Source organism: Runella sp. MFBS21 (genome assembly GCF_029433105.1).
Lineage (GTDB): Bacteria > Bacteroidota > Bacteroidia > Cytophagales > Spirosomataceae > Runella.
The window spans coordinates 1-57,671 of the sequence record NZ_JARNTW010000011.1 but is presented as its reverse complement, the minus strand read 5'-3'; the positions used below and the strand labels follow the sequence as shown (position 1 = coordinate 57,671).

The following is a 57,671-nucleotide window of genomic DNA, read 5'->3' as shown; positions in this document are numbered from 1 at the left end:
AGGTAGTGAAGCGATTGTGAGAGGAGGATTGCTTCATTTCTTTTCAAAAATTAAAGAAAACAAAAAAGTGAAGGTTGCCTATTTGGGAGGAAGTATCACTCGGGCTGATAAAGGCTGGCGTGACCAAACTTTTGAATGGATTCAAAAACAATACCCTTCGGCTCATTTTGAACAAATCATGGCAGCTATTGGAGGTACAGGTTCTGATTTTGGTGCTCACCGCTTGCATAGGCACGTGCTTCAATACCAGCCAGATTTGGTATTTGTGGAGTTTGCAGTCAATGACAATTCTAAACCTACTAACGAAATCAAAGAGGCGATGGAGGGGATTGTAAGACAAATATGGAAACAAAACTCCAAGATTGATATTTGTTTTGTTTATACTTTCTCAAAACCGCAGTTGGAATTTTACCAAGCTGGCAACTTTCCTGCTTCGGCTTCGGCGATGGAGCAAGTCGCAGATTATTACCAAATCCCCTCTATTTGTATGGCTTTGCCAGCCGTAAAACTCATTACAGAAGGCAAGATGCTTCTTCAAGGAAAACCCAAAGAGCAACCCGACAAGATGATATTTTCGGAAGATGGTGTGCATCCTTTTTCCGAAACAGGCCAAAAAGTGTATGCCGAAACCGTAGGACGATACCTGAAACAATGGGAGACAACTACCACATCCCAAAAACATAAGTTGAAAAAGGCAATGATGCCCCACAACCTTGAAAACGCCAAGTTGCTTTCGCTCGACAAAATCAATAAAAGTAAAGGTTGGAAGCGGGTAGATACGTCGGCAATTGGAAGAGGATTTGCTAGTATGTTTGCGCCCATTTATGCCTCAGCAGATAGCAGTGATTTCTTACAATTTTCTTTCAAAGGTACAAGCGTGGGGCTGGTAGATATCATCGGGCCTAGTAGCGGGCAAGTGGTGGTATGGATAGACCAAGACCCGCCAAGATACATCAATCGTTTTGATGAATATTGTACCTACAATCGACTTAGCTATACGCTTATCAATGGGCTTAAAGCAGGCACTCATAAAGTAACCATGAAGGTGTCGCCTAACCAACTTGATAAAGCGACGATTTTGCAAAAGAGAAACAATAAAATAAGCGACCCTGCGCTGTACGAAAAGCAGTTTTTGTACATAGGAGCCATTTTAGAAAAGTAACGAAAATTAAAGTAGTTCTTCTAGCTCTTGACGATAAGGCATGGAGGCTTGGGCGCCCATGCGTGTTACGGAAATAGAGGCGGCTTTGGTAGCAAAGATAGCAGCCTCTTCCAGCGATTTACCTTCGGCGATGGCTACCACCAATGCCCCGTTGAAACAATCGCCCGCAGCAGTAGTGTCAACGGCTTTGACGATAGGAGCTGGAAGTTGTTTTACATATGATTGGGTTTGTAAATAGGCTCCTTTTGCCCCCAAAGTAACGATTACGTTTGCAATTCCTTTCACTACCAATTGTTGACAAGCAGCTTTAGCCGAAACTTCATCATTTACCTCAATACCCGTAAGAAGTTGGGCTTCAGTTTCATTGGGCGTGATTAGGTACAAACATTCCAAGATTTTGTGGGATAATGTGGCGGTCATGGGCGCAGGATTTAGAATGATGCGTACACCCTTTTCGTGGGCTTTTTGGATAGCATAGACGACGGTAGAAAGCGGAATTTCGAGTTGGAGTAATAAAATATCATTGGATGTCATTTCTTCAAAAACAGGACTAATGTCGGTTTCACTTAAAAAACCGTTGGCCCCGGCTGCCACCGAAATACAATTTTCACCGTTGGCATCTACATTTATCAGCGCCACTCCCGATGGATGATGTGGGTCGGTTGTGACATACTGAATGTTGATTTTTTCTTTCACAAATTGTGACAAAGCTTGTTTGCCAAAAATATCATCACCGACTTTAGCCACAAAAACCACATTTCCGCCTAGTCGGGCTGCTGCTACTGCTTGATTGGCTCCTTTGCCGCCTGCATTCATCAAAAAATCTCTTCCCAAAACAGTTTCACCGGGCATAGGAAGTTTTGGCGTTTTTATCACCATGTCGGTATTAGAGCTACCGATTATATAAATGGTATTCTTTAAGAACATAATGAGGCTTTCGGGTAAATATATAAAACCCCCTCTTTCTATCAATTAGAAAAAGGGGGGAATAAAGTTATGATTTTGCTCCTTTAAGCGATAACTCTAAGACTGTTAGGATTTACGCTTGCCAGACTGAGATGCTTCGCATACGCCTTTGAAATACCCAACCGACTCTGCAATACCTGCTAAAGGGTCTTTCATGTCTTTTTCGTATTCTAAGCTACAGCAGCCGTCGTATTTGATTTTACGAAGCATCGCCACAAACGCTGGAATATCAATGATACCACGGCCTAGCTCGCAAGTTTTACCTTCTTTGGAAGCGGCGGTTACGTTTTTGAGGTGAATATCGAAGATACGTTTGGCATATTTTTGTAAGTCGGCAATTGGATCATCTCCAAAACGCTTGTCATGGCCCATATCAAAGCAAAGTCCGATACGAGGATCAAGATTTTTGACAGCATCTATTACCGACGAGGCGTTGGGCCATAGCTTAATATCGGGGCCGTGAATATGTATCGCATATCTCATATCGTATTCTTTCACTTTTTTGTCGATATAAGGAAGCAGGTCTTCGTTGGGTACACCTACGATAAGTTTTACACCTACTCGCTTGGCATAATCGAAACCATTGTCGATTTCTTGAGTGGTTTTCATATAAATAGGCCCTACTGCGTAGCCAGTTACGTTGGCATTTTTGAGGGTCTCATGAAAAGTTGAGATTTGTTCGGCGGTACTATTATAAGGTAAGTGAAAGTCTTTGATGCACAAATAATGAACATCGACTTTTTTCATCATTTCGAGAGCTTGGTCGAGTTTGAAATGGACAAAACTATAACCTGCTATGCCGAGTTTAAATAAATCGTTGCTGGGTGGAGAAATAAGTGGTGATTGAGGAGCAGCTGCCGCTATCACAGGGCTTGAAAGAGCCAAGCTACCTACTGCATTTTTTAAAAAAGATCTTCTGGTATTCATGAAATCAAAAATTTTAAGGTGGTACCCGTTGAAAATAAAATCTCCAAAGTGGGGCTTATAATCCCTCACTTTGGAGAAAAGAATTATTTGACCACTATTTACTAGGAATAGACGTCAATGGAGGAATATTTCGCTCAAAACCCGCATACCCTTTGTTTTGATTGATGATTCCTTTGGAGTTGCCATCAATAGCACTCTGAGGAATCGGCCACAACACGTGGTAAGGACTCATTTTGTATTCGTCGCCATGGCGCGTTTTCACCCCTTTGTTGTAGAAATTACTTTTTTCGATGATACGATCGAAGAAAAAGTTATTGTCAGAGAAGTTGGCCAAGCTGTAAGTTTTACCATTGTAAGCAGGTTTGCCAGTTTGAGCCAAAATATACGCAATACGGGTAAGCTCGGTTTTACGAGGTTCTTCAAAATAAAGCTCGCGAGCACGTTCGTCCAAGATGGTTCCGATATTGATTTTGTCGGCAATAAGCGGAGAAGCACCAGCGCGGCTTCTTACTTGGTTGAGGTCGTTGGCGGCACTTGCCAAATCACCCTTCCAGAAATGAGCTTCAGCCCGAAGAAGATAGGTTTCTGCCAAACGGAATACATACCAATCTGTGTGGCCACCTGCTGCCTGCACACGCTCAGGATCAGGAATAAACAACTTGTAATGTGGCCAGTCAAACCAACAACGGATGGTATCGATAGTAAGCACTGCTCCAGCGTTTGTACGGAGTTGTAACTTTTTGCCATAAAACTCGTCACGTCCTTTGATGGCTGGGTTGTTATAAACCAAATCTTGCATACGCATCCAGTTGCCAGGAGCATGGCGCAAATCATTAGGGTCGTCCCACACCGAATGAGTAGAGTACCATGTTGGTCTAACACGCCCGATACCACGGCCAAATTCATTCACTTGATTAAACTCAAGATTGGGGGTATCGATGGTACCACGATTACCAGCAGGGGTGTTGATATTGTTGTGCCAAAACGGAACAGCATTTCGCATGATTTGGATACCACCGTCGTAGTTTCCCTCCATGAGCAAACGGTCAATTACCAACATCAAACCTTCTCTGTTAGCAGCGATAGCCTTATTTTCAGGACGGTGCAAATCCCAAATCACGTTTTTGGTAACATCGCCTTGCGTAGCCCCAAAACGATTACGCATCAGGCTGTGCTGCCCGCCATCGATTACATTGCTAGCCGACTTGATGGCATCGTCAAAAAGGCCGAGGGCTAGGTTGATTTTGGTCAGTAAGTGACTTACCGAACCACGGTTTACGGTACCTTTATCGGCTACCACAGGCACCCATTTTTCGGCAAATTCGAGGTCTTCTTTCATTTTTTTCAAAATGACCTCTCTTTTAGTAGAAGAATAATCCAGTTTTGGGGTATTGACTTCTTCCAAAATCAAAGGCACATCCCCAAACTGATGCGTAAGGCGATAATAGCGCATAGCGCGGTGGAAATAAGCAGCGCCAAGGATTTCGTTTTTCTCTTGTTCTGATTTGTAGGTCGGCTGGTCGATACGCGTAATAGCCGCATTGGCATATTTGATACCGCGATAGCCTTCCATCCAATACCACCCGATTTTGTTGTAATCAGTGTGATTGAGCTGGGCGTCGGGCGTAATTTGAAGATCCATGTTTTGGGCAGGTCCCGATTTATCGGTGGTACCTTCTACGGCAATGTCCGAAAAAATAGACTCGGTTACCATGGGCGGTGCATCGCCATACCATTCGATACGGAGGTTCCGCTCACATGCTACGAGGGTAGCTCTTAATCCACTTGGGTCGTTGAAGGTATTTTCGGGAGCAAAAAAGGAAAGGGGCTTGGGTTCGAGCCAAGATTTGTCGCAGCTCGTGAGAGTAGCTCCGAGCAGGAGAGTGCCAATACAAATGGCTGGTTTTGAAGTAATATATTTAAGTTTCATGATTACGTGATTAAGATTAATAGAGAAACGCCTGATTAAAGGGTGATATCAATCCCAAAGCTAACAATGCGCGGAGCAGGTACGTTGTTGCCGCTATCATCAGGCTCAGCATCCCAGAAGTTCCATTTAGGAGCATAGTAGCCTACGTTTCTAACCGAGCCAAAAAACTTGAGATTTTGGATATTGGCTTTTTGAATGAGGGATTTAGGGACGGTGTAAGCCACAGAGATGTTGTCGAGACGGATGAAAGAGCGGTCTTGATATACACTGAATCCACTAGCTCCACCTTCGCTTGAATACAGACGCGCCCACTCATTAGAAGGATTTTCGGCAGTCCAGTAGGGGAACACGTATGAGCTTGTACGGTCAAGGAAGCCATCACGGTTTTTCATTTGGTTGAAGGCCGTTTTGTGTCCCCAATAAGAATACATTACCATCGACACATCAAAGTTTTTGAAGAGTTTGAACTCATTACGGAATGTCCATCGGAAACGTGGGTTGGTCCAGCCTTGGAAATCCTTATCCGCGTTGGTGTATTTGCCATCGCCATCTACATCTTTGATTTTGAAATCGCCTGGTTTTACACCGTACTTAGCGGCTTCAGCTTGTTCGCTTGTTTGCCAGATACCATCTACTTGGTAGTTCCAGATTTCGTCGATGGAGTGCCCGATAAACCAGCGATTGGCTACATCATCGATTTCTTTTCCGTTTTTATCTAAATCACCATACAGGTGCACGATTTTGTTGCGGTTTAGTTGTAGGTTGAAAGTCGAGCGCCAAGTCAAGTTTTCTTTGTTCATGTTGATCGAGTTAAGGCTAATTTCAAACCCACGGTTTTGAACTTCACCTAGGTTGTCCATTACCCAGTCAAAACCTACGATATTGGGCAAAGAGCGCTGCACCAGCAAGTCTTTAGTAGAAGAGCGGTATACTTCGATAGAACCATCCAGACGGTTGTTAAGAATTCCAAAATCCAAACCTAAGTTGAAGGAATTGGTACGTTCCCATTTGAGGTTGGGATTTTGCATACGGCTTACGTAAAGCTGATTGACCAAGTAGGGAGTACCATCTGGTTTGATATAAATATACTTACCAGTAGTAAGGTCAGAAAGTGCAAGATAACGACCAATATCGCGGTTACCATTGCTACCCCATGAGAGGCGAAGTTTTCCGTAATTGAGCCAAGAACTTTTAAAGAATTTTTCATCCGTAAATACCCATCCCAAAGCTGCTGACGAGAAGAGTGCGCGGGGATTTTTCTGGCCAAAGGCTGAGTATCCATCCCGACGCGTCGAAAGCGTAATCATATAGCGGTCTTGGAGTGAGTAAAACATCCGCGCCATCAAACCATCGCCCGTACTGTATTCGTCATTGCTAGAAACCGTGGGGTTAATACCTGTATTAATACCATGATAGCCAAGTACATCCGAAGGAAGCATGCCACGGTTGGTCATGGTATTGTCCCAGCGTTGGAATTGTTCGGCGTTGGCAAGGAGTGTTACGTCAAAATTATGGATGCCAAAAGTTTTATTCCACTTTAAGATATTGTCCACTTGCCAGTAAAATGTTTTGCGTTGTTGACGGCTTACATTTCCTCCTACAGCAGCCCACTCAGCGTGCTTAGAAGATTCGTGGTTGTATCTTTCATAAAACTCAAGCTGTGGAGTGTAGTTGAGTCGGTAAGTAATACCAAAAGGAAGGGTAACTAAGCCAAAAATAGTGGTATTTAGAGTCGTAATTTTGGTACGACGGTCTATGAAGCTACGGTCATAGTAAGGGTGCTTCCCTCCACTTGCTTCGTTGTTTGGACGCCAGGTATAATTACCATTAGCATCAAATTCCGAACCCCAAGGCGACAAAGTGCGCGCCAAATTCCAGTCTACCGGTACTTGGCTTTCGTCGCGGTCAGCAAATTGGGTAGTCATCCCCACCGACAAAAACTTCGTCACTTTGCTTTCAAGATTAATACGTCCTCTGATAGTTTTGAAACGGTCCCCATAAATGATACCATTGTTGTCGAGGTAGCCCATTGACATATAGTAAGAAGTACCTTCTTTACGTCCCGAAACGCTGACGGTATGGTCTTGGCGAGCTCCATTTTGGAAAATCATATCGTACCAATTGACACTTTTTCCTGCTTTGTAGTTTTCGATTTCGATGGGCTGCATTCCCAATCGCTGCAACCACACCGTGGTGGGGTCGCCCGACGAACCGTCATAAGCCATCCATTGCTCAAGACTCACCCCTGAAGGAAGCTGATTGGGGTTGTTGAATTGGCCTGGTTTATAAGTAGAGTTGATGTTTTTCATTACGTCACTTCTCCAGTTGACAAATCCGTCTGGGCTCAATACCTCTTGATTACGAGCTACACTTGCTACGGCAAAGTTGGTATTGATATTGACCCGAGGTTTTCCTTCTTGGCCTTTTTTGGTAGTAATCAAAATCACCCCACTCGCTGCTTTAGCCCCAAAAACTGCCGCTGAGCTTGCGTCTTTGAGTACGTCGATGGTTTCGATATCGTTGGGGTTGATGTCCGACAACTCCCCATAATAAATAGCGCCATCCAATACAAGCAGTGGACTCGTAGCGGCATTCAAAGAGTTGCGGCCCCGTACGAGCAAGCTACCTCCCCCTTTAGCAGACGGTGACATGCCTACATTCAAACCCGCCACGTTTCCTCGTAAAATATCTTGTACAGAGTTGGGGTTTTCGTTTTCAAGTTTGGTAGTATTGATTTGCGATACAGCACCAGTTAAATCTCTTTTTTTCTGAGTACCGTATCCCACTACTACTACTTCGTTGAGGATTTTTTGATCCGTGCCAAGGCTAATATTGATGGTAGTTTTGTTGCCAACTACCATTTCTTGAGACAAATAGCCCACCGAGGAAAATACCAAAATAGCGGTGTTGTCTGATACATTGATTTTAAATCTTCCTTCTCCGTCTGTTGTTGTACCATTGGTTGTGTTTTTGACTAATACAGTTACGCCGGGGATAGGGGTATTGTCATCTTTGGACAATACCTGCCCACTCACTGTTTTGTCAGTGGGTTGATGAATGGTAGGAAAAGGCGGGGAGACAGGAGTTGCCCATGCGGGGGCACTCATCTGAAGGCTCATAGCAAATGCACCACAAACTAGCGCATGCCTTAGCGTAAGTGTAGATGTTTTCTTCATAATAATTGAAGTTTCATAAGTAAATAGATAGATAAATTAATAAAATGGGCAAAATCGATCTCGCTAGTAAGAATCTAGTGAGTTAGAATATAGCTTAAGAAATTAATACAATGTTGATAATCAGGTATTTTAGGGTCTGATTGTTGGAATGAAGTATTAGATATTTGAAATGGGTGCATACATGATTCATAAATGGTGCGACTTCAGGCGAAACTTTTTTGATAAGAAACTTTAAACTTTTTATTACTTATTTTTTTCATAAAAAAATTCAAAAATTTTATGAATTAGTACTATTAATTGATGTTTTATTCAAGTGTCTAAATTTATTTTTTACAATTTTTAATTTTTTAATATATTGATAATCAGAGTTTTGTGTATTTTTTTTATTGATTTTTTTAAAAAGTAATAAAAAAAGAGCTTATAGGTTGCATGATACATGGTATGTTATTTAATTATCATGAGAGAGCAGCGTTTTTGTTTGTATTACTTCTTTTATGCATTGTCTTAAAATTTTCAAAAACCAGTATATGCAAAATCGATAGATATAGTATAAAATAAAGTTTGTATATAATATTATTAATAATATTGGAATTTTTTTGTAAGAAGAGTTGCATATAAAATTTTTTTTAGAATACATTTGCATATAAAATCAATAGACAATAAATACTAATCTCCTTGTATCCTATCTAAAATAGGGAGAAGTAGATTATCGTAGACTAAATGTGAATACCAAATTTTAAACTATAAAATCTGTATATTATATATACAATTTAACTTAAACATAAAACGCGATTTTATGACCATCCACCACTCAAACCAACCCACTATGAAGTATTTTTTAACTACTCTTTTTGTTATAGGACTCATCTTTTCCTCGTCATTAAAAGCACAAGACAGGCCCATTATCAATGCAACCGTTTCGGGAAAAGTGGTAAGTGCTCGTACTAGCGAAGTCTTGATAGGGGCTACTGTCTCTATCAAAGGAACAACCAATGGCGCCACTACCGACGCTAATGGTGAGTTTTCACTTATTACAGGCCAAAAGCTACCCTTTACCCTAATCGTATCCTATGTAGGATACCTAAAAAAAGAAATTTTAATCAATGAAAATAAGGTAGAAATCAAGCTTGAGGAGAATGTGAATCAGTTGGGAGATGTGGTGGTTTCGTCGAGACGCCGTCAAGAATCGGTGCAAGATATTCCGATTCCGATTTCGGTAATTCGGGGCGTAACTGCCGAAGATGCAGGGGCTTTTAACGTCAATCGCCTTAAAGAACTTGTTCCCACTGTGCAACTTTATGCTTCTAATGCCCGAAATACTACGCTCAATATCAGAGGACTAGGCTCTACTTATGGATTGACTAACGACGGTATTGACCCTGGAGTGGGCTTTTATGTGGACGGGGTGTATTATGCACGCCCAGCGGCTACAGCTTTAGATTTTATTGACATAGACCGAGTAGAAGTATTGCGCGGGCCACAGGGTACATTGTTTGGTAAAAATACTACCGCAGGTGCTTTCAACATTACATCGCGTGAGGCTAGCTTTACGCCCAATGCTAGTTTTGAGCTTAGTTATGGAAATTATGGGTTTATTCAAGCCAAAGGCTCACTTTCAGGGCCTCTGAGTAAAAAACTTGCCGCCAGGGTGTCTTTTACGGGTACCCAAAGAAATGGGTTGCTGTACAACACAAGAACCCAACTCCATATCAACGATATCAATAACATCGGGGTAAGAGGGCAGCTACTTTATACCCCTAGCGATAAAGTTAAAATTACCTTCATCGGCGATGTGTCAGATCAAAAACCCAGTGGGTATGGTTGGCCGGTAGCGGGTGTAGTCACTACTCAACGGGCGGCTTATCGCCAATTTAATGCCATTATCGCTGACCTTGGTTACAAGCTCCCTTCTACTAATCCTTTTGATAGAATTGTAGACCATGATACACCTTCAAAAGCAGATAACCAATTGGGGGGAGTTTCAGTAAATGCGGATATAAAAATAGGCAATGGTACTTTGACTTCTACTTCGGCGTGGCGCTATTGGAAGTGGGTACCCCTCAATGACCGTGATTATCTCGGACTTCCTTCGTTTACTATTTCGGCAGGAAACTCAGTGCATGACCAATGGTCGCAGGAGATTCGTTATTCGGGAAAAGTTAGTTCCAAGGTGAGTGGAGTAATAGGGCTATTTGGTCTTTGGCAAGATCTAAAATCCGACCCTGTCCAAACCGAAGAAGCTGGCTCAGCGCAATGGCGTTTTGCGCAAAGTTCAACAAGTGCTTTGTGGAAAACCCCCGGTTTGTTTGACAATTTTGGGATTCGTACTACCAACAGAATTCAAAGCACTGGTTTGGCGATTTTTGCGCAAGCAGACTGGGCTATTACCGAAAAGCTGCATGTGTTGCCAGGTATCAGATACAACTATGATAAGAAAACCGCCAATTATAAGCGCGAAACTTACGGCGGATTACAAACCACCGACCCCGCTTTGTTGGCTTTGAAAAATGGAGTTTATACCAATCAAGCCTTTGATACAGAGGTACAAGAGGGGAATTTTTCGGGACAGTTGACTTTGCAGTATAAAGTCTCCAAAGACTTTAATGCTTTTGGTACTTATTCGGTAAGCTATAAGCCTGTCGGAGTAAATATCGGAGGATTGCCCACCGCAAGCGGGCAGGTATTGATTGATTTGGCGCGTGTTAAACCAGAATTTGTGACGCACATTGAGTTTGGAATTAAGACCAAGCCTTCAGCCAACTCGGTCTTGAATGTAGTATTTCATGATACCGACATCAAAGATTATCAAACCCAAGTGCAGACACCTGAGCCTGGTGTAAACCGTGGGTATTTGGCCAACGCAGAGCGCGTAAGGGTGATTGGGCTTGAAATTGACGGAAACATCAGAGTAGGAAGTGGTTTGACCATCAATGGTGCCTTTGCTTATACCGACGGTAAATATGTTTCTTTTAAAAACGCTCCCGTTCCACTCGAAGAAGTAGGAGGTGCGCAAGCATTCAAAGATATTTCGGGCGGAGCGCTTCCGGGTATTTCGAAATGGGCTGGGTCGCTTGGTGCAGAAGGCTCCGTCAAAGGCGGACTCTTAGGTCTTAAAGGAAATTACTTTGCTGGCCTTGATTTGTATTATCGTTCGTCTTTTTCGTCGAGTCCGTCTCCTTCCAAATATTTGAATATCGACGGATATACGCTTGTCAACGGGCGGGTTGGGTTTAGAGCTTCCAATGGGATTTCGGTTTTTGTGTGGGGAAGAAATATCCTTAATACCGACTATTTCGAACAACTCTTAGCGGCACCGGGTAGCGCGGGGCATTATGCAGGTATCTTGGGCGATCCCCAAACCTACGGCATTACTTTAAGATATACTTTTTGATTTTAGAAATCTCTGGGCAGTGTGGTGCACATTGTCCAGAGGATATTCAGCCATCTAATTAAACTCAACACATTATGAACGCAAATCATGTGCCTGTATTGAAACCACATCTTACCCAAATCGAGATTTTGGGCTTTGATCGTATTGGGTTTGTCGCGGAAGTGACTCGCCACAGCTCTGATTATGGGCGTATTGTGAGTGTAAAGTTTGAAGCGGATGGCGTAAAATCTGAGGGAAAAGTAGGGATAGAATTGGAAAGTGCCGACAAGCTAGACAATCTTCTCCTCCGACTCAAAGCCATTACAGGTTTAGTAAGAGCCAAACATATCATTTGAGACTTTTTTATTTAATCAAACATACAATGATTCAATCAAGCAATCGGATATATCTTGGAGATCGGGTACTTTTTGGCGTCTTTGTGATTATTATTCTTATTACCATTGGTTTGGTAGTATGGAACTTTTTCGGACAAGATATTCAGCCGGTGGTTTCGTCATTTTTTACCACCGAAACGCTGCTTTTTATCGGAGTAGGTTTTTTAGCGCAGACGATAGACGGTGCTTTGGGCATGGCTTACGGGATTAGTTGCAGTTCACTTTTATTGAGTTTGGGGGTAAGCCCCGCCGCTGCAAGTGCGAGTGTACACATTGCAGAGGTTTTTACGAGTGGCGCTTCGGGGTTGTCGCATTGGCGTTTTGGGAATGTCAACAAAAAGCTTTTTAAATTATTGTTGATTCCGGGTATCGTGGGCGCATTGACAGGTGCTTATTTGTTGAGTTCATTTGATGGAAATATCATCAAACCCTACATATCAGCTTATTTGCTAGTGATGGGGATAGTTGTAATATCGAAAGCATTGCGCAAGAAAACTGTAAAAAAGAAAACCAAATATGTAGGGCCTTTGGCGTTGCTTGGAGGTTTTGTAGATGCTGTGGGCGGAGGAGGCTGGGGGCCTGTTGTGACTTCTACGCTCATAGGAAGTGGTCGGCAGCCACGCTATACGATTGGGTCGGTCAATACCGCCGAGTTTTTTATTGCAGCGGCGGGGGCGGGGATGTTTACTTTGATGATTGGTATTGACAACTGGAATGTGGTGGTAGGTATCCTAATAGGAGGAGTTTTAGCATCGCCTTTTGCGGCTTATGTATGTGGAAAAGTGAATCCCAAAACTTTAATGCTTATTGTGGGTATTGTTATTATCACTTTGAGCCTAAGAAATATTATTTCAGCATTTTGAATGTAAGTACAGCTTGAAACAAGAGTGCCGCCGTGTTTTTCTGAATTTTTAATTGGATTTGTTGTTTCATGAAACTATCCTGAAATCATGTCAATCAACATTTTTGCATTTGCTGTTCCTTTCTTCCTATTTTTTATTGGTTTAGAATATATTATTGGTAGAAAATATAGAAAAAACATTCATCACTTCAACGAATCTATCGCCAATCTTAATGTGGGAGTTGCCGAAAGGCTGATTGATTTGTTTACTGCGAGTAGTTTTTATTTTTTCTATGATTATCTGCATCGGCATTTTGCGCTCTTCCATTTTGCGCCAAGTTTGTTGTTGTGGCTTGCTCTTATCTTAGGAACCGATTTGTTGTGGTACTGGTATCATCGCTTAGGGCATGAAGTCAATCTGTTTTGGGCGGCACACATTGTGCACCATCAAAGCGAAGATTTTAATTATACGACAGGTACCCGCATTACGATTCTTCAGGCAGTGGTTCGTACAGCTTTTTGGTCGGTTTTGCCCATCATCGGTTTTCCTCCTGCAATGATTTCTACGGTGTTGGTTATTCACGGGTTGTACCCCTTTTTTACTCATACGCAGCTTATCGGAAACTTAGGAATTTTGGAATATTTGTTGGTAACGCCATCGCATCATCGGGTGCATCATGCTTCCAACGATATTTATTTGGATAAAAACTACGGAGATATGTTTATCATTTGGGATAAGCTATTCGGGACTTTTGCCAAAGAGACCGTACAGCCCCAATATGGTCTTACCAAATCGCTTGATAGCTATAGTTTCTTATGGCAGCATTTTCATTATTTCATAGAATTAGGAATGGCCATCAGACAGCAACGTGGTATTGGCAACAAGCTAAAAATAATATTGGGGAGTCCTGCTGATTTTGACCCTACAATAAGACCTAAAGCCGAAAAGGTTTTTTGGATTAAAAGCATAAAGCAATCTACTCCCACTAAGCTCAAAACGTATGTTTTGATTCAGATGGCGATTACGATGGGGGTATTATTTGGATTGTTGTTATTTGAAAAACACATTCCGTTTGGTTTTCAGGTAGCAGTAGCGATTATTATTTTGTTGACCCTTATCAATATCGGGGCGATTTTGGAACAACGAAGATGGGTTTTCTATCTTGAGTACCTAAGGCTGGTGGGGGTATCTCTTACGCTATGGTGCATGTCGCCTACTCCTATCAGTATTATTTTTATTGCCTATGTCATCGCTCTTTCTTTTATTTATTTCCAATCTCTCAAAAGCTATTATTTACAACTCATGTACAGATAAGAAAACAAAGGGAAATACGCAATGTGTTGATAATTAGAGTGATATATTTTTGATATTCATAAAAAACGAAACCATATGAAATCCATCATTAAAGTGGTAGGAGAAGATTATTTTATTTCTTCTTTACCCGAAACTTACAAAAAAATAGAGCCGGTCAAAAACCGTGGAAAACTCCCAAGTATCAGAATCAATGCCGAGCTGGGGGTGTGGCAGCATTTGCCGTTGTATTTGGAGGCGGGAAGCTATTTTTATTTGCATCAACTCGTCAAAGAAGGCCCATTGGTAATTAGCACCTATAGCCCTTCGTGGAACAACTACGGCGAAAAGCATCTTTTGCGGCTTAAAAAAGTATATCCAATCATCCAAAATCTGGGAGGTAATTTGCTGGTTTTGACGACCGAATATTTTAAAAATATAGTCTATACCGTTCAAAAATATGATTTGGATTTTAATTTACTCCAAGACATAAATTTGCAGATAAGTGCAGCATTGGGGGTGTACTCGGAGTTTGAGCCTGTCTGGGATCGCATTGCGGGGATTTCAGAAGAAGTACCTTTTCCTGCCACTTTTGTGGTCAATGCGGAGGGAAGAGTAGTGTATGACTATATAGACAAAGATTTTGAGTTTATTGTTTCGGACAAAGAAATAGAAAAAGCGGTCAAGATTGCTTCTGTTAGCAACTAACCAACTGCTAGATTTCGATTTTGAAAACATCTTTGAGGGCTTGTTTGGCGGCGTGGTAGCCACACATTCCATGTACTCCTCCGCCTGGTGGCGTAGAAGAAGAGCATAGGTACAGACCTTTGGTAGAAGTACGGTAAGGGGACCAGCGTAAGGCTGGTCGGGTAAACAACTGACGCCAATCAATCACACCGCCGTTGATATCGCCGCCGATATAATTGGGGTTGTATTCTTCGATTTGGGAAGTATTGAAGGTATGGCGTGCCAAAATCCTGTCTTTAAAACCAGGCGCAAACCGCTCGATTTGATTTTCGATAAAAGGCGTCATGTCTTTGGTAGAGCCATGAGGAACATGACAATACCCCCACAACACTTGTTTGCCTGCGGGAGCGCGGGTAGAGTCAAAAATACTTTGTTGACCCAAAAGGACAAAAGGACGAGAAGGGTGCTGGCCTTGCCAAGTGGCTTGTTCGGAATGGACGATTTCTTCAAAAGTATTGCCCAGATGGAGCGTTCCGGCAAGGCTACAATCCGAAGAAGTAAAAGGAACTGCCTCAGCCAACGCCCAATCTACCTTAAAAACGCCCATGCCGTAGCGGTATTTTTGGAGCTGCCACTGATAAATACTAGAAAAACGGTGTCCTGCAATTTGGAGCAATTGGCGAGGGGTGATGTCAAACAAAATGGCTTTTGATGAAGGTAGTTGCGACAACGCGCTTACGTAAAAGTTGGTTTGTATTTTTCCGCCAATGGATTGAAAATAAGAGCCTAAGGCATTAGCGAGTTGCTGAGAGCCGCCTTTCGGAATCGGCCACCCTTTTGAGTGGCTGGCTGTCATGAGTACCAGCCCGATAGCGGAAGTTGTAAATTGAGAAAGGGGTATGATTGAATGCGCTGCCATCCCCGCCCAAAGCCCTTTTGTAGCGTCGTTGTTGAATTTTTTTGACAGCCAAGTAGCTGGTTGTAAGGCATTGAGTCCAAATTTGGCTAATCCAATGGGGTTTTTTGGGAAACTTAGAGGACCTAAAATTTGAGGCAGGAGCGATTCCCATTGGGATTTTACGCCCCCAATTAGAGAAAGGTAATTGCCTTCGTCATTGCCTAAAAGGGAGGCTGTTTCTTGTAGCGAACGGGTCAGTACCGCCGATGTACCATTGTCGAAGGGATGCGCTGCCGAAATGGACGGATAAATGTATTTGAGTCCGTGTTGCTCCAATGGAAGCGAATTGAAAAAAGGAGAGGCTGCGGCCATCGGATGAATCGCCGAACAAATATCATGTTTGAAGCCTGGCAAGGTAAGTTCGGCCGTCCGTAAGCCTCCTCCAATGGTATTTTTGGCTTCTACGATAAGTACTCGTAAACCTGCTTGCTGCAATGTAATGGCCGCTGCTAAGCCGTTTGGCCCAGAACCAATCACCACGGCATCATAATCGAGTGAGGTCATAAGGAAAGTTTATCGAAATGATTCGGGTTTGAAAAGCACTGAGCCATCGGGTTTTATTTGCCAAGCCGTGATGGGATTAAAATGATAGCCATTGGATTCGCCTCTTGCTTCTACCAATTGCTTGAGCGTAGGCTGAGTGTAGCCAGTTTCGTCGGTGACACGGCTCATGATTTCGGTAGCATTGCCGTCCCATTTCCACAAATACCTGAAAGCCGTATGCGCTTTGTCTAAAATGGGTTCTTGTAGGTTGGCAATTTGCCAACTCTTGCCAGCATCTACGCTTACTTCTACTTTGTGGACTTTGCCGCGTCCACTCCAAGCGATACCCCTGATTTCAATCCATCCTTTTTCTACCTGCTGTGGGTAAGAAGGAAAGGTAATAATAGAGCGAGCATCTATATCAAAACTAAACTGCCTCACTTTGCCATTCACAAATTCGGTGTATTTGGAAGTTTCTTCGCGAGTCATAAAGGGTTGGTCGGAAAGTTCAATTCGGCGAAGCCATTTGACGTTGGTATTGCCTTCCCAACCGGGCACAAAAAGCCGAATAGGATAGCCTTGTTCGGGACGAATAGCTTCGCCATTTTGGGCATAGGCAATGATGACATCGTCCAAACCTTTTTTGACGGGAATACTGCGGGTCATCACGGCGGCATCGCCTCCTTCGGCCAAAAACCAAGTCGCATTGGGCTTGATGCCAACTTCTCTAAAAATGGTTGAAAGCTTCACGCCCGTCCATTCACTTTGACTTGTAAGGCCACAAATTTCTTGTGGACGTAACGTTTCTTTTCCCGAACGAAAATTGCCCGAACATTCCAAAAATGCAATGCGTGATACCGACGGGAATCGCTTTAAATCAGCCAATTTAAAAATCATGGGTTTGCTTACCATACCATGAATAAGCAATTCGTGTTTGGTAGGGTCTATGACGGGTACGCCTCCATGATGCCGCTCAAAGTGAAGATCAGAGGGTGTGATGATACCATAAAAATCTTGTAAAGGCGAACGGGAAGAGGTCTCTGAGGGGTCTTTAACTAGTTTTTCAAAAGAAGACCTAGTACCGATTTCACCAGGAAAAGTCCCTAGTTTCTTGGTTGGGTCGTCATCTGACAATTGAGCTTGAGTAAGGGCTGCTTGCACGTTTTTGCCTTCGGCGGTCTGAACAATAGCCACGGCGGCAGTAGCCGCCCCACCCAAAAGTTTCCTTCTTGATATTTTGGTATCCCGCTGTGTAAGTTGAATGATTTTGTTTTTCATACATTATTTTATTACAGGTCCACCTTTGCGGTCGTCAGGTACAAATAGAGGCTGTGCGGGCATTTTTATGGTAGGAAGGGTCGCAGGAGTAACCACAAAACTGGAATCAATAATTTGATTGGCTGAAAGCAAATAGGCGGTCAGATGATATACCTCGTCGTTGGTAAGTGAGCCAGGGGCATTGAAGGGCATAGCACGCCGAATGTAATCAAAGACCGTGGTAGCATAAGGCCAGTAATTACCGATGGTTTTTTCGGCACGTTTTTTAGTAGGTTCCACCTGACTATGCACCAATGAGCCATTAGGACCACCTATGCCTCCTGCGCCGTGGCAAGCGACGCATTTGGTGGCAAAAATCAATTTTCCTTTGGCGGCTACGCCTTTGCCTTGGGGCAGCCCTTTGCCGTCAGGACGAACATCAATATCTATTCTGTCGATTTCGGCTTGGGTAGCTAGTCTCCCAAAACCAAAAGAGGAAGGGACTTGTGAAGTGTCGGACGGTGAAAAATGAGACGAATGGGTGGACAAGTAGCCTGAATTTGAAAATAAGAGCCCCCAAACGATTGGAAAGATTAAAAGAGACTTTGATAAAATACCCATCAATGACGGCATAAAGAATAGTGTTTTCTCAAACAAGTTATAAATAAATCGTCACTGATTCTGCTTTTTTGTCAGAATCAGCGACGATAAAGACAATTTAGTCATATTTACCAGCTTCAAGCGTACTTCTCGACAAAGCGTAGTTTTTGGTATATCTATTCAAGACCACTGTGATGGAATCTTTGTTTTCGTTGATTCCCGACAAAATCACTTTGTTTCCCCCTTCCAATACCTCATATTTCAGTATCATACGGTTGCGTTTGGTAGGTCTAGATTCTGCTTCAATACCTTTGGTTCGACGAGTAGAGCGAGCGATAGGCTCAATCTTAGCATCTTCAGAGCCAATGTTTGCCAGTGCTTCTTTCGGAATCCATGTATCTTCTTGTGGTTTTTCTGTTTTTTTGCGAGCGGCGGCATTGGTGCGAGCATCGCCTCCAAAGTCTGTTCTGTTTCCTAAAAATTCACGTCCTTCTTGACGAACCCCTCGGTTTTTGTCTTGTAAATACAAAACTCTGTTGACAGTATCCGCTTCATAATAAAATACCCGTTGCCCCCCTGCTACTCCTGTCAGTTCAAAGGTACGGTTGATGTCGCGCATGGGAGCACCTCCACCGTTGGATAAGTCGAGGCTTACGGGTTTATTGACTTTAAAAGTGAGGGTGGTCCACTTTTCAAAAGTGGCTTGTTGCCAGCGAGTTGTATCAAGTGGAGAGTAAGGAATCACTTGATTGTTGAGTTTAAACTCAGTAACTTGATAATTGCCTCTAAGTGATGAGATTCCTTTGATAGCGGGCTGCTTGTAGGGGTCATACAAAAAATTGACAATCGCCAAATAGGTGAATACGGGCAAAAAAATGATAATAGTGGCTGTTTTGAGCGAAATACGCAAGATTCGTTGCCACGCTTCGCTAAAATTGGGATAGTAAGTAAACGGAATGGTGAATTTTTCTTGAATGAGAAGTCGGTATAACGATGGTACATAATCGATAAGGATAAACGCCGAAAGAAGCACAAAGTAAGAACTATAAACATGGACGCCACCATCATAGGAAAAGTTGACATAGACGATGTCGGCCAAAGCTCCAAAAAGTAAAACAGCACCCCAAAAAGTAGTGGCTCTAAAGAAAAGTAAAGCCCCTGCGGCTACTTCCACCACTCCCGTAAACACCTCATACCAAGGCACAATCCCAATCGAAAGCCAATAGATTTTTTGCAGAGTCAAGTCTCCAAAGTTGGTATTTAAAATACCCCACGAAGGATATGGAAGCTGAGTAGGCGTAAGTTTAGTAAATCCAAAACCAATGATACCAATGCCTGCTCTATATCTTACAATCACCCGTAGCCAATAATATAAAAGATGATACTCCGCTCGCTCGGATTTGCGATAAACCGCGATAGCCGTCCCAATCAGTCCCACTACTACCGAAAAGATGAAGGTAATCACCCAAATAGCATAACCATTTAGATTAGACCCAAAGAGGGTAGTGCCGAAGATGTTAAGTCCTGACCCAAACCGAGCGATGTCGTACAGATCCCGATAATGCAGGTGCAGCCAATCAAACGATACGATTTCTTTGTACCAATCAAGACTATTGGGCAGTGCCATACTTACAAAAAACACAAAGGCGATTCTGAACAGAATTTTTTGCCAAGGTTTCCACGAAGGTAGCTTAGATGAAGGCTCTGTATGCTGAGGAAAAGGCTCAACCGTTTTGTGGGTAGCTGTTTTTTGACTTGCGGTGTTTGTTCCCAAATCAACCCGTTCTGACGTGATTTTTAATGCTTTAGCCATGAGGTAAAAGGTTTTAAAGGAAAATGTTAGAGTTTCAAGCCACGGCGGCGCCCCGTTTTTTGGGCTTCAAACGTGAGGTATTTTTTGTTGATTTTGTTCAATACAGCATAGACAGAATCACGCTTTTCGTTGATGCCTTTAAGTACAAAAGTAGAATCGTTGGGCTGTGTAAAATGCAATGTCAAAGACTCGTTGCTATGATTTGGGTTTCTATTTTTTAGGTGCAACACATTGTTTGAAGTGTCCCATTCGTAGCTATAGTAATGTCTTCCTTGTGAACCAGCATACTCATAGCTGCGGTCGCTGTCATTTTGGAAGATTTCTTCCGTTTTTGTGTGAGCTATCTTTACAGGGCGATTAGAGCGGATACTGATAGTGTTCCATTTTTCAAACACCACATCCTGCCAGCGAGTAGAGTCCGTTTTGGAATAAGGCAAAATAGAATCGTTGACCGAAAACACACTCACATTATAGATTCCTTCGGCTTGAGGGAGACCTGCTTTTTTGGGGAATTGATAAGGGCTTTCTTTGTAACCAGCGTATGTTTTGTAACCATACAAAATCACAAAAAAGAAAATGAAGGTAGTTTTGATGGTAAGACGGGCTTTTTGCCATTGTTCTGAAAACACAGGCTGAAAACTATGAGGGGCAGTGGGTAGTTCAAGTGAGACAAGGCTGAACAAACGACGAGCATCGTAAGCAAAAAGAAATAACGCAATCGAAACCAGATAAAAACTATAAATGTATTCGCCGCCCTCGTAAGCAATGTTTGAAACAAAAACATTGCCTGTAAAAGGAATAATAATGAGCGTCGCAATTGTGGTTGTTTTACGATTAAATAATAATAGTCCACCGACAATCTCGACCAACCCCAAGAAAGATTGATAATTAGGAACGACCCCAAGACCTAGTGAAAAGAGCTTCCAAGCCGTAAAATCTCCATAATTGGTATTGAGATTACTAATCGAAGGAAGGGGTGCTTGCAATGGAAAAAGTTTGATAAATCCATAAGCAATCAATCCTATCGCTAATCGATAACGTAGAAGTACCCTAAGCCAATAATATAGTTTGTTGTAGTCGGTAGATGTAGTATCCACTTTTGTCCAGATAATGGCTCCAATGCCAGCCAACACTCCCACAATAATCCAATTGATGAGGTTGTCGTGACCAACAAAAGAAGGTGAGTACCGTGACAAATAAAAAATGTCACGGTAACTAATACTAAACAAATCGACGGAAACTAATTGCTGAAAAAAACGACTATCGAAAGGCAAAACCTGAATAAAGAAGAAGATTGAAAAAAAACGGAAAGTGTTTTTTTCTAAGTTACTCCAAGTACTGCCAACGTTGGGTTGATTTGACATGGTCGTAGGTTTTGAAGGTGATTTATAAATAATATGGTAGAGGTTAGTCCTGAGGACTTTGTTTTAAAGCTTCAAACGAGATATTCCAAGTTTCAATTTGCTGATTTCCTGAACTTGGAAAGTCTTGTCTGATGTTGGACTTTCCAAGTTTTAACTTGTTTGACTCCTAAACTTGGAAAGTCTTGTCTGATGTTGGACTTTCCAAGTTTTAACTTGTTTGACTCCTGAACTTGGAAAGTCTTGTCTGGTGTTGGACTTTCCAAGTTTTAACTTGTTTGACTCCTAAACTTGGAAAGTCTTGCCTGATGTAAATGATTAATAACCAGGGTTTTGTTCCAAAGATTTGTCAGAAAGTAATTGTTGAACTGGAATAGGGAGCAACAAACGATTGGCATCTGTAACTCCAAAAACGGTATTAGCTCTACCTGTGCGAACAATATCAAACCAACGATGAGGCTCAAGAGCGAACTCGACACGCCGTTCATTTTCGATGGCTAAGAGTACGTTATCTTTGGTAGCCGCAGTGCTTGGGGCTATTCCTGCTCTATCTCGTACAAGATTTAAATCCACAAGTGCTTCATTAAGTTTTGATTGTTGGGCGAGTGCTTCGGCTCTTATAAGGTATAATTCAGCAATACGAATGATGTAAGAAGGATCAGAGGCAGGATTGCGATAATACAAGTTTCCGTACCAGCGGTTTTGATTGTCTTTGGCTACCAATGTGCTGCGGTTTCCACCCACGGTAGGGTCGTTGAGTAAGGCCACCAAGGCATCATTTGGCGCCCATTGACGGGTACCGCCGTTGGTTTGAGGCTGCCATTGGCCTCGGTGGGAGTTTACTTCGGTGGTGCCATTGTAAAAAATCTCAAAAATAGATTCGGCGGTACCACGGGCATCATTGGCAAAAAAAGCACTAAAAGGTTTTAGCAAACGATAATTGGTCACATCAGTGATTACTTTGCTGGCGTATTCTTCGGCTTTCGCCCATTCTTTTTGATAAAGATGATAACGTGCTCGCAAGGCCCAAACGGTTTTGCGTGTAGCTCTAAAACGGTCGGTAGTAGCAGGTAGAAGAGGTTCAGCGGCTTCCAAATCTTTAAGTACTTGGGCATAAGTCTCGGCTTGGGTGCTACGTTTAAGACCTACATTGTCTGTTGGGTTGACGGTCGGAACCGTAATCAAAGGAACTCCTCCCCAAGTACGAGCCAAGTCAAAATAAGCCAGTGCTCTGATGAAATAAGCTTCTCCGATGTATTGATTTTTAAGTGCTTGTGTGAGTTGTGGGTCGGTCACATTGGCTACTTTAGTGATGACGTTGTTGGCGCGATTGATAGTTCGATAGATAGCTACCCAAGCCGAGCTAATGGTGGCGTTATCGGCATTTACTTTCTTGTTGATAAATTCCTGAACTTGCGATTGTGAGCCAGTCCATTGAATATTGTCACCAGAAAGATACCCAATCGACTGAAAACTTGTGCCATAATAATCACCGCTTGCCAATGCACTATATACGCCTCTAATAGCTGTCTCTGCCGAAGTACGATCTACAATCGTAACGGCATCTGAGATGGATTCTTTGGGGTTTACTTCCAAAAATTTTTCGCAGCTTGAAAGCAAAACCACCAACGACATGCTTAATATATTCTTGACTAATTTCATTTCGATGTATTTTTTCAAAAGAGTGTTAGAAAGAAAGATTGATTCCTACTTGTACGCCCAATGGCTGAGGGGGAGTTCCTAAATCAATTCCTTGTTGGTTCTGGCTACTGCTAGCACTAGATTCTGGGTCTAGGCCTGTGTATTTGGTCAGAAGCCATAGGTTGGTTCCGGCTAGATATACACGGAGGGTTTCGATGCCCACTTTCTTAGTGGTGTTTTTGGGAAGAGTATAGCCTAGGTTAAGCGAACGAAGTCTCAAAAAAGAACCATCTTCGAGCCAACGACTTCCACCGTCTCGGTAATTGTTGACATTGACACCGTCGGGGCGAGGAGTATCAGTGATGTCTCCCGGTTTTTGCCAACGGTCGTTGTTGCTGGCCAAAATCACCCGCGCCGCGTCGCGTGCGCCTCCTCCTTCTCCAAAAAATCGATTGTGATTGTAGATTTTGTTGCCGTATTGAAAAGAGAAAAACAACGAAGCATCAAAACCTTTATAGGTGAAGTTGTTGGTGAGTCCTCCAAAGAATTTTGGCCAAATACTGCCCAAAATTTGGCGGTCGGCTACCGTGATTTGGCCATCTTTGTTGACATCATCATAGATTACGTTTCCAGTTTCGGGACTGACACCCAGTTCTTTATACACCCAAAACGAATACAACGGCGTACCTTCTTGGAGTAAAATCAAATCTCGACTTCCGTAGCGGAGTGGATTAGGGAGTTTTTCGATTTTGTTGATATTTTGAGCTACGTTAAAACTTGTAGTCCAAGAAAGTGACCCTTTGCGGATATTGACGGTATTGAGTACAAATTCAAAACCTTTGTTGCTGATTTCGGCGGCATTGGACCAATAGCCACTAAAGCCAGTAGCGGCCGGAAGGGCTAATTGTAAAAGGCCGTTGGAGGTATATTTGTTGTAATAATTAAGCTCAAAGCCTATGCGCGACTCAATGATAGATGCGTCAATTCCGATGTTAAATTGGCGCGTGCGTTCCCATTGTAAGTCGGCATTGCCAAGTTGTTGGGGCGCTATACCAGCATTGCCTTGGTAAGAGGCCCCCCCGGTCCAAAGTCCTTGAGAAGCAAAGTCTCCAATACCGTTTTGATTGCCAGTGATACCCACGCTACTTCTGATTTTGAGGTCAGAGAGCCAGTTAACATCCCGCAAAAAGCTTTCTTGTTTGGCACGCCATGCTACTCCTACTGAAGGAAAGTATCCCCATTTACGGTTGTTTCCAAAGCGGGAAGAACCATCCGCCCTTACGCTAAAATCGAGCAAGTATTTATTATCAAAAGCGTAATCGATTTTTCCGAAGAAAGAAGCCAAGTTGCTTTTGCTCCAACTTTGTGAGCCGGCAGTGGTAGCAGCGGAAGAAATTTGAGTGAATTGATTGTTGGCAAAACCTCTTCCTTCGGCATAAGTTCGGGTTTGGAGGTCGCTTTGTAAAGTATTCCCCACCAATATGCCCAAGGAATGTTGTGACCCAATTTTTTTACGGTATTGCAGGGTTTGTTCGTTGAGCCAAGTCGTAAATTGCGTGATAGAAGAAGTAGCCAACCCATTCGGACTTCCCGAAATCAGGAGATTATTCCAATATTCAGACTCGTTATAGTTGTTGTAATCAATGCCCCAGCTACTTCTAAATTTCAAATTGGGTAAAAGCTGTACATCTGCATATAAGTTTCCGATGTAGCGTAGACTTGTGGAGTTAACATTGTAGTTGTCAAGCAATAAGGTCAAATTATCAAACCCTGCACGGCCTACCAACACGCCTTGTTCGTTGACGGGCGAAAGATAGGTAGGAGTGTGTAGCGCGGCCTGCAATAAACCTCCTGCTGGACCATCACCAGCTCTTGCTTGATTGCGATACGTGCGAGTGAAAGTATTGCTAACCCCAACTTGTACATTGTCATTTACTTTTTGGTCAAGGTTTACTTTGAAACTTGCTCTTTGGAAAGTAATAGGTTTGATGATAGCTTCTTGATTGTTGAAACCTCCTCCAATGTAATATTTGGTACTTTTGGTACCTCCCGTGAGCGAAAGGTCGTAATTAGCGAGTTTGGCGGTGCGGAAAAGCTCCCCTAAGCGGTCATAAGTTTGTTGTTCTTCGGGCAATCCGCGTCCACCTTCAGAGACGGGACGAAACGGGCGATTGGCAAAAGTACGATTAAGCGAAGGCGTATCTTTGCCAGTATTAATCCACCATTCATTGACGAGTTGGGCATGTTCTGGCCCAGTCGTGAGTTCCCAGAGCTTAGTAGCTTTGGCTTGCCCAAATGAAGCATTGAAATTAACTTTTGGTTTTTGCTCAAAATTTCCTCTTTTGGTGCTAATAAGAATCACACCATTTGCACCTCTAGAGCCGTAGAGGGCAGTTGCTTCGGCATCTTTGAGTACTTCGATACTTTCGATGTCGTTAGGATTAAGGTCGGAAATAGGCGAAGTTGCCTTTCCACCAGTGCCGATGGTCTGGAGACTGTTGTTGTTGATAAAAACGCCATCTATCACATACAGGGGATCGTTGTCGGCATTGATAGAAGTGGCACCTCTTACCCTAATATTAATCACCTCACCCGGTACGCCTGTACTTGAAGAAATCTGAACCCCTGATACTTTTCCCTGAAGCTGTGCATCGAAGCTCCCCGCTTGAATGGTTTTGGTTTCGGAAGGGTCAATTTTTGCGATAGAACCAATGAGATTTTTTCGTTCGAGCGAACCATACCCAACTACCACTACCTCAGACAATTGTTTAGAATCAGGGTCAAGCTCGATAGTAATATTACTTTCAGTGATGATAGTTTCTTTGGGTTCGTATCCAATGTAGCTTACCACCAAAGTGAAAGGGAATTTTTGTCCTGTTTTAAGAAAAAATTCCCCTTCTGCATCAGTGGTGCCTCCGTTGGTAGTGCCTTTGATGAGCACAGTTGCTCCAATCAATGTTTCTTTGGTGCGTTGGTCAATGATTTTACCAGAAAGTGTTGCGTTGATTGTGGGTGTTGTTTGGGCGATTGTAAATATGGGTATTGAAATCATGAAAACCCATGTAAGTAGTCTTCCCTTCATTATGCTTGTGTTTTAAAATTAAAACAATAACTATAGATATAGTATATTAATAAAAAAACGTATAACCGAACAAAAAGACACGAATTAAACAACCACCGTCAAATACGGCTCCTTGTCCATGTTATACGCTAATATCTTGAAGAAGTAGTGAGAGTATTTTAAACAATCCTCAATCCATGAGGGTCACCACCTTCTTTTTTGAAAACAGACACCTATCCATCTTTCACACGTATGTTTACACTTGTTTAAAGATAAATTTTCTTGAAGCGGCCCTATTGCAGGTGGTTTACAACAACAGCCGATTGAAGCTTGAAATACAAATTACTACCAAATGATATATTAAGAATGAACATTTTCGTATATCATTTGATGCTGCAATGTTAGGGAGGGATTTTCATAAAAACAAACAAAAAATTTGATTTTTTTTATAATTAACTCCCTAAAATAGATGTATTTATAGGATATTATAAAGATTGTAAAAGTGTTTTTTTGTTAAAAAAATATACTTTTAAAGTATTATTTCAAACAAATGTGGTTTTAATGATAAAATAAAACCACCTCCAACAAATAAAACAGTTTGTGGTGAGAACTTGATACTAGCATATGATTAAAACCCTAATAATCAATAGAGCACTGGAATTCGTAAAAAAAGGGGGTATCCCTAGAAGTATTGCTTTCGAATAAGTACTAAGTGACAGGATACCTATGAGTACTTTTCTTTCTATATAACCATTGTACAATTTTAAAGTAACCCATGAAGGTTTATAAATACTAAACTATATTTGGCAAAAATTAACAATGGAGGCTTTTTTAGATGACACACCGCCCGAAATATTATTGATTAGGATGTCGTTGTACTCTTTTTTTAGTGAAATTTGCGTTGTCTTGTACAAACCTCTATGAAAAATTAATCTTTTATCTTATATTAAAGATCTGTATATCAGTATGTTAAAAATCTCCTATGCGATTATTTCAACTTTTTTAATGCTTCTTTTGGGGGTAACCCAACCTTGGAGCGAGCATACGTCTCCAAACGCTGAAATATGGAGTCGCGCTGATTCGCTTCGTAATGCCAGTAGTTGGCCTGCTGAACTGAACATTAGTAATTTTGCCAGTGCTGATCTTACCCCCAGTCCAGCTTGTTTGGCAGTAGCACCTACGGGCGAAGTGTATGTGGGAGTCGATATGATAGGTTCGCTAGGCAAAAAACCTGGCAATGGCCGCATTGTAAAGCTCGTAGATACCAACAACGACGGTAAAGTAGACAAGCATACGGTCTATGCAAGTGTGGACAATCCACGAGGTATTTTATCGGTGGGCGACAAACTATACGTGCTTCATACGGTGTTTTCTAAAGAAACGGGTATTGCTTCTGGTATGGATTTGGTGGTGTTTGAAGACAAAAACCAAGATGGCGTAGCCGATGGCCCTTCTTCTCCGCTGATTGAGCATGTGAGTTCGCCTAAATTTCTTCAAAGTAGAGGTACCGACCACGCTACCAATGGTATCCGAATGGGGATTGACGGTTGGATTTATATCGCAGTGGGAGATTTTGGATTTCATAACGCCACCGACCGCAGCGGCAAAAAAATGACCATGCTCGGTGGAGGGATTGTAAGAGTGCGTCCTGATGGTACCGAAATGGAGGTATATACCCACGGAATGCGTAATATCTATGATGTAGCTATCGACCCTTTCATGAATATTTTTGCAAGAGGCAATACCAACGACGGCGGCGGTTGGAATATTCGCTTTAGTAATCAAATCCAGTCGGGAGAATATGGCTATCCGGTTTTATTCAAACATTTTACCGACGAAATCATCCCTGCTTTGGTGGATGTAGGTGGAGGCTCAGGTACGGGGGCTTTGTTTATGGATGATGATACCTGGCCTGCCCAATACAACCAAGTCCCTATGATGGCCGACTGGGGGCGTAATCAGCTTTATATTCACCGTGTTACGGCTGATGGCCCAAGCTTTACCCAAAAAGAAGAGGAGTTTATCAAACTCGCCCAAATCACCGATGTAGACATTGATGCCTCGGGCCGTGTGTATCTTTCGGCTTGGGATGGAGCAGGCTATTCTGGCAATCCAAGCAAAGGTTTTGTGGTGAGGGCAGTTCCCAAAAATTGGACTTACAAAGCTTTTCCTGATTTGAAAAAAGCTTCTGTTAAAAATTTAATAACTGCCTTAAAATCAGGAGGTGGCGCGGCAAGACTGGCGGCTCAACAAGAGCTTTTGACACGACCTGCTGACAAAACGCTCAAATCCATCTGGGAAGTGGCGGCTGATACCAAATTGTCGAAAGCAGTACGGGTTGCGGCGATTTTTACGTATGCCCAAGCTGCTGGTACCAAAGGGTTCGATAATTTGGTAAAACTCACTTCAGATAGCGATGTTAAGGAATTTGCTTTAAGGGCTTTGGCCGACCGCAAGCCTTGGGTAGATGCGGCACCGATTGCTCCCTTTTTACAAGCCATGAAAGATGCTTCGCCACGAGTACAGTTGGTGGCAGAAGTAGGATTGGGGAGATTGGGTAGAATAGAAGCCGCCGAAGAACTCCTAAAAGTAGCTGTTCCAGCTTCTTTCAAAGCTCCCGCTTTAGGCACTGAGGGCCCTCATGCTACACCCAATTCACCGATTATTTTACCCCACATTGCCGTAAGGTCGTTGGTGAGTTTGAATGCAGTAGATGCCTGTGTAAAGGCTATCGGCACCGCAAATTCGACACTTGCCTTGTGGGCATTACGCTATATGCACGACCCCAAAGCCGTAGCGGGTTTGATAAAAGCCTACGAAGCAAGCAATGACGAAGCCCTAAAAACGCAAATTCTGACGACATTGTCGAGACTTTATAAAAAAGAGGCCGATTATGATGGTTCGTGGTGGTGGAGTACTCGCCCCGATACGCACGGCCCTTATTACAAGGCTATTACATGGGAATCTTCTGATACAATCAAAGAGTTTTTGTTGGCTGAATCGAAAAAAATGGCTGACAAACAGTTTTTTATCGACCTCAATAGCCGTCATCGGATGGAGATTCCGGAGTTTGGAAAAGAAGAAGTGGCTACTGTAAAAGAGGAAGTGAAAATTGATTTGGAAAAAATCAAAAACAAAAAAGGCCAAGTAGGGGAGGCCTCGATTGAAGATGTGATGCTTGCCATGGCCAAGATCCAAGGAGATGCCGCTGTGGGAAAAACACTCTTTACGCAGCAAGGTTGTATTGCGTGTCATAGTCTTTCGAAAAGCGAAACGATGAAAGGGCCTTTTATGGGGCAGATTGGTTCTATTATGACGCGTGAGCAAATTGCCGAGTCAATTTTGAAACCAAATGCTTCTATCTCTCAAGGATTTTCGTCGGTTTTGATTACGGCCAAACGCAATAAAACCTACTCAGGATTTGTAACTGAAGAATCGGCTTCAAGATTGGTATTGCGGGATATTACGGGACAAGTATATACCATTAAAACCGCTGATATCATCAGCCGTAAAGAAATGGATACCTCCATGATGCCTGCGGGCTTGGTCAATGCACTTTCTTATGAGGAATTTGCATCATTGCTTACTTTCCTCTCACAACAAAAATAAAAGCTTCAGGGTCTCTGCTTTCTACAAAGTAGAGACCTTTTTTGAAAAACAACAAAACGCTAAAAAGATGAAAACGTGGATTACAGCGCTATTGACAATAAGCAGCTTGCTTTGTTTTGGCCAAAAAAAGGCCAATGTCGACAAAGAGGAATGGAAGCAGCTTTTTAATGGAAAAAATCTTGACGGCTGGGACATCAAAATCAGAGGCTACGAGCTCAATGATAATTTTGGACAAACTTTCAGGGTAGAAGATGGAAAAATGGTGGTACGCTATGACCAATACGATGATTTTAAACAAAAGTATGGTCATATTTTTTACAAAGGAGATTTCTCTTATTATAAAATTGCGGTCGAATATCGTTTTGTAGGAGAGCAAGCTCCCAAAGGAGAAGGGTGGGCTTGGCGCAACAGCGGTATTATGGTACACGGCCAACCCGCTGAAACGATGGGCAAAGACCAAGATTTTCCAGCATCCATAGAGGTACAACTTTTGGGAGGAAATGACAAAAAACGCACGACTTGTAATCTCTGTACGCCAGGTACAAATGTGGTTATGAACGGCAAACTCATCACGCAGCATTGTATCAACTCTACATCGCAGACTTACAACGGCGACCAATGGGTGCGCGCCGAAGTATTGGTATTGGGTGATTCACTGATTCAACATTTTGCCAATGGCGAAAAAGTACTCGAATACAACAAGCCTCAGCTTGGCGGAGGCAATGTAAGCGGACATGACCCCGCTTTGATGATTGCAGGGAAGCTGCTCGACCACGGTTCTATTTCCCTCCAAAGTGAAAGTCATCCGGTAGAATTTAGGAAAGTAGAATTGCTCAACTTGAAAGGCTGCATGGACCCCAAAGCCAAGAATTATAAGTCGTATTATGTCAAAGAAGACAATTCGACTTGTGACTATGGCAAACGCAAAAAATAGCGTCTTGGGTGTCAATAATGATAATTGACAATAAAATTAATATGGGTCATATTTACTTTGTTAAAAACATAGCGGTCGTTGTTGTAGGTTTCTCCTATTTTATCTTTTCTGACCATCAACAAAAGTACATTCAGACCTTTGAGATAATTGTCAAACTGGTAAGTAAGGCCAAGATTGATTTGTGAATAACTTGGCATTCCGTATTTGTTTAAAGCGGCATTTTTGACATCTGCCAATTGAAAATAACCGCCACTCGCTTCGATTTTAAGTTTTTTATGAGGCTTAAAAAAAGTATTGACCGTAGTGGCGGTTAAGTCACCCATTCCTTCGGTGCGTTCTCTTGGCAAAAAAGTATAAAAAGGCTCACGCCCCCACTCTCGGGGCATAAGGTAGCGCCCTTCAGTGGTGGTTCGGGTGGCATTCAAAAACCATTCAAATTTCGGTGATTGCTGTCCTATACGTACGGAAGCTACGGTAGCGCGATTGTGGGGAAGATTGTAGGTGAGTAGCTCATCAGGATTTCCACCATTTCCTACCGTAAATTGTCGTATCATTTGAGCACCTATCATCCAGTTTTTTCCTAAATGAGAAGGAGATTTCCATTCAATTTTTGAGAATATTGTATGATGGATATTGTCAGTATATTGATTCCATAGCTGTATATTCCAGTGCTTGAGCTGATAAGAAGCGCCCAAAATCCCTATAAATTTTGAGGAAGTATTGTTTTTGTACTGCGAAGGTTTTCCATCTACGCCTATCCCAACGGGATAAACCCCCATGCTTTCTCCAATATCCATCCACCTTACGGTAGAGCGTGGAGAAATTTGCCAAGTGTATTCGGCATGAATAGAAAAGTTTTTCAGTTCATTCAGTTTAAGCACTGCTCCTTCTACAAGCGTCGGGCGCATTCGTCCGTCTTGAGGATTGATAAAGGGCGTTTGGGGAACTTGCCGCCCAAGGGTTAAACTTGATTTTTTTCCAAAATGATATTTTATAAATAATTCTTCTAATCGGTCGAGGTCTTCGTGGTCGTGAGGGCGCTCAATGTCAAAAAGCCCAATTTCATAGCGATTAGATTGCCCTGTGCGTTCGTCGGGTTTGGACAAATCAGAGGAAGCAATATTGAACATAAAAAAACCACTCAAACCCAATTGAAAATGTTTTAAAATCATAGGCGTTTGATACCCAATCCCAGCACCAATCCCATATGCATAATAATCCGTGAGGTTTTTCTGGTTGAGCGTGGCCGAAAAGTAAGAACGTGCATGTCCATAAAATCGCCCTTTTTCAAAAAAATGATTGAGCGTGTTGGTATCTTTTACCGCTTCGAGGTGCGAATGAATGCCTTGCGAATAAGCAGCGTTTTTGAAAGCTATATATAAGAAGACTGTGGTAAGTAGAAGCCTTAAATTTTGCATTGGTTTTTATAAGTTTTATGCAAAAGTAGATTCCCACTTAGAAGCTATCAGTGATAATTGTCACGTTGTCAAAAAAACAGAAAGGAGCAAGTTTTTAGCGAAAAGTAGATGTGATTTTACCCTATTTTTTCATAAGTCCCAATTTGGGACTTATGAAAAAATAGAATATTTAAATTTATGTAACCTATTGATTTTGAAAGAATAATAAATGAAGATGCGTGCTTTTATGGAGTCTGATTTTTAATTTTTCGTAACGCTACAAACGCCGCTCTCAGCAGTAGCATCCAAGGTGTGCCATGAAGGATAAAATCAAACCAATCGATAGGTTTCATGCCTATGGCTCCGCCCGCAATCCAGCGAATTTTCCCAAACAAATGAGGTTCTGGCCAGAAAGGGGCAAGGCCAAGTGTAAGGCTTACCATGAGCCATAGGGGCCAATTGTTGAGCGTTGTTTTCATTTTTTTGACCAAGGATAAGTGATTTGTTGCCAGAATGTTTTGGGAAATTTGGCCAACCCAGGAAAGCCAAGCTTCACATCACTGCGCTCTTGTGGGACGTGCGCATGACCAAACAAATAATCCCAAATACTAAGTGTAATCCCAAAATTAATCCCGTAACTACCTTTGGGGATTTCTTCGGCATGATGCCAGAGATGCATCTGAGGACTATTGAGAAGGTATTTGAGTGGCCCTAATGGCAAGTAGATATTGGCGTGGTTGAGGTGACCAATGGCAAGCGTAAAAATATGGACAATGAAAAAATCATCAATTCCAAAACCAATCATCGCCAAAGGGATATATTCGATAGTACGATAGATTACATTTTCCATCCAATGATAACGCAGATGAGCGGCAAAGCCCATTTCTTCTACGCTGTGGTGTACCTTGTGAAACTCCCACATCCACGGTACTCGATGAAGTAAACGGTGAACATTCCACTGTACAAAATCACGAACTATGAAGAGCGTCAGCAATTGCGCCCATTTAGGGAGAGCCGCTACACTGATAGCCACCAGATTTTTAATACCAAAAAGCCCAAGAAAATCATTAAAAGCTTGTACCGCAACGTTGGAGAAGGCATTGTAAACCACCAAAGAAAACAGGAAAAAATTGAAGAACATATAAAACACATCTAACCAAAAATCGTGTCGAACAGTACCTTGGTTTTTGCGCCAAGGGAAAGCGATTTCCAAGCCCCATACTAAAAACGAAAGCCCAACAAGCCAATAAAAGTAATTATGCCAAGAAGGGTGGAGAATTTCGTGTAGCAGGTAATTGAAATAGCCTGAATAACCTCCTACAAATGCATCGATGTATTTTTGCATGTTTCAAATTCTAATTTTAGGTATGCATTTAGTGGGCAAAGTTCGTGGATATTTAGGTTGGTTGAGGTGATATTTGTTACAAACAGCTAAGGCTTTTTGTTTTAAAAATAAATAGGTTCTTATAACGTTTTTATTTCGTTTAAAATTTGAATAAATTAGAAATAACGTTTAATATTGCTATTACAAAACCACTTACTACTATGCCTAAATTAGACCGCGCTGATTTTAAATACAATGCCAAAGTTTTTGAAAAAACATGCCTTTGGTGTGGTACGGCCTTTTATGCTAGCCGCTCTACTGCTAAATACTGCTCTGGAACATGCCGGGGATATGCCAACCAAGCCAAACAATCTGAAGAAGCTGTGCCGTATGATGAAACCGAAAAAATGATTTCGGCTTTACTTTCTGAAAATGCCTATCTCAAAGGACAAATACAGCGGTATGTAATTGAAAGTCAGATTTTGAGAGAAGAATTGGCGACGCTGAAAGCAGCTCAAAAATCACCTTCTGAAAATTGAGAATTTGAGAATGAGACTGTTTTCAAATCACCTCATTCTCAAATTCTTAATGTTAGTATCCTTTGCTTTCTTTGATTTCGGGTAAAGGTGCTGTCTCCACGCCAAAACGCCGATAAGCGTCTTCCATAATCACCGCCGTAGCACTTGCTCCCAAACGAGCCACGCCCATTTCTTTTACTTTCAATAATCCATCGAGTGTACGAACCCCTCCGGCGGCTTTGACCAAAACACCTTCGCCAACGTGGTCGAGCATGAGTTGTAAATCGACTAGCGTAGCCCCTTCGTAGCTGTACTTACCATCAGCACCCTTTACAAAACCATAACCCGTGGAAGTCTTCACAAACTCCGCCTTGGCGTCGGTGCATATCCTACAGAGTTGGATTTTAAACTCATCTTCGGGCAAAAAATCATTCTCAAAAATCACCTTTAAAATAGCCCCGTATTTGACGCAAGCCCCTTTTACGTCTACAATTTCCTCCCGAATATACTCCCAATCTTTGGATAAAACTTTCCCGATATTGACAACCATATCAATTTCGACCGCTCCATCTAGGCAGGCTTGTTCGGTCTCGGCTACTTTTATTTCCACACTGCTACTCCCGTGCGGAAATCCCACTACCGTACCCACCAACACCTCAGAGTCTTTAAGAATTTCGGTAGCCATTTTGACGGCATAAGGTTTGATGCAAACGGAGGCTACATCATACTTGAGGGCCAATTCACAACCTTCTCGTAGCTCGTCGTCGGTGAGCGTAGGATGAAGCAATGAATGGTCTATCATTTTGGCAATGCTCCTAATCAAAGTCGTATTCATTTTTTATTTTAGTTTAAAATGTTGCTAATGGAATAATGATCGGTATAACAGTAGAGTTTGCTATACACAAACAGCCCTGTTTGATTCGTAATATATTTCCTCTCAATAGCCAAAATAGGACTTCCAAGGGGGCATTTCAGTAGTTTTGAGTGGGTGGTATCGGCTTGTATTGCCCGTAAACACTGCTCAAGATTTCGCATATCGACCCCAAACTTCACACTCAAAGTTTTGAATAAAGAACCATCTACCAAATCGCTTGATAGCAAAGACTCAAAACCTTCAATCGGTAGATAAGTGTACTCAAGCATCACAGGAGCATCATCGGCGCAGCGGAGTCTTTTAAGCGTAAAATATTCTCCACTTTCGGCCCTTGACATACTTTCAAATACGCCTTGTGGCCAAGGCAAAATAGCGGGCGGCTCTACCATCAGCGTTTTGACTTCGTGGTCGGCGCTGCCTACTACTTCCGAAAACCCCTTAAAAGACAGCAAGCCCAATGATTGCCGTTCTGACTTTACAAAACTTCCTTTGCCATGCTTTCGCTCAATGAAACCCTCTTTCACCAGCTCATTTAAGGCCTGCCTTACGGTCATACGGCTTGTATCAAATTGGATACACAAATCGTTTTCGGACGGGATGAGGCTTCCTTTGGGATAAAGCCCTTCATGAATCTGTTTTTTTACAAATTCTGAAATGATACTATAATGTGGTTTGGGGTTTGTCATGCCCAAAAATAGCAAATTCATCTTGTATAGACAAGTGCTTGTCTATACAAGATAGCAAAGCAGATTATGTAAATTAAATCACCATAAAGTATTATTTTCTCTAAATTTGTTGAAATATCCTAAAAAACATTTAGAGTGAAATCAAACTTTGAAACCGACGAACGCCTTTGGCAAGCTACTAGACTTGGTAGCGAGCTCGCCTTTGAAGCGCTCTATCGTCGTTATTTTCAAATTTTGGTAAGCTATGGCAAACGCATTCACCCCAATGAAGCAATGGTGAATGATGCCATTCAGGATTTATTTATTGATATTTGGCGTACTCGCCACTCCTTAGGGCAAGCCGAATCGGTAAAATTTTACCTTATGAGCTCACTACGGCGTCGAATTTTACGATTGCTCAAGTCCGATTTACCCTTTTCAGAAGAATGGGACGAGCTTCCCGAACAGGCATTGCCTATGGAAGATTCACCCGAAACGCTCTTTGCGGAAGAGGAAGAAAATGCGCTTCAAAATGAAAAATTAAACAAATGGCTCGAACAGCTTCCGCCGCGTCAATATGAAGCCTTGTTGCTACGCTACTTCCACAATTTTGAATATGTCGAAATCGCGGGTATTTTAAATATCAAAGAACAAACCGCCCGCAATCTTGTTCAGAAAGCACTTTATATACTTCGCAAACTTGCCATTGTGTTGATAATCATGGTTTTAGGATTTATTTTTTAAAATTTTAAAAAATAAATCCCTTTTAGAAGGTTGAAATCTTCGCTTGTCGGCTCTCTACTAAAAAAGAGCACGAATTGTATATCAATCAGCATGAACTATCCCCACCACTCTGCGAGCGATTTTATGGAAGATACTCATTTTCGTCAATGGGTATATCAACCTGATGCCGACTCCGATTCTTTTTGGGAAGAATACCAACAAAAATATCCTGAGAAGAAACAAGAGTTGGCTATCGCTCGTCAGCTTTTGTTGAACCTCCAACAACAAGTCCAAAGTGGTTTTTCGACGAAAGCGGTAGAAGATGCTGTTTTTCAAAATATCCAACAAGAATTAGAAACAAAGCCTATTGTTTCTACTCAGCTATTCCCACATTGGGTACGGTGGGCAGCCGCTGCGGCGGTGGTTTTATTGGGTATCACGTGGGTGTTTTGGAGTCAAAAACCCACTCATTACTTAAGTTATGAAATAAATCGCCAGCAATCTCAGAATACACTGGTCGAAAAAAGTAACCTTACGTCCAAGCCTTTTGTGGTAAGCCTAGCCGACGGAAGTTCTGTTTTGCTTTCTCCTCAAAGTAAAATCAGCTATTGCGAAGATTTTGATACCCACGATAAAAGAGAAGTTTTCTTGAGCGGCGAAGCATTTTTTGAGGTGGCAAAAAACGCCCAAAAGCCTTTTTATGTATATGCCAATGAGCTAGTTACCAAAGTATTAGGCACTAGCTTCAACGTTAGGGCTTTCCCAGAAGACAAAAATGTGGTAGTAAAAGTACACACAGGGCGGGTAGCCGTAGCCGTAGCCGACAAAATCGCCGACAAACAAAAAATAACCGCACGGGAGCTCGATGGTATTGTGTTACTTCCAAACCAACAAGCCGTGTTATCGCGGGATGAGTTCAGGCTTGTCAAATCTCTGGTCGAAAATCCCAGCTTACTCAGCTCCAATACTCCTATTTCTCTTTCCCATTCTTTTGAGTTTGAATCAGCGCGGGCTAGTGATGTTTTTAAGGCAGTAGAAGAAGCCTACGGTATCGATATCGTATTTGATGAGGAGGTATTTGCTAATTGCTTGTTTACGGCTAATCTCACCGACGAGCCTCTTTACGAAAAACTCAACATTATCTGTAAAAGTATCGAAGCGAGTTATCAGATTTTGGATGCTCAAATCATCATTTCAGGTAAAGGTTGTCATTTGTAATCTCACTTTCTTAAACCCTCAAACCTTTTATGACCTAAATAAGTACTTGATTTTCAAATCTTAAAAAACGAAGTCGGCAATGCACCACCATCGCCGACTTCAAAAATCCCCTTTACTTGACTGACATCATTAGCATCTGCTAAAAGCAGATGACAGGGGGGTGTTTTGCCAAATGATTAATTCAACAAAAACATTTCAAAACTATGAAAAAAACTAACGCTACCCAGTATTGGCTAGTTAAAATCATGCAATGGTCTTTTTTACATCTCTGTATAGCTATCATTTTTGCAAACGTTTCTTTTGCGACTGACGTGGCAGCACAGGAACTGCTTGACCGCCGAATCTCCCTACAAGCCGTCAATCAGAAGATTAATGTGGTATTGAATGAAATTGAAAAAAATGCGGATGTGCGGTTTTCTTACAGCCCCAATTTGATTCAGGCATCGCGCAAAATCACCTTGAATGTCGCTAACGAAAAACTTTCAAACGTACTCGAAAAACTACTTTCTCCCTACGGACTACGATACGAAATCGTAGGAAAGCAAATTATACTTCAAAGGGAATCCTCTAAAAATCAGAGCGTTTTACCCGAGGCACTTCTTGTTTTACCCCAAAATTTACCTATTGAAATCAGCGTTACAGGCATCGTAACCGACGAAAGTGGAGTAGGCCTTCCAGGGGTAAGTATTCTCTTAAAAGGTACGCAAAGAGGCACCACCACCGACCCAAACGGTAAATACAAAATAGAAGTCCCTGACAAAAATGCCATTCTTGTTTTTTCGTTTGTAGGATATCTTCCTCAAGAAGTAACCGTTGGAAACCAAAGCCAAATCAATGTCAATCTCAATGTAGATACCAAAGCATTGGAAGAAGTAGTAGTGGTAGGATATGGGACACAGAAAAAAAGCGATTTGACGGGGTCGGTTTCGTCCGTAAATGCCAAAGATTTTACGCAAGGGGTTAACAATTCAGCCTTGCAACTTTTGAATGGACGCGCCGCAGGGGTTCAGATTAGCCAAAGTAGCTCGGCGCCGGGTGGAGGCACGAGCATCCGAATCAGAGGGGCAGGCTCTATCAATAGCAGCAACGAAGCCCTGATCGTCATCGATGGTTTGCCAGGGGCTACCACTACCTCTATCAGTCCCGAAGATATCGAATCTATCCAAATCCTAAAAGATGCTTCTGCTGCGGCTATTTATGGGTCGAGGGCTGCCAATGGTGTGGTACTTATCACTACCAAAAAAGGAAAAAGTGGCAAACCCACCATGAATTATAGCACTTATGTAGGGGTACAAAGTGTAGCAAAGAAAATGGATTTGTTGAGTGCGCCTCAATACATGAAAGTACTCAATGATATTTCGGCCGAATCTGGGGCAGTCCCCAAATTTACGCAGGCGCAAATCGACGCCGTAGGAGCTGGCACCGACTGGCAAGACGCTATTTTTCAAAACGCTTTGGCTCAAAACCACCAACTTTCGTTTGCGGGTGGCTCTGACAATTCACGTTATTATGTCGGAATCAACTACTTAGATCAAAATGGTGTAGTAATAGGCTCCAATCTAAAAAAATACAATATCCGACTCAACTATGAGATAAACCCTCTCAACAACCTCAAAATCGCTCTCAATCTCAATACCAATCGAGCCATCACAAAAACCATTTTGACGACCAATGCAGGCAATGAAAACGCGGGACCTATCAATGCAGCTTTGCAATTTGACCCGACGATTTCGACCGAAAAAAACGAAAATGGGATGTATAATATCAACCCCCTCATTGCTTTAGAAAATCCGCTTGCGTTGGTGTATGGAGTCAATCAAAAACAACTTGATAACCGAACATTTGGGGTACTCTCAGCCGATTATACCTTACTCAAAGGTTGGACGGCTACTTTGCGATTTGGGGGTGATATTCAAAACTCACGCGACGACAGCTATATCAGTCGCTTGACCCAAAGGGGCTTATCGTCGGGCGGAATTGGAAGTATATCGTCAGGAGAAAACCTACATTGGTTGGCCGAATTTTTTACTTCTTATAACAAAACCTTAGCCCAAGACCACCAAATTTCGGCCATGCTTGGAGCCACGCTCGAAAAATTCGATGTACTCAGTGTGGGGGCCTCGTCGCGGGGATTTTTGTCGGATGCTACCCTTACCGACCTTCTCCAAAGCGGTGATGCTGATAGAGGCGACAACGTGAGCAGTGGACGTTTTGTCAATAAATTGAATTCTTATTTAGGACGTTTAAACTATACTTTCAAAGAAAAATACCTTTTGACTGCCTCCGTCAGAACAGACGGTACGTCGCGTTTTTCTCAACAGCAGAAATATGCCATTTTCCCTTCTTTTGCCTTGGGGTGGCGATTGTCAGAAGAGCCTTTTATGAAATCTTTGGATTTGTTTAGTGATTTGAAATTGAGGGCAAGTTATGGGCAAAGCGGCAATCAGGCTATTAGCAACTTCGAAACCCTACAAACTTTCATTGCGGGCGGAAGAGCTGTATTTGGAGACGGATTGGTGCAGGGTGTAGAGCCTGCTCGTATTCCCAATCCAGATTTGCGCTGGGAAACCACCGAGGAGGTTGATTTAGGTGTTGATTTTAGCTTGCTAAATGGCCGTGTCAGCGGCTCAGTAGAATATTACCGCAAAAAGACCCGCGATCAACTTTTTAACAAACCCCTTCCTACTACTTCTGGTTTTGGCAGTATTAGGGTCAATTTTGGTGAAGTTCTCAACAAAGGTTTCGATTTTACGCTTCAGACTTACAACCTCGTAAACAAATTTAAGTGGAATAGTACCCTTACTTTATCTACCCTCAAAAATGAAGTGACTGAGCTTCCTGATTTTATTCCTCAAGTAATCACGGGAAGTGTGGGATATACGGCCAACTATGCCATCGTGAAAGTGGGAGCACCTATGCGGGCTTACTATGGATATGAAGTAGATGGGATTTTTCAAACTACTGACCAAATCGCCAATTCGGCACAGCCCAACGCCAAACCCGGCCACCCTCGTTTTGTAGATTTGAATAAAGATGGTAAAATCGACCCCAATGACCGAACTATTTTGGGCAGTCCATTTCCAAATTTAATGGCGGGATTAAACAACAATTTTTCCTATAAAGGATTCAATTTGAATGTGTTGTTGACGGCAGTAAGCGGTATCAAATCGCTCGACAACAACATCGTAGAATCGCTGTATCCGGTCAATTTTGAACGCAATCGTATTGCGGCTCACTATCTTGACCGCTGGACACCTTCCAATCCTAATGCCAAATATCCTTCTGGTATCAATCCCAGTTCGTATGGTGGAGCATTGGCCGTCAATAGTCTTACGGTGACAGATGCTTCCTTTGTACGCCTCAAAAACGTTACGCTTGCCTATGATTTTACGCTTCCTAAAAAGAAGCCTTTCCGCTCAGTTTCGGTGTATGTAGGTGCGGATAATTTGTGGACTTTGACTTCTTTTCAAGGATTTGACCCTGATGCCAACGCCTCTGGTACTGGCATAGAAAGAGCAAGTTACAATAGCTATCCTCTCAACAGAACCATTCGTTTGGGTGCAAACATAGGCTTTTAATCTTAAACAGATACGACAATGAAACTTACCTATTTCAAATCCTTATTTTTAGCTTCATTTTTACTGGTACTGTCGGGTTGTACCGAATTTTTGGAAGAAGAAGTCTATACTCAATACGCCCCGGAGGAGTTTTTGAACAACGAAGACGGAATTCAAAAAGTGCTCATTGGGGCTTACAGTCAGCTTCAAGTTCAGAGCGGTATGCGCGAAGACCAATTTACGCTTTCGGAATTTCCCACGGATATTACCCTCGAAAGTGGCGGACAATTTGAAAAAGATGCCCTTCCTTTTATTAACTTTCAGTGGGATGCTTCTTCGCCATTTTTTCTCAATATCTGGGCACGCATGTACCGAGCTATTAGAAATGCCAATGTACTGTTGGACAATATCGACAAAATCACTGCTATCGCTCCGGCTCGATTGATTCAATATAAGTCAGAAGCGCGTTTTATCAGAGCAGAGGCTTATACTCACTTACATCGCTATTTTGGAGCGGTTCCGCTTATTCTTTCCACCAATACAACCGAATTCCAAATTTCCCGCCCTACCGATGCCGAATTCAATACTTTTGTCATAACGGAGCTTACTGAAGCTGCCCAAAATCTACCTGTGCAGCAAAACGCGCGCGGCAAAGCCGATAAAGGCACAGCATTGGCGGTTTTGTGCAAGTTTTATTTGAATACCAAACAATGGCAAAAAAGCGCAGAAACAGCTCAGCAAATCATTGGTCTTGGAAAATACAGTTTGTTTGGCTCTATCGAAACCCTTTTTACGGTTGATAATGAAGCCAACAACGAATTTATTTTTGTGTACCCTTGCGTGGCTCAGGCGGGTTATTCCAACAATTATATGCCTCATGCTTTTCCTCCCAACTATCCCATTCAAACCAATTGGATTAATTATGGTGCTCAGTTTAGAACTTATACTAAGTTTGTGAAATCATTTCATCCCAACGACCGTCGCTTAAAAATGATTATTACCCAATATACCGACACCAAAGGGGTGAATTTCAAACTGGTAGAGGATGCGGCAGGCAAAGCTCTCGACAATGCCCGAAGCTTTAAGTATGTACCCGACCCCAATGCCGTTTCTGAAAATAATGGCAATGACATCCCTGTGATTCGTTATGCAGATATTCTCCTCAGCAGAGCAGAAGCCCTCAACGAAATCAGTGGCCCTACTCAAGAATCCATTAATCTTATCAATCAAGTCAGAAAAAGAGCCGGTGTTCCTGATATTTTGTTGAGTAACTTTACCACCAAAGAATCCCTCAGGGAGCATTTGCTCAATGAGCGCGCTTGGGAGTTGTTTACTGAAGGCAAACGCCGCGAAGACTTAATTCGTATGGGAAAATTTGTATCAAGTGCCATAGAACGTGGCAAAAGTGCCAAAGCTTTTCATGTGCTTTATCCGCTTCCTCAATCTGAAATAGACGCTAATTCAAAACTCAAACAAAACGATGGCTATTAAAACCACAGCCAAGTTATTGGCGATTATCCCTTTCATTTTCTACGGCTTTTTGGGAAGTGTAAAGGCACAAAAAAACGCCAAGCGACCTAATATCATTCTTTTTATGGTCGATGATATGGGCTGGCAAGATACCTCTGTGCCTTTTTGGGAAAAGAAAACACCCCTCAACGAACGCTATCGCACACCCAACATGCAACGCCTCGCCAACGAAGGGGTCAAGTTTACGAATGCTTACGCTATGCCCGTTTGTACCCCTACGCGTATTAGTCTGCTGACAGGTATCAACGCTGCTCATCATAAAGTAACCAACTGGACCAATATCCAACAAAACATTTCTACCGACGCCAAAGACAGTACTTTCAAACCTGTAGATTGGAATATCAACGGGCTGAGTCCACAATCGGGTTTTGCTCATACCGTACACGCTACTCCTTTGCCTCAACTCCTAAAAGAAGCGGGTTATTTTACGATTCATACAGGGAAAGCGCACTGGGGGCCTATGGGTATGCCAGGGTCGAGTCCCAAAAACCTTGGGTTCATTGTCAATATTGCAGGCCACGCAGCAGGACATCCCCAAAATTACTATGGACAGCAAAACTATGGGAATGTTTTGGGCAAAGCGACTTACCATGCCGTGCCAGATTTGGAAGAATACTATGGTTCTGAGGTGTTTTTGTCGGAAGCTATTACCCGCGAAGCTATCAAGGCGATTGCCTATCCTATCGAAACCAAACAACCTTTTTTTCTTCATTTGTCGCATTATGCGGTGCATACGCCTATCCAAGGAGATGCTCGTTTTATCGAAAAATATCAGAAAATGGGGCTAGATTCGACCGAGGCCAAATATGCAAGTCTTGTAGAAGGAATGGACAAAAGCCTAGGGGATGTGATGGATTATCTCAAAAAAGTAGGACAAGCTGATAATACTATCATCATTTTTATGTCCGACAACGGTGGCCTTAGCCAAGGAAACCTCCGTGGCGGTGGTGCTCATACCCAAAACTTGCCACTCAAAATCGGGAAAGGCTCCGTTCATGAAGGAGGAGTGAGAGTGCCTATGCTTGTCAAATGGCCGTCGGTTGTTAAACCTTCTACCGAACAAACTCAATACGTGATTGTGGAGGATTTTTTCCCAAGTATTTTGGAAATGGCGGGCGTAAATTCTCCCAAAACCATTCAAAAAGTAGATGGCAAAAGTTTTGTTCCTTTACTTAAAAACCCTGCACTTAAAGACCAAAGTCGCTCTTTGGTGTGGCATTATCCCAACAAATGGGGAGGCACAGGCGCAGGTATCAACTATGCAAGTGCGATACGTAAAGGTGACTGGAAGCTTCTGTACGATATGAAAAAACAAGAACTTTCGCTCTACAATATTAGAGAAGATATTGGCGAAAGCAACAATCAAGCGGCACAATTCCCTCAGAAAGTCAAGGAGTTAGCTGCCGAGTTGAGTCAAAAACTAAAAAATTGGAATGCACTCATGCCTACCTATGCCAAAGACGGTAACCCCGTACCTTGGCCTGAGCAGATAGCTCATAAAAATTAAATAAAAAGCCGTGGGAAATCTCCACGGCTTTTTTATTTACCCAACATCTTCGCCCGAAATTCCTTTGGGGTTTGTCCGTGAATTTTTTTGAACGTACGGTTAAAATAAGAAATATTATTGAAGCCACTTTCAAAGACAATTTGTGTAATCGGTAGCTCTGAATGTTGTAACAACTGAGCCGCAAAAGCGACCCTCACCCGATTCAAAAAATCGGAGAAAGTATGCTTGGTAATCTGCTTAAAAAACCTACAAAATGAATGCAACTGCATACCTGCTACTTCTGCCGCTTGGTCTAAACTGATTTCTTCTCTAAAATGCTTTTGAATATACTGCATCAGGCGCGAAACGCGGTGTTGATGATAATCCCGTACGCTAGATACTACATTTGTTGAATTGAGCCACGTCCTTTCTGAAGGGTCCATCAACATTTCTAAAATTTGGAATAAATAAATCAATACGCCCACACTTTTTTGCTTTAGCATCTGCGTCAAATATCCGTGAATCAGGCTTTTTTTACTACCAATGATGCTCATTCCTCTTTCAGATTCTACAAAAAAATCTTCTATTGATTGGGTATCTATCAGGCCTTTTAACTGCGCTATCAACTTGTTTGGATTGATATAAAGTGCCAACGAAATCGCCGGGGCTTCTTTATCGTGGGGATTGGGTTCACTGTACCAAACATGAGGTACATTGGAACCCACAAAGGTCAAGTCGCCAGGTTCGAAATGCTCCACAGATCCACCAATGATACGCGTGCCTGAGCCAGATACAATATATACCAATTGACATTCGTCATGAAAATGGAAATCTGGAGAAAAAGAAGCCCGTACGATTTCTTTAACCAAAAAGGTCTTTGTGGTGGTCGAAAAATCAGATAAAAGAGCATAAGTAGGTTTCATCTCCAAAAAATAAAGTTAATGCCAATATAGTACATATAAATATCAATCCTACATAGGTTTTTGGTATAAATATGCTTTCTATTTGCACAATAGTAATGTTTTACTTTTCTTAAGTAAAATTTCATAATTCTTTTTATCATAAAAACTTTCTTTAATTATAAGGATACAAATAGTTAACACACTGATTTTTAATATTTTGTAGTTTAAGTTTTTTGTCGACAAAGATTTTTATATACTATATTATCTCATAATACTATTCCTATTCTCTAAACCTTCTTAAAATGTATATTCATTCTATTGAAGTATCTGACAAACGCTTCGATTTGGCCGAAGGAGCGGGGTCGGATGCTACCCACACCAATCCGCAGTATTCTTATGCCGTATGCATTCTCAAAACCAATACCCACACCGAAGGAATTGGTTTAGCCTTTACGCTGGGTGCAGGCAATGACCTTGTTTGTAAAGCGATTCAATATCTTTCGGAAGGTTTGCAAGGCCAAGAAATCGAAGCTCTGATGGCCAACTTTGGGGTTATTTATCGCCAAATGGCCGATTCGCCTTCCCTTCGGTGGCTGGGTCCACACAAGGGAGTCGTACACCTTGCTTTGTCGGCGATTGTCAATGCTTGTTTTGACCTTTGGGCCAAATCGCGCCAAGTGCCTCTCTGGAAATTATTGCTTGATTTGTCGCCCGAAGCCCTTGTCAACACCCTCGATTTGAGCTATTTAGAAGAAGAGCTCACACGCCACGACGCCATTGAAATCCTTGCAAGTCATCAAGCTACTCGCCCTCAGAGAAGCCATATTTTGGAGAGTGGTTACAAAGGATATGACACGTCGGTAGGGTGGTTTAATTTTTCGGATGATAAAATCGTCGAAAACACCCAAAAAGCCCTAGAAAAAGGTTTTACGGCACTAAAGCTCAAAGTAGGTTCGCAGGATCCCGAGCGTGATTTTAGACGGGCGGCTTTGATTCGTCAAACGGCCGGAGATGCTGCTACCATCATGCTCGATGCCAATCAAAAATGGAATGTACCCGAAGCCTTGGCTATTTGTCAAAAACTGAGCGATATCAATCCCTATTGGATAGAAGAACCCACTCATCCAGATGATGTATTTGGGCATCTTGCCATCGCCAAAGCCATTGCTCCTTATAAAGTAGCCACGGGTGAGCATATCCCTAACAAAGTGATTTTTAAGAATTTTTTACAAGCCCGGGCCATGGATTTTTGTCAAGTAGATGCCGTGAGGGTAGGTGGTGTTTCTGAATTTTTAACAATAAGTTTATTAGCCAAAAAACGAGGTATTCCGGTGGTTCCGCACGTAGGAGATATGGGACAGATTCACCAGCATCTTGTCTTGTTTAATCATATAGGTATGGGACATGAAAACTTATTTTTAGAATATATTCCCCATTTGCGCCCGTATTTTACTCATCCCGCAAGCATCATAGATGGGTATTATCAAGTTCCGCAAGAAGCAGGGAGTAGTTGCGATTTAAATTCATAAGTTTCCTTATTATGAGTACATTAAACAACAAAGTGATATTTCTAACGGGAGGGGCGTCTGGAATCGGTGAAGCCTGTGCCTTGGCGTATGCTAAAGCAGGTGCGAGGGTATTTATAATGGATAAAAACGAGGAGTTGCTCCAGTTGCTGATTGGTAAAATAGGACGCCCACATTTGGGCATGGTGGGAGATGTAGGAAACCCCAAAGACATCAAGTCGGCGATACAGAGTGCGTTGGCTCAATTTGGGCAGATTGACGTGATTCACAACAACGCCGGAACAGCTTCTCCTTCAAGACCTCTCGACCAAACTGCTGAATATGAATGGGATACTATTTTTGACATCAATCTCAAAAGTGTATATTGGACTACTAAATATGGAATAGAAGCCCTTAAAAAGACCCAAGGGAATATTCTCAATACGAGCAGTATGGTGGGCACCATAGGGCAGGAAAATCACGCGGCCTATGTTGCTACCAAAGGCGCTATGAGTGCACTTACCAAAGCAATGGCGTTAGACTATGCGCCTTTTGGAATACGCGTCAATGCTATTTGCCCAGCAGGTGTATGGACACCGATGCTCCGCCAGTGGACTACCGAACAGCCTAATCCTGAAGCCATTGAGCAATATTTAGATAATATTCACGCATTGGGATATTGTCCTGAAGGCGACGTGATTGCCGATGTTGCGGTATTTTTGGTGTCAGAGGCAGCCCGCTTTGTTACGGGCTGTTTGATGCCCGTGAGCGGTGGTGCAGAATTGGGTTATAAAAAATAAAATCATGAAAACACACAGAACTTGTTTGGCTTTAGATTTAAAAGACGATGCTCAACTCATTGAACACTATGAGTTTTTTCACCGTCCAGAAAATATCTGGCCCGAAATTCCTCAAGGCATCCGCGAAGGAGGTATCGTGGATATGCAAATCTATCGGATTGGTACCCGCCTTTTTATGATTGTAGAGACGGAAGAAGGCATCAGTGTGGAGCAAGCCTTTGAGGCCATCAGTCACAAAACACGACAGCCTGAGTGGGCAGAATTTATGGGAGGATTTCAACAAAAGCTAGCCGAAGCCAAACCTCATGAACATTGGGCCGCAATGAAGCCGATTTTCTTCCTAAATGAGTCGTCAAAATGAAAGTTCAAAATCGATATTTAGTTCCTCTTTTGGTAGTAATGAGTCTCATGTTTATCTGGAACTTGAGTCGTAATATCAACGATATTCTCATTCCTCACCTCAAGCGAGCATGTCAACTCACTGATTTTCAATCATCTTTGGTGCAATCGGCTTTTTTTGGCGGTTATTTTCTGTTGGCATTGCCGGTGGGTCAGTTTATTCGTCGATTTGGGTACCGAGCAGGTATGATTGTAGGATTACTTCTTGCGGCGGCAGGCGCTTTTTTGTTTTTCCCCGCTGCCGAAAGCCGTTTTTATCCTCTTTTTTTGGGTGCACTTTTTACCATGGCCGCAGGTTTTACTTTCTTAGAAGTGACCGCCACGCCCTATATATCGGTTTTGGGTGACCCCGACAAAGCCTCCAGTAGATTAAGTTTGGCGGCGGCGGTGGGATCTATGGGAGCTACCATGGGGCCTTTTATTGGGGCTCAATTTTTACTCCATGCTACCGACATCTCTCAAGAGACAATTGCCTCGTTTGACAGCGCCCAACTTGCCACATATCTCGATTCAGAAGCCCAACTTGTCAAAACTCCTTACTTAAGTTTAGGAGTCCTTTTTGTGGTACTTGGTAGCGCGCTTTTTTTTATTCAATTGCCTTCTATTCAGGAAGAAGGAGAAAAAAGCATTCGTCTTTCTTCTATTTTCAAATTCCGACATACTGTTTTAGGAGCGCTCGGAGTGTTTTGTTATTTAGGGGCCGAAGTAGGGATTGTTAGTTTTTTGATACGTTATGCTAAATCATTCAATATTAATGAATTAACCGAACAAAAAGCGGCCTTGTTTATTACACTTTTTATGGCTTTGGTGCTTGTAGGGCGATTGGCAGGGGCTTACTTTTTACAAAAAAACAATCCTTCCAAAATACTCACAATTTGCGCCGTTGGAGCTATGGCGTTGGTGATTACATCTATGTGTACAGCTCATTGTATAGCTCTTTTTTCCTTAGCTACCGTCGGTTTATTTACTTCTGTAATGTACCCTATTTTGTTTACATTGAGTATCAAAAACCTCGGCGCATATACCAAAACAGGCTCTTCTTTGATTATTATGAGTATTGTAGGCGGGGCTATTGTTCCGCCTCTGATGGGGCTTATCTCCGATTCTTGGGGAATTAAAATGGCCTTTATTCTTCCCGTGGTTTGTTATAGTTATATCTGGTTTTATGCTAGACAAGGTCATCTCGAAACGACATAAATTGAAATCACCCTACCTTACTCAGGACGCAAATTTCGAATATCATTTATATCCTTCGGTCTCGGACTAACCTCTTTATCTTGTATCAAATCGGCAAGACATATCAATGATATTTCAATGCCATTGCTTGTAAAGACATCCCTTCTTGCAAATGCTTCACTGAATTTTATCGGTGCCTTTATACATGGTAGAAGGTCAAGAGTGTATTCGTCAAATTCAAATCGGAAGAACGATTTTGTTGGGTCAACAAAAGTAGTATTTCGGTATCTCTTTACATCTTTTCCCAATTCCTCTACGGCTTTGAGTAAGTTGTAATAGTTTTGGTGAGTTGGTCTATACCAAAGATCCATATCTATTTTCTCGACAACTTGGCCACTTGCGGTTACAGACTTACGAACATAGCCATGAAGACCAACAGCCACCCCGCCAATAATCATATAATCAACGGCGTGCTTGTTGAACAATTCGCATATATTGTAGACGAGTTTACTAATGTCCATAAATAGCGTTCCTACCTACGGTTTTACTGATTTGAGAGCAGATTTGGAATTAATAAAGTCTTTTCTTAAGGCGGATAGCGCTCTCTCAAACTTATCATGACGCTCCATCACTACAGCAGCATTAGCCGGACTGACTGAAGTTGAGTTTTCCTTCATCTCATGAAAGCTGCTATATTTTTCTGTCTTCTTCATGGGGCGGCGTTCTTTTTATTTATACAAATATAGTAAAACGGTTATTTTGCTAAAAGTACTTTTAGTAATTCTGTATAGTGTATAAGCACAATCTTGTTCACGGGGTGAAATAATGTGGTGGTGGGGGCCAATCAAGAGCGAGCGTTGTAGGTAGGACACTATAGAGGTTACAAATCAGGGACGACCGTTGCAGAAGTGTAACTCCTATTATTTTAATTAAAGGAGAAAAAAAATTCTTAAAAATAATATAAGACATGGAAAAGAATGATATAAACTCCAATTAGCGTTTATAAATAATTATCTTTATCTACTAAATCAATCATTAAACCTGATTCGCTATTATTTATTGGTATCAATCCTTCTTTAGGTGAAAATGATATTGTTAAAGTTCTTGCCAATACAGAGTTTGCACCTGACCGTGATTCTGTCAAAGGATATTTTACTTTCAAGCCTGGCAAACTATACAGCAATACCATTGTCAAAAACTTAATTATTTTGAACGTCATCGTAAAATAGCTAAGAAAGTGGGAATGTCTTGAGAACAGTTAGCTTTATTCCAGTTGAGGGAGTCAAGCTAAGATACCTTGCTCGGATTATTGAAAACTAACGATGCAGTTTCTTTTTTTCAAAAGCAGCTTGAAATTTTCTTTGATCTTTTAGAAGTAATGCGCCCAAAACTATCGTGATTATGAACAGAAAAACTGGGGAAATACTTAAAAAATTGCTTGAAGATAAGGCAAGCGTGTCAGCATTGAAACCAACTGATTGCAAAGATGTATATATGTTTGAATTTGCTGCCCTCTAAATTCAAATTCTCTTTAGTATTCATATTCAATATAAAACAGTTGCCGAGCGTGAGAAGATCAACAAACAAATTGTAATTATCATTAGAGAATTTACAAGTATTAAATAAGTATTTTTCTTTTCAGTATTGCCTATTATTATCAATAAAGCTAAACATTCGCTTGCATAATTCTTAAATGTCCTGAATTCACTATTTCCTACCATAATGCATTCATGAAATATATAATCGAGCAAATATTTATTCAATTTTTACGCATCCTCTACAGTAAACAAAATAGATAAATATTTGCTCGATTATATATGGAAGAAACTAATTAATAAAATAAATTTCTTCATTTTCAGTAATTTTGGTGCGAATCTTTTGCTCCAGTTCTTCTGTCAATTCTGGACTATCTTTCAAAAGTTGTTTCACTGAGTCACGTCCTTGCGCTAAACGACTTCCTTCGTAACTGAACCAAGAACCAGATTTTTTAACAATCTCCAAATCAACGGCCAAGTCAATGATCTCACCAACTTTAGAAATACCTTCCCCGTACATGATGTCAAATTCGACTACTTTAAAAGGAGGTGCCAATTTGTTTTTCACCACTTTAACCCTTGTGCGGTTGCCAGTGATTCTATCCGCACTTTCTTTGATCTGACCGATACGACGAATATCCAAACGCACCGAAGAATAGTACTTGAGCGCATTACCACCCGTAGTTGTTTCGGGGCTGCCAAACATCACACCAATTTTGTCACGTAACTGGTTAATGAAAATACAGCAACAGTTGGTGCGGTTGATCACCCCGGTAAGTTTACGCAATGCCTGCGACATTAAACGGGCTTGTAAACCCATTTTGCTGTCTCCCATTTCGCCTTCGATTTCGACTTTGGGAACCAGAGCCGCTACGGAGTCAATCACGATAATGTCAAGAGCACCTGATGAAATCAAATGTTCAGCGATTTCGAGGGCTTGCTCTCCGTTATCAGGCTGTGAAATAAGGAGGTTTTGAGTGTCAATCCCTAATTTTTTGGCATAAATACGGTCGAAAGCGTGCTCTGCATCAATGAAGGCTGCCAAGCCGCCTGCTTTTTGTGCTTCTGCAATACAATGCATGGCAAGAGTGGTCTTCCCTGAGGATTCAGGGCCGTAAATTTCAACAACACGGCCGCGTGGCAATCCACCGATTCCTAAGGCTAAGTCCAAACCAACTGAACCAGTTGAAATGACTTCTACGTCCATTACTTTTTTGTCACTGAGACGCATTACAGTGCCTTTTCCGTAAGCTTTGTCCAGCTTCTCAAGTGTACTTTGTAGGGCTTTAAACTTTTGTTTTAGCTCTGTACTTTGTTTTGAAGTGGAAGACTTATATATAATTTTTTCATGATATAAGCCAATTTCAGCATCAATAATATCTAATTCTTCAAAATGTCCGCTTTTAACTGCCCATAAAAGTCTTTCAGCTAAGTCAGCTCTTAGCTCTAATGTAAGTAAAATACTTCCTTTTCTAATAGTTTTAATTATTATCTCAGCTCCGTCAATTTCTAAAGATTTTGCAATAAAAGCTAAAATTTGAGCTTGCCTTTGGGGTGAAAAACTTTCGAACTCTCCCTTTATTTTTAACTCAATTTCCGCCGTTGCATCAGCAATAATAGTATTTGATTTGTTATCGGAATTCTCATCCTGATTAAGCGAAAATATAGAATCTTCATCTATTGTTTTCTTAGTATCTAACATAATAATATCACCTGTCTCTGGTTTAACTATTAGAGGTTGATTTGTAATTCTTCTATATAACATCTCAAAACCTATTTGTTGGCTTAAATCATAGAAACTTAGACTTTTAAAAGGATTAGGAATGTAATTTATGTCTTCTTTCCTTAAGATGACAGGAATAATTTTATCACTAACACTATCATTAAAATAAAGCTCATTCAATATTAGAGTAGCCTCAAATTTAACCCCAAAGCCATGACCATCTACTTCTTTACCACTAGCTCTTTTATAATAATTGGGAGAGAAAACAATAATTAAAAAATCTGACTCATCAACCCTCTTTTGCATCCATTTTGGCCATCCTTCTGATGGATGAGGATCGTATTTATCAATTAAACAAAAAATGCCAAATTTATTTAAATATGCTGAAAGTGTCTCTACTCGTTCTGAGTAAAAATTATCACTTGGCTCCTGACAGTAACTTACAAAAACCTTAGACATAATTAGAGCTTTAAAATAATATATTCATCCTATTAATAGTGGATTAATATTTGTTTTTCGATTTACTACTTTTGGTAGAATGTAATTGTTTACTCTATAATGCTAATTTGTAGCCTGGCATTAATTCCTATTACCCGCAAAATGCTTCTAACAAATAATTGTTCTTACTTTTTTTAGTCATTAAAAATGCAATACTAATATACTTTACACAATCAGAGTTGATGAAATAAAGAGTTACAGGTTTGATTTACTTAATTTTATTATTATATACACTGTTTTTTATTGTGTTTAATGTTAATAGATAGTTTTGTGTTTATTTAGATATGTTAAATATAACTAAAGCGAGTACAAAAAGTATTGGTACAAAATAAAAGAAAAAAAGAGTGTCTGAATACCAGATATTTCTAATTTTATTTTCGGGTTTATTAAGTTCTTCAGTTACTCCATTAATTTCTCTCGAAAAAGTATTTAAATCAAAAAGGTAAGCATTAGTATTGGTTCTGTGCTTTATTACCCATTTATATACTTCTCTATAAAGTCTCTCTGTTGATAAAAAATATGAATCTAAAAACCAGAAACATAAAATTGGCAATAATAAAAGCACATTTAACCAAAGGCTAGTAGCTTTATCATTCCCACCAGCTAATATTAAATGATCTTTTTCAAAGACAATGATTGCACTTAATATCCCTATCAGCCATCCTTTTACTTGAAAGGAATTTTGTGCCATTCTTTTAATTATATCTTGGATTAGATCTAATTCTTTGTGAATAGAGTCTTTATCAGGTGTAGTTGCCATTTTAGATGTAGTATTTGAATTGTTTTTTGTCTGATTTCAAAATTTCTGTTGCAGTTAATATACTTCCAATTTTGTCGGAAAATCTTAAAGTTACGGGTAAACCATCACCATAAATGCACGAATTGTAATTAAGCTTTGTAAGTGCCATAATATCTTGCAAAACTACTTTCAAGTCTGCTTCACCTCTAGAAATAATAATATGAATCGGATTTGGAATTTCCATACTTGTACTAGTATTTAGCCTAGGAACAAAACCTTTAGTAAATAAAAATGCTTCTACATCACTAACTTTAAATGCTAACCCACGCATTACACCATAATTGCAAACTTCATTTTCAACATCACGATATATCTTCAACTTACCTGATTCTGCTTTTATTACTATACCTGTAAGTAAAGTATTAGCTCCTTTTATGTTTATAGCATCTTCAAATCCAAACCATTCCTCATCTGTAAAATGTGACCTCCCATGAATAAATAATTCTTTTGGGTATTTGTTCCACTTATAAAAATAATCATCCAAAGCCATACTTAAAACATTACTTGCTTCAACTCTGTCTAGATGGTATTCTCCTTTTTTAGTTTCCCATAGTCCAATGTTACCCCTAAATACAGTCCCATCACCATCCTTTAAAAACATTTGCGCTGCACTACAGACATTATTATCCTCTTTATTGCCTTTTTTAAATATTAACCCCAGATAACAAACATCATCTCTTATGTCATTTAATTTCCAAGGTAATTTACCTAATTTATAATAAATTGTTGTAGATTGTGTCCATGCTAGATGACATTTTACGTTTTCATCATATTCTTTATTTCTAAGCTTATCTTTAAATAATAAAGTACTTTCAACAATTATCTGCACAGGAGCTGTTATACCTTCTTGAATTAATCGGGCTTTTAAGAGATTATGAAAATCGGAAGTCGAATCAAGTAACTTCTCAATTTCATCAATATATGCTTCATCTTCTTTAAATAATAGTGTTTGACCGCCTTTCGTTAAGTCTAAAAAATTTTGAGTACCTTTACTGATCTCCCTCCCTGCTGATTCCGGCCTACAGTTTTTCCATACTGAATTAGGAATGATAATTACCCATAAATTAACTGAGTTATCTTCCTCATTATTAGCCCTTACAATTTTTGACAAGAATAAATCAACTATATTACTTGCCCTTATTTTTTTTGATTTCTCAAGTAGTTTTGTATCTATTTCTACCTTATTGACAGGCAAAAATAGTTCTGGCTCACTAGGCCATTTAATACCGAAAACACTTTCAAACCCTGGAAAGCTTGGCCTGGCCTCTTCATCACTTTTTAGATTACCATATACTGTTTTCGTAGAAAATATGGGCTGATTTAATCTTTTTACAAAGGATTTGTACAATACTAGTCCCATCTCAGTTCCTATAACACCAGCTTTCACTCTACTAGAGTCATCTCTTTGGTAAGGACCAAATAGTACTAAGCCATCTCTTGGATCTTCAGTACTTTGATTATATCCAAAAATTAATTTGGGCTCTTCAAAAATTAATAGGTCTTTACTCAGCATTTTGTGGTTCTATATATCCTAAAGGTGAAACAACTTCATATGGCAATGAAGCAATTTTAAATAAATTGCTACTGCCAACATTAATTTCCCAAAAATCATTATCCTCAGAAACTTTCAAAGACATAGCTAACAATGTTTCAAACCATTTTCTATTATACCAACCACTGGGTACGCTTCTTCTTAAACTTTGCATCATATCTGGGTCATTTATTAATTCTCCATTTTTTTTTGTAAAATATAAATGACTTGATATTAAAATATGTGGAAATGGGTATAAGTTTGCAAATCCACTTATGGCAAAAAACCATTTATATTCATTGCTAATCCCATTTATTGTACGATTTGTTTTTTTATATTTCTTTAATGAAACTCTATTAGATTCTTCAGGAAGGCTGTCAAAATAAAAAGCTTCCTTTTTACTGCTTAATTCATACTTAGATAAATTTTTAGAATGTAAAAAATTTCTGAAAATTTTGTTTACTAAATTGACTAATAACTTATTAGGTAGTTTTAACTTATCTTCTGTTTCAGAAAGATCAAGGTCAAAATTTGAAAAAAAACTTTGAATTTCATAAGTATCGCTTGAAAAAACATCAATGTACTTTTTACATTCTTCTTCAGAGAAAAACCCTATAATTCTATCTTTGCAACGCAAAAATGTATAAGGAATTTTATATGTCTCTTTCCAATCTAATACATTTGGCTTATGAATATAAATTTTTTCTGGAAAATATATAGGAAACCAATTCGTATAGTACCTCTCTTCTCTTTCCTTTACTGTTGACTTATGTTTTATTGATTTGTACCATTCTTCAAGTATAATGTCTGTTTTATCTACTTTTTGAATATTTTTTTTGTTTAAAAATTTTATTAACTTTTCTAACCCTGTCGCCCAATTGTCATTAAAATTTATTGTGTCAATACCAGCAAACTGCATTGGTAAATTATAAACAGCAAAATCACTTATTTGAAAAGGAATAATAAAGTCTTCTTGTCCACGAGCTAATTGTAACATCAAATTTGCTTCATTACTTACCCCAGAGTAAGCAATTTTTAGTTTATTTATATATGCATTAGAGACTACCGCTAAACATAGACAGGCTTCATTTCTTATAACACTTTCTACTTTAGCATTGAATGTGCTTCCACTATTTAAATCATCTAATTCAAGCCAAACATTATAACCAAGAAGTCGTAATTTTGAAGCAATCCATGAGCAAAAATAATTATCTTCAGGTTGTGCATGACTTATGAAAATCGTGTTTTTTATTGACATGACTATATCATTATAAAAATAATTAAAATTTGTGATTGGTTATATACCCTGATTTTAGTATTGAATCGGGATCGTTATCCGTAGATACATCCTCATATTTTCTAAATTCGATTTTTCTTTTAAAGATTTTGTGATCTAAATCTACATCTACATTTACTTTTTCACCTTTTTCAGGATTGCCAGTTTGTTTTGCAGGAGCAATGAAATAACAACCATATTTTTGACATTCGCTTTTAAAATATGAAAGATTTTTTGAGTCTTTATCAGGCTTCATTCGATGAATTCTTTGCCCAATTGCAACATATTTAATTTCTTGATGCACTTTGGTTTTCTTTAATAAAGCATCCGTCGCTTCAATATTTTCTCCAATCGTGACAAAATAACCATGTTCTTGATTTGGTGCATCGCCTTCAATAATTGATAATCTTAATCTTTCCTCTACATCATCTTTTCCAACCTTTTCTATTATTTCTTTAAATATTTCTTTCCCTAATTCGAAATTATCAAAGAATACTGTAATGACTGGAGGAGTAGGAATCTTATCTGCAAAAAGATATGCAACTCCATTTTTCCATTTTGCTTCGTCCCATTTTACTTGGTCAATAAGCCCTGAAACAAATAAAGTTTTTCTTTCTTTTAATGGCAGCTCTCTAAGTTTCCCAAGTTTAGGTTTTTCTCTTTTAACACCTCTTAGTCTCCAATACAGCTTATCATAACTCTCGGAATCATCAACATTGTAAAATGTGGATCCTTGAAGTGGTTCAGGAATATATTCAAATTTTCCGTCATTAAAAATTACCGGGATGAGTTTAGTGTTATTGGCACCTGCATTATACAATTGCTGATATATTAGTGTACTTTCCCATTTTATGCCCAAACCTTTTTCATCGTCCCCCATTACTCGGTTGTAATAGACCTCTGTACAAACAACTAAAACAAAATCCGATTTCTTTATATTTTTGTCCATCCATTTTGGCCATCCTTCAGGCGGAGAATCTTCATATTGGTCAAGTATACAATCAATCCCTTCTCCTCGTAATTTATTGGATAAATTAAGGACTCTATCTTGATGCTCTTTGCTATCATGACTATAACTGATAAATAATGTAGGATTTTTCTCTTCCATTCAAATTTGGGATAAAACTGCAAGCAGTTTGTATTTCAGGATGTAATAAGAACCTTTAAAAAGCACTATATTTTCAATGTTAAATTTAGCAAAAATGCTTTAAAGTAAGTTTTTTTAATCTATTTACTCTCAAGTTTGATTAGGCTAAAATGCTTTTTACATTCAACTCTTTAGACTTTAGTGGTTGTAATCGTTAGCTTACACATCACCAATGCAATGTTGTCTGTCTTTTTTGCTCTGTCACTTTTACTACTTACATATTTCGGAAATTGTTTCACTCAAATACTTAATAAATTCGGCTGCAAAAATTGGTAAATTATTGTCTTTATCTAACCGTATTGACGGCGGAAGTTCAATGTGAATTGGTGTCCATCTATCGTCAATAATAGTTGAAGTCTTAGCAGCTTTGAAATAAATGTAATTAAAGTCGCCACAAACCTTATACTTCATTGGCTTGAAATTTATTTTCTAAAGTTGTCGCAAAAAGCTTAGAGATTTCATTCCGCTCAATTTTCCCTGACGAAACCTCAATGCAAAAGGGGTGCATTGCAAATTGTCGCCTTCATGCCGCATTGTTTAGATGCTTAAAATTGATTTGGAGCACTTTCTTTTTGACTTCGCACCACCTATCCGACTCATACCTTGTTCGTAACTTAAGCATTGCA

At 40.8% G+C, this 57,671-nt stretch carries 42 protein-coding genes and 1 pseudogene (1 of these 43 running past the window's edge); 18 read left to right on the top strand and 25 right to left on the bottom strand.

Translation table 11 applies throughout. From position 1 onward, the window contains the following. On the top strand, positions 1-1,162 hold the 3' portion of the coding sequence (locus tag P1X15_RS19900) for an SGNH/GDSL hydrolase family protein (RefSeq protein WP_277339894.1). Its footprint begins 77 nt before the window's first position; 1,162 of the gene's 1,239 nt are visible here — the last part of the coding sequence; its start codon lies off the left edge, out of view; its stop codon occupies positions 1,160-1,162. A 6-nt stretch (positions 1,163-1,168) separates the two neighbouring features. Here the strand turns inward: P1X15_RS19900 and rbsK are convergent, their stop codons facing one another. The 4 genes from rbsK to P1X15_RS19880 all read right to left on the bottom strand — a co-directional run bounded on the left by rbsK (position 1,169) and on the right by P1X15_RS19880 (position 8,161). Then, entirely contained in the window at positions 1,169-2,089 is a 921-nt protein-coding gene (gene rbsK / locus P1X15_RS19895) for a ribokinase (RefSeq protein ID WP_277339893.1), read from the bottom strand. Between the two features lie 105 nt (positions 2,090-2,194). After that, positions 2,195-3,055: a sugar phosphate isomerase/epimerase gene (locus P1X15_RS19890; protein WP_277339892.1), complete on the bottom strand. Its 861-nt coding sequence runs from the start codon at positions 3,053-3,055 to the stop codon at positions 2,195-2,197. Positions 3,056-3,149: 94 nt separating this feature from the next. Further along, positions 3,150-4,985 carry a RagB/SusD family nutrient uptake outer membrane protein gene (locus P1X15_RS19885; protein ID WP_277339891.1) on the bottom strand — a complete coding sequence of 612 codons (1,836 nt, stop codon included), beginning with the start codon at positions 4,983-4,985 and terminating at the stop codon, positions 3,150-3,152. 35 nt (positions 4,986-5,020) lie between these two features. Further along, complete coding sequence (locus P1X15_RS19880) at positions 5,021-8,161, bottom strand: SusC/RagA family TonB-linked outer membrane protein (RefSeq protein ID WP_277339890.1); 3,141 nt, start codon at positions 8,159-8,161, stop codon at positions 5,021-5,023. 826 nt (positions 8,162-8,987) lie between these two features. Here P1X15_RS19880 and P1X15_RS19875 point away from each other — a divergent pair. The 5 genes from P1X15_RS19875 to P1X15_RS19855 all read left to right on the top strand — a co-directional run bounded on the left by P1X15_RS19875 (position 8,988) and on the right by P1X15_RS19855 (position 14,766). Then, positions 8,988-11,552, top strand: coding sequence for a TonB-dependent receptor (locus tag P1X15_RS19875; protein ID WP_277339889.1), 2,565 nt, complete (start codon positions 8,988-8,990; stop codon positions 11,550-11,552). A gap of 74 nt (positions 11,553-11,626) precedes the next feature. Further along, complete coding sequence (locus P1X15_RS19870; RefSeq protein WP_277339888.1) at positions 11,627-11,887, top strand: ACT domain-containing protein; 261 nt, start codon at positions 11,627-11,629, stop codon at positions 11,885-11,887. A 26-nt stretch (positions 11,888-11,913) separates the two neighbouring features. Then, entirely contained in the window at positions 11,914-12,789 is an 876-nt protein-coding gene (locus P1X15_RS19865; RefSeq protein ID WP_277339887.1) for a sulfite exporter TauE/SafE family protein, read from the top strand. Between the two features lie 87 nt (positions 12,790-12,876). After that, a complete protein-coding gene (locus tag P1X15_RS19860) occupies positions 12,877-14,082 on the top strand; it encodes a sterol desaturase family protein (RefSeq protein ID WP_277339886.1) in 1,206 nt (401 codons plus the stop codon). Positions 14,083-14,157: 75 nt separating this feature from the next. Then, positions 14,158-14,766: a redoxin domain-containing protein gene (locus P1X15_RS19855; protein ID WP_277339885.1), complete on the top strand. Its 609-nt coding sequence runs from the start codon at positions 14,158-14,160 to the stop codon at positions 14,764-14,766. Between the two features lie 7 nt (positions 14,767-14,773). On the opposite strand, the gene P1X15_RS19850 is transcribed toward P1X15_RS19855, so the two are convergent. The 7 genes from P1X15_RS19850 to P1X15_RS19820 all read right to left on the bottom strand — a co-directional run bounded on the left by P1X15_RS19850 (position 14,774) and on the right by P1X15_RS19820 (position 25,940). After that, on the bottom strand, positions 14,774-16,207 hold the full coding sequence (locus tag P1X15_RS19850; protein WP_277339884.1) for an NAD(P)/FAD-dependent oxidoreductase: 1,434 nt from the start codon (positions 16,205-16,207) through the stop codon (positions 14,774-14,776). Between the two features lie 9 nt (positions 16,208-16,216). Beyond that, positions 16,217-17,464 (bottom strand): sulfite dehydrogenase, encoded by a 1,248-nt coding sequence (gene soxC, locus P1X15_RS19845; RefSeq protein WP_277339883.1) that lies wholly within the window; start codon positions 17,462-17,464, stop codon positions 16,217-16,219. A gap of 3 nt (positions 17,465-17,467) precedes the next feature. Further along, the gene (locus P1X15_RS19840; protein ID WP_277339882.1) at positions 17,468-17,992 is read right to left on the bottom strand and encodes a cytochrome c; all 525 of its coding nucleotides are present in this window, start codon (positions 17,990-17,992) and stop codon (positions 17,468-17,470) included. Between the two features lie 169 nt (positions 17,993-18,161). Next, positions 18,162-19,856: a hypothetical protein gene (locus tag P1X15_RS19835; protein WP_277339881.1), complete on the bottom strand. Its 1,695-nt coding sequence runs from the start codon at positions 19,854-19,856 to the stop codon at positions 18,162-18,164. 26 nt (positions 19,857-19,882) lie between these two features. After that, on the bottom strand, positions 19,883-21,220 hold the full coding sequence (locus P1X15_RS19830; protein WP_277339880.1) for a DoxX family protein: 1,338 nt from the start codon (positions 21,218-21,220) through the stop codon (positions 19,883-19,885). A gap of 315 nt (positions 21,221-21,535) precedes the next feature. Continuing rightward, positions 21,536-22,879 (bottom strand): RagB/SusD family nutrient uptake outer membrane protein, encoded by a 1,344-nt coding sequence (locus P1X15_RS19825; RefSeq protein WP_277339879.1) that lies wholly within the window; start codon positions 22,877-22,879, stop codon positions 21,536-21,538. Between the two features lie 25 nt (positions 22,880-22,904). Continuing rightward, positions 22,905-25,940, bottom strand: coding sequence for a TonB-dependent receptor (locus P1X15_RS19820; RefSeq protein WP_277339878.1), 3,036 nt, complete (start codon positions 25,938-25,940; stop codon positions 22,905-22,907). A 945-nt stretch (positions 25,941-26,885) separates the two neighbouring features. On the opposite strand from P1X15_RS19820, the gene P1X15_RS19815 reads away from it, so the two are divergent. Beyond that, the gene (locus P1X15_RS19815) at positions 26,886-29,528 is read left to right on the top strand and encodes a c-type cytochrome (protein WP_277339877.1); all 2,643 of its coding nucleotides are present in this window, start codon (positions 26,886-26,888) and stop codon (positions 29,526-29,528) included. A gap of 67 nt (positions 29,529-29,595) precedes the next feature. Continuing rightward, complete coding sequence (locus P1X15_RS19810; RefSeq protein WP_277339876.1) at positions 29,596-30,462, top strand: DUF1080 domain-containing protein; 867 nt, start codon at positions 29,596-29,598, stop codon at positions 30,460-30,462. An 11-nt stretch (positions 30,463-30,473) separates the two neighbouring features. Here the strand turns inward: P1X15_RS19810 and P1X15_RS19805 are convergent, their stop codons facing one another. The 3 genes from P1X15_RS19805 to P1X15_RS19795 all read right to left on the bottom strand — a co-directional run bounded on the left by P1X15_RS19805 (position 30,474) and on the right by P1X15_RS19795 (position 33,204). Beyond that, positions 30,474-31,880 (bottom strand): OprD family outer membrane porin, encoded by a 1,407-nt coding sequence (locus P1X15_RS19805; protein ID WP_277339875.1) that lies wholly within the window; start codon positions 31,878-31,880, stop codon positions 30,474-30,476. Positions 31,881-32,104: 224 nt separating this feature from the next. Continuing rightward, positions 32,105-32,338: a hypothetical protein gene (locus tag P1X15_RS19800; RefSeq protein WP_277339874.1), complete on the bottom strand. Its 234-nt coding sequence runs from the start codon at positions 32,336-32,338 to the stop codon at positions 32,105-32,107. After that, positions 32,335-33,204, bottom strand: a complete 870-nt coding sequence (locus P1X15_RS19795; RefSeq protein ID WP_277339873.1) for a sterol desaturase family protein — start codon at positions 33,202-33,204, stop codon at positions 32,335-32,337. Before P1X15_RS19795 ends, P1X15_RS19800 begins: the two co-directional genes overlap by 4 nt. A gap of 200 nt (positions 33,205-33,404) precedes the next feature. Here P1X15_RS19795 and P1X15_RS19790 point away from each other — a divergent pair, with 200 nt between their 5' ends. Further along, a complete protein-coding gene (locus P1X15_RS19790; protein ID WP_277339872.1) occupies positions 33,405-33,722 on the top strand; it encodes a hypothetical protein in 318 nt (105 codons plus the stop codon). Between the two features lie 52 nt (positions 33,723-33,774). Here P1X15_RS19790 and deoC read toward each other — a convergent pair whose 3' ends face one another. Together deoC and P1X15_RS19780 are read right to left on the bottom strand one after the other, a co-directional pair. Then, a complete protein-coding gene (gene deoC, locus P1X15_RS19785) occupies positions 33,775-34,536 on the bottom strand; it encodes a deoxyribose-phosphate aldolase (RefSeq protein WP_277339871.1) in 762 nt (253 codons plus the stop codon). Between the two features lie 8 nt (positions 34,537-34,544). Beyond that, entirely contained in the window at positions 34,545-35,282 is a 738-nt protein-coding gene (locus P1X15_RS19780; protein WP_277339870.1) for a GntR family transcriptional regulator, read from the bottom strand. A 114-nt stretch (positions 35,283-35,396) separates the two neighbouring features. On the opposite strand from P1X15_RS19780, the gene P1X15_RS19775 reads away from it, so the two are divergent. From P1X15_RS19775 to P1X15_RS19755, 5 genes are all read left to right on the top strand, one after another. Next, complete coding sequence (locus tag P1X15_RS19775; RefSeq protein WP_277339869.1) at positions 35,397-35,984, top strand: RNA polymerase sigma factor; 588 nt, start codon at positions 35,397-35,399, stop codon at positions 35,982-35,984. Positions 35,985-36,074: 90 nt separating this feature from the next. Next, complete coding sequence (locus tag P1X15_RS19770; protein ID WP_277339868.1) at positions 36,075-37,181, top strand: FecR family protein; 1,107 nt, start codon at positions 36,075-36,077, stop codon at positions 37,179-37,181. 203 nt (positions 37,182-37,384) lie between these two features. Further along, positions 37,385-40,759, top strand: a complete 3,375-nt coding sequence (locus tag P1X15_RS19765) for a TonB-dependent receptor (protein ID WP_277339867.1) — start codon at positions 37,385-37,387, stop codon at positions 40,757-40,759. A gap of 18 nt (positions 40,760-40,777) precedes the next feature. After that, complete coding sequence (locus P1X15_RS19760) at positions 40,778-42,229, top strand: RagB/SusD family nutrient uptake outer membrane protein (RefSeq protein ID WP_277339866.1); 1,452 nt, start codon at positions 40,778-40,780, stop codon at positions 42,227-42,229. Next, positions 42,219-43,775 (top strand): sulfatase, encoded by a 1,557-nt coding sequence (locus P1X15_RS19755; RefSeq protein ID WP_277339865.1) that lies wholly within the window; start codon positions 42,219-42,221, stop codon positions 43,773-43,775. The genes P1X15_RS19760 and P1X15_RS19755 overlap by 11 nt, the downstream gene beginning before the upstream one ends. A gap of 32 nt (positions 43,776-43,807) precedes the next feature. Here the strand turns inward: P1X15_RS19755 and P1X15_RS19750 are convergent, their stop codons facing one another. After that, positions 43,808-44,677 (bottom strand): AraC family transcriptional regulator, encoded by an 870-nt coding sequence (locus P1X15_RS19750; RefSeq protein ID WP_277339864.1) that lies wholly within the window; start codon positions 44,675-44,677, stop codon positions 43,808-43,810. A gap of 281 nt (positions 44,678-44,958) precedes the next feature. On the opposite strand from P1X15_RS19750, the gene P1X15_RS19745 reads away from it, so the two are divergent. From P1X15_RS19745 to fucP, 4 genes are read left to right on the top strand one after another with little or no spacing between them, the layout of a single operon-like run. After that, the gene (locus tag P1X15_RS19745; protein ID WP_277339863.1) at positions 44,959-46,185 is read left to right on the top strand and encodes an enolase C-terminal domain-like protein; all 1,227 of its coding nucleotides are present in this window, start codon (positions 44,959-44,961) and stop codon (positions 46,183-46,185) included. A gap of 11 nt (positions 46,186-46,196) precedes the next feature. After that, positions 46,197-46,961: an SDR family NAD(P)-dependent oxidoreductase gene (locus P1X15_RS19740; protein WP_277339862.1), complete on the top strand. Its 765-nt coding sequence runs from the start codon at positions 46,197-46,199 to the stop codon at positions 46,959-46,961. Positions 46,962-46,965: 4 nt separating this feature from the next. Next, positions 46,966-47,322, top strand: coding sequence for an L-rhamnose mutarotase (locus tag P1X15_RS19735; protein ID WP_277339861.1), 357 nt, complete (start codon positions 46,966-46,968; stop codon positions 47,320-47,322). After that, positions 47,319-48,557, top strand: coding sequence for an L-fucose:H+ symporter permease (fucP, locus tag P1X15_RS19730; protein ID WP_277339860.1), 1,239 nt, complete (start codon positions 47,319-47,321; stop codon positions 48,555-48,557). Before P1X15_RS19735 ends, fucP begins: the two co-directional genes overlap by 4 nt. A 17-nt stretch (positions 48,558-48,574) precedes the next feature. Here fucP and P1X15_RS19725 read toward each other — a convergent pair whose 3' ends face one another. The 8 genes and pseudogenes from P1X15_RS19725 to P1X15_RS19690 form a co-directional block, all read right to left on the bottom strand. Next, positions 48,575-48,994 carry a hypothetical protein gene (locus P1X15_RS19725; RefSeq protein WP_277339859.1) on the bottom strand — a complete coding sequence of 140 codons (420 nt, stop codon included), beginning with the start codon at positions 48,992-48,994 and terminating at the stop codon, positions 48,575-48,577. A gap of 78 nt (positions 48,995-49,072) precedes the next feature. Next, positions 49,073-49,249 (bottom strand): hypothetical protein, encoded by a 177-nt coding sequence (locus P1X15_RS19720; RefSeq protein WP_277339858.1) that lies wholly within the window; start codon positions 49,247-49,249, stop codon positions 49,073-49,075. A 1,114-nt stretch (positions 49,250-50,363) separates the two neighbouring features. Further along, positions 50,364-51,413 (bottom strand): recombinase RecA, encoded by a 1,050-nt coding sequence (gene recA / locus P1X15_RS19715; RefSeq protein ID WP_277340012.1) that lies wholly within the window; start codon positions 51,411-51,413, stop codon positions 50,364-50,366. Between the two features lie 441 nt (positions 51,414-51,854). Continuing rightward, positions 51,855-52,253: pseudogene (locus P1X15_RS19710) on the bottom strand (toll/interleukin-1 receptor domain-containing protein); the annotation flags it as partial. A gap of 313 nt (positions 52,254-52,566) precedes the next feature. Then, entirely contained in the window at positions 52,567-53,052 is a 486-nt protein-coding gene (locus P1X15_RS19705; RefSeq protein ID WP_277339857.1) for a hypothetical protein, read from the bottom strand. A 1-nt stretch (position 53,053) separates the two neighbouring features. Then, entirely contained in the window at positions 53,054-54,604 is a 1,551-nt protein-coding gene (locus P1X15_RS19700; protein ID WP_277339856.1) for a hypothetical protein, read from the bottom strand. Next, positions 54,594-55,880, bottom strand: coding sequence for a toll/interleukin-1 receptor domain-containing protein (locus P1X15_RS19695; protein WP_277339855.1), 1,287 nt, complete (start codon positions 55,878-55,880; stop codon positions 54,594-54,596). Before P1X15_RS19695 ends, P1X15_RS19700 begins: the two co-directional genes overlap by 11 nt. Positions 55,881-55,902: 22 nt before the next feature. Continuing rightward, positions 55,903-57,006 carry a toll/interleukin-1 receptor domain-containing protein gene (locus P1X15_RS19690; protein WP_277339854.1) on the bottom strand — a complete coding sequence of 368 codons (1,104 nt, stop codon included), beginning with the start codon at positions 57,004-57,006 and terminating at the stop codon, positions 55,903-55,905. Between the last annotated feature and the right edge of the window lie 665 nt (positions 57,007-57,671).

Excerpts from the sequence above, each read along its gene's own strand:
- P1X15_RS19805 (WP_277339875.1), bottom strand. The coding sequence starts at position 31,880 with ATGCAAAATTTAAGGCTTCTACTTACCACAGTCTTCTTATATATAGCT.
- P1X15_RS19755 (WP_277339865.1), top strand. The coding sequence starts at position 42,219 with ATGGCTATTAAAACCACAGCCAAGTTATTGGCGATTATCCCTTTCATT.
- P1X15_RS19860 (WP_277339886.1), top strand. The coding sequence starts at position 12,877 with ATGTCAATCAACATTTTTGCATTTGCTGTTCCTTTCTTCCTATTTTTT.
- P1X15_RS19885 (WP_277339891.1), bottom strand. The coding sequence starts at position 4,985 with ATGAAACTTAAATATATTACTTCAAAACCAGCCATTTGTATTGGCACT.
- P1X15_RS19825 (WP_277339879.1), bottom strand. The coding sequence starts at position 22,879 with ATGAAATTAGTCAAGAATATATTAAGCATGTCGTTGGTGGTTTTGCTT.
- P1X15_RS19690 (WP_277339854.1), bottom strand. The coding sequence starts at position 57,006 with ATGGAAGAGAAAAATCCTACATTATTTATCAGTTATAGTCATGATAGC.
- soxC (WP_277339883.1), bottom strand. The coding sequence starts at position 17,464 with ATGAAAAACAAAATCATTCAACTTACACAGCGGGATACCAAAATATCA.
- P1X15_RS19695 (WP_277339855.1), bottom strand. The coding sequence starts at position 55,880 with ATGTCAATAAAAAACACGATTTTCATAAGTCATGCACAACCTGAAGAT.
- P1X15_RS19745 (WP_277339863.1), top strand. The coding sequence starts at position 44,959 with ATGTATATTCATTCTATTGAAGTATCTGACAAACGCTTCGATTTGGCC.
- P1X15_RS19865 (WP_277339887.1), top strand. The coding sequence starts at position 11,914 with ATGATTCAATCAAGCAATCGGATATATCTTGGAGATCGGGTACTTTTT.
- deoC (WP_277339871.1), bottom strand. The coding sequence starts at position 34,536 with ATGAATACGACTTTGATTAGGAGCATTGCCAAAATGATAGACCATTCA.
- P1X15_RS19820 (WP_277339878.1), bottom strand. The coding sequence starts at position 25,940 with ATGAAGGGAAGACTACTTACATGGGTTTTCATGATTTCAATACCCATA.
- P1X15_RS19830 (WP_277339880.1), bottom strand. The coding sequence starts at position 21,220 with ATGTCAAATCAACCCAACGTTGGCAGTACTTGGAGTAACTTAGAAAAA.
- P1X15_RS19725 (WP_277339859.1), bottom strand. The coding sequence starts at position 48,994 with ATGATTATTGGCGGGGTGGCTGTTGGTCTTCATGGCTATGTTCGTAAG.
- P1X15_RS19890 (WP_277339892.1), bottom strand. The coding sequence starts at position 3,055 with ATGAATACCAGAAGATCTTTTTTAAAAAATGCAGTAGGTAGCTTGGCT.
- P1X15_RS19875 (WP_277339889.1), top strand. The coding sequence starts at position 8,988 with ATGAAGTATTTTTTAACTACTCTTTTTGTTATAGGACTCATCTTTTCC.
- fucP (WP_277339860.1), top strand. The coding sequence starts at position 47,319 with ATGAAAGTTCAAAATCGATATTTAGTTCCTCTTTTGGTAGTAATGAGT.
- P1X15_RS19770 (WP_277339868.1), top strand. The coding sequence starts at position 36,075 with ATGAACTATCCCCACCACTCTGCGAGCGATTTTATGGAAGATACTCAT.
- P1X15_RS19810 (WP_277339876.1), top strand. The coding sequence starts at position 29,596 with ATGAAAACGTGGATTACAGCGCTATTGACAATAAGCAGCTTGCTTTGT.
- P1X15_RS19815 (WP_277339877.1), top strand. The coding sequence starts at position 26,886 with ATGTTAAAAATCTCCTATGCGATTATTTCAACTTTTTTAATGCTTCTT.
- P1X15_RS19850 (WP_277339884.1), bottom strand. The coding sequence starts at position 16,207 with ATGACCTCACTCGATTATGATGCCGTGGTGATTGGTTCTGGGCCAAAC.
- P1X15_RS19870 (WP_277339888.1), top strand. The coding sequence starts at position 11,627 with ATGAACGCAAATCATGTGCCTGTATTGAAACCACATCTTACCCAAATC.
- P1X15_RS19835 (WP_277339881.1), bottom strand. The coding sequence starts at position 19,856 with ATGGCTAAAGCATTAAAAATCACGTCAGAACGGGTTGATTTGGGAACA.
- P1X15_RS19720 (WP_277339858.1), bottom strand. The coding sequence starts at position 49,249 with ATGAAGAAGACAGAAAAATATAGCAGCTTTCATGAGATGAAGGAAAAC.
- P1X15_RS19750 (WP_277339864.1), bottom strand. The coding sequence starts at position 44,677 with ATGAAACCTACTTATGCTCTTTTATCTGATTTTTCGACCACCACAAAG.
- P1X15_RS19880 (WP_277339890.1), bottom strand. The coding sequence starts at position 8,161 with ATGAAGAAAACATCTACACTTACGCTAAGGCATGCGCTAGTTTGTGGT.
- P1X15_RS19780 (WP_277339870.1), bottom strand. The coding sequence starts at position 35,282 with ATGAATTTGCTATTTTTGGGCATGACAAACCCCAAACCACATTATAGT.
- P1X15_RS19790 (WP_277339872.1), top strand. The coding sequence starts at position 33,405 with ATGCCTAAATTAGACCGCGCTGATTTTAAATACAATGCCAAAGTTTTT.
- P1X15_RS19760 (WP_277339866.1), top strand. The coding sequence starts at position 40,778 with ATGAAACTTACCTATTTCAAATCCTTATTTTTAGCTTCATTTTTACTG.
- P1X15_RS19765 (WP_277339867.1), top strand. The coding sequence starts at position 37,385 with ATGAAAAAAACTAACGCTACCCAGTATTGGCTAGTTAAAATCATGCAA.
- P1X15_RS19705 (WP_277339857.1), bottom strand. The coding sequence starts at position 53,052 with ATGGCAACTACACCTGATAAAGACTCTATTCACAAAGAATTAGATCTA.
- P1X15_RS19795 (WP_277339873.1), bottom strand. The coding sequence starts at position 33,204 with ATGCAAAAATACATCGATGCATTTGTAGGAGGTTATTCAGGCTATTTC.
- P1X15_RS19855 (WP_277339885.1), top strand. The coding sequence starts at position 14,158 with ATGAAATCCATCATTAAAGTGGTAGGAGAAGATTATTTTATTTCTTCT.
- P1X15_RS19735 (WP_277339861.1), top strand. The coding sequence starts at position 46,966 with ATGAAAACACACAGAACTTGTTTGGCTTTAGATTTAAAAGACGATGCT.
- P1X15_RS19700 (WP_277339856.1), bottom strand. The coding sequence starts at position 54,604 with ATGCTGAGTAAAGACCTATTAATTTTTGAAGAGCCCAAATTAATTTTT.
- P1X15_RS19740 (WP_277339862.1), top strand. The coding sequence starts at position 46,197 with ATGAGTACATTAAACAACAAAGTGATATTTCTAACGGGAGGGGCGTCT.
- P1X15_RS19800 (WP_277339874.1), bottom strand. The coding sequence starts at position 32,338 with ATGAAAACAACGCTCAACAATTGGCCCCTATGGCTCATGGTAAGCCTT.
- rbsK (WP_277339893.1), bottom strand. The coding sequence starts at position 2,089 with ATGTTCTTAAAGAATACCATTTATATAATCGGTAGCTCTAATACCGAC.